We start from the raw sequence: 57671 nt of genomic DNA on the forward strand, positions 1-57671 counted from the left end.
TCATACGGGTATATGTAAGATCGAATCTTCTTGGCTTTACCCGCAGTTGGCATCTAGCGTTTTTCTTCCACCGATATTTTTCTGTAACTGAGCCATTTATCGAGAGCCGCAAGAATGGCAAATGCAACGCCGATGATTGCAACGGCGATTCTGCCGCTGCTAATTCCGATGGCGACCAGGGTGAAGGCGCATACAAGTTGCAGGAGAAGAATCATAAGCATTTTGGGGTCTTTGACTAACTCAACGAGTATGTTTCTCAATGATGATGCCAATGGATGGTTGTTCTTGCCTGCCATGTCAGATCCCTGCCCTTTCAGTTGACAGTACATTTGAAGGATGTCTTGAATACGTATATTCATCCACTGCCGCTTCTACTGTAAGGATACTGGTTTCCACGTTTGCTCTAGATGATCCGCCGTTCTTCATGATCTGCCGGTCTTCCCACTACCGCGTCCTCGGGATACTCTGGAGACGGCTGACAGGTGATTCCGGGAACAGGCCCGGGGAATGGCGGGTATGCGACGATGGCGACGAATGGCAGGGATGCGGTCGGAAGAGGATCCTCGTCATCCGTGGCTCACGCCCCGTCCCATCCACACCTGACCGCCCGGCAGCGCCGCCGGCTGTGGATCTCCACCCAGCCAGGCGCATGGATGATGGTACTGGCCCCGGGACTCGCCGGGACGATCATCGCCGGGGTTCTTGCACTCCGCTTCGGGGCGTCCGCGTCCAGTGTATGGCTGCGCGACCTATGGCTGCTGCTCGCCTGGGCGCTGTGCTACTGCGTCCAGTTCACCGCGGCCCGATGGCTGGTCTCCCGCCGCGTCCACCGCTACCTGACGCCGATGATCGTCTACGGCGTGGCCCTTGCCGTCGTCGGACTGCCGCTTGTCGTCATTCATTCGGCCATCCTGTGGTGGGCGCCCGTCTATCTTGTGCTCGCAGGGCTGTCACTCTGGGCCGCCTACACGCATCGGGAACGATCCCTATGGGCCAATGCGGCCGACGTCGTCGCCGCCTCTCTGATCGGAGCGATCGCCGGATCGGCCGTCGCCGGCTTCCGGCCGTCGGATATACCCCGTGCGGCGTTGGTGGCCGCCATGGCCTTCCTCATGGTCGAATACGGCTCCGCGCTGTTCGTCAAGACGATGATCCGCAAATTCGGCGATCCCCGGTACCATATCCTCTCCGTCCTCTGGCATGCCGCGATGGCGGCCGCCGGATTCCTCGTGCAGCCCCTGTGGGGTGCGATCGCCGTCGTCCTTCTTCTGCGGGCGATCATGCTGCCGATGCGATCCGAACGCATCCGACCCCTGTACGTCGGCGTTGAGGAGGGCGTGGTTCTTGCCGTGGCGTTCGTGGTGATTCTCATCGGCGTTCTCTGAACCAAGCTGGGTCGGTCTCCGCCGCATTTTTCGGGATCAGCACCGCCATGCCGTTTTCCGTCCCCGGGACGTCGTGGCCGATTCCGTCCCGCGCGAAGGGTGACGCGTGGTATGGCGAAGGCAGGAGCTCGGAATCAGGAGCTCGGAACAACAGGGGCTCGGAACAACAGGGGCTCGGAACAGCTAAGACGCGGTGCGGCAAGAACGCGGAACGGCAAGAACGCGGGATGGCAAGAACGCGGGATGGCAAGAACGCGGGATGCCGAGGGCATGCAACGGCAAAAGAAAATGATGACGAAGCGGCGTTGGTATTATGACGCGGAAATCGCTGATCTTTTGCCTATCTTCGACGTGAGAACAAGAAGTTCTTCCGTTTTAACGCGGCGTTCATCAGAAGCTCATGCAGACATCACCGGCCTTGCGTATCACGGAAGTGTCCACTAAGAGGAAAGGCCACGGCACAGTGACGATATAGGTGACGGTGAGGAAGAAGGAGGGCCGGATGATGAGCACGGCGAAGGGAATCCAGAACGAATCGGAAGTTCGGAGCATGAGAGGTGGGGATGACCACCCCGAGCCCGATAACATGATGCCGGATCGGTATCGCGCGCTTCAACGGCATCTGCACGGGAGGATCTCGTCCTCCATCGACTCCATCCGAGTCGACTGCCTCGGCGTCTTCACCGCGGCCGCCCGGCGGCATCCGCACGTCGACGAGTTCGCAGGCTTCCTTCTCAGCGTCCAGGAGGTGGAGATCCTCAGATCCGGTTCCTGGAGCATCGACCGATGGGGGCGCATCCATGCCGACTCCTCGCGCCGGACGGAGCGTCAACGCTCCCATGTCCTGTGGTAGAGCGGCTTATGATGGGCCTATGACTAGCGTTCTTGTAATCACAAGCAATCCCGATCCCGCGTCACTCACCGACACGGCCGGCGATGCCTTCGCGACGGGCGCACGCGCCGCCGGGGCCGACGTCGACGTGCTGGATCTGTACGACTCCGGTTTCAATCCCGTCTACACGCTCGCCGACCGCCTGCACTATCTGGGGCACGGCCCCGTTCCGCGTGACGTGGCCGCCATCCAGAGCAGGCTGGAGAAGGCCGACGTCATCGCTCTTGTCTTCCCCGTCTACTGGTATACGATGCCCGCCATGGTCAAAGGCCTGTTCGACCGCGTCGTCTGCCGGGGCTTCGCCTACAATCCGTCGGGGGAGCCGGGGGCTCTGGCGGGGAAGACGGTGAGGATCATCATGCTTACCGGCGGATCGCAGGGCTGGTATGAATCCGACGGGATCGGCGAGGCCCTGGACAACCAGATCCGCCGTCAGACACTCGCCAAATACTGCGGTGTCGAGGATTCGCGGATCGTCTACATCGACAACCTCATCTCGGGGGACGACGATCCCGAGCGGCGTCAGGCCGTCGCCGAGCAGCTTGAACGTCTGCGCGTGATGGGGGAGTCGCTCGGCTCGAAGTGAACGGCCGATCGAGACCAGACGAAGAATAGACGAAATGGATTGTTCGGGGCATGGGAATTCCGCAGGAGCACGGAGTCCGGCGACGGGAGCGAGCGAGGTGTCATGCGTAGGCATTCGATGAAGTCCGCGTTGTCACGATCGTCGGCGTCATCGGGCCGGATCCGGCGCGATCGGATCCCGCGGATCGTCGCGGCGGTCGTCGCATCGGCGGCGATGCTTGCCCCGCTCGCCGCATGCGGGGGATCGGGCGATGCCGGTGCCACGGTTTCGTCACCGACCACATCGGCGTCGTCATCGGCATCCGAATCGGAGTCCTCGTCCGCGGAATCGCAGGCCTCGGGGACTGCGTCCGCATCGTCCTCCTCGACGGAGGAGTCGCGCGCATCCTCCACGTCCACCTCGGGGGAAGTCCCGGCCACCACGGTCCTTGCCGCACTCGCCATCAAGGGCCGTGCGCCGAAAACCGGATATTCGCGATCGCAGTTCGGCACCGCATGGGCGGATGTCGACCACAACGGCTGCGACACGCGCAACGACATCCTCAGCCGCGATCTGACGGGCAGGACCTACAGATCCGGCACCCATGACTGCATCGTGGCCACGGGAACGCTCAACGACCCCTACACCGGCAGACGCATCGGCTTCGTGCGCGGGGAGAAGACCTCCACGGCCGTGCAGATCGATCACGTCGTGGCGCTGTCGAACGCCTGGCAGACGGGGGCGCAGAAGCTGGATTCCTTGACGCGCGAGCGGTTCGCCAACGATCCCTACAATCTGCTTGCCGTAGATGGGCCGGCCAACGAGCAGAAAAGCGACGGTGACGCCGCCACCTGGCTGCCGTCCAACAAATCCTTCCGCTGCCAGTACGTAGCGCGCCAGATCGGCGTCAAGCACAGATACGGTCTGTGGGTGACGAGGGCCGAGCACGACGCCATGGCTCGCGTGCTGTCCGGATGCCCCACGCAGACCGTGCCCGCCGGCGGCGGGGTGATCGGCTCGGTGTCTTCGGGTTCGGTGTCTTCCGGATCGTCGTCCTCCACGCCCGCATCCAAGTCAACGGCCACGGCGCGGGCCACTCCGAGGGCGACCTCGCGGGCCACGTCATCCGCGAAGTCCAACGCGTCCTCCGGCTCCTCCGCGTATTACCAGAACTGCACGGCGGTTCGAGCCGCAGGCAAGGCCCCTCTGCGCAGCACCGATCCGGGATACAGCCGCAAACTCGACCGTGACGGCGACGGCATCGCCTGCGAATAGCGTCGAATGCGCAATGGCCTTCTCGAATGCCGAATAGCCTCGAATGTCGATTAGCCTCGAATAATCGCGTCACACTCGGTGCTCGGCTCTGGAGCAGGCATTGGGACGAAGGGGACAAAGGACGAAGCGGACAGACACGGGAAAGCACTGGACGGTTTCTGGGCATTCGCTGGGATGGGGATTCTGGCGAATGGACTTTCAGATGGAATCCCAAGAGGGCTTCCGGGTGGACTTCCGTGGACTTCGACGTAAGGGAAACATGGGTCGACGGAGCCCCGGCCTCGTTCGCCGGACCCGCGGGGTCAGGGGTAGGGGATCTCAGGGGTAGGGGATCGAGAAAGTGGGCCCCGCGGAGATGGTCGGGCGATGGCCATGGCGTCGTGAACGGTATGCTCGGACTAGCGTGTTAGGCATGATCGACCACATCACGCTCAGGGTCAGCGACATCGACCGTTCCATCAGCTTCTACCGTCAGGCGCTTGCCCCTTTGGGGTACGTCGTCAAGGCGCATCATGCGCCGACGCTGGGATTCGGCGTCGATGACGGCACTCCTCGCGCCGACTTCTATGTCTCTCCGGCGGAGGGTGATTCCGTTGCGTCCGGTACGCAGCGACGTGCGACTCCGGTCACGCATATCGCCTTCCGCGCCAAGGACCGGTCCGACGTCGTCGCGTTCCACGAGGCCGCGTTGAAGGCCGGCGGCACGGACAACGGCGCTCCGGGTCCACGCGCCTACCATCCCGGATACTATGCGGCCTTTGTGCTTGACCCCGATGGCAACAACATCGAGGCCGTCGTCGATTGGGCGGGGTCCGACCGTTAGGCGTGCCGGCGCTTCCTCGGACCGCATCCGGCCGCCGGCTTCCTGATTAATCCCCGGAGCCGGCTGGATTGAACCCCCGGACGGGATCGAACCCCCGGTAGCGCCGCGAGAACTCCCGCGTCATCCACGGGTCGGGAACCCAGACGAACGATCCGTCGCCGACGGCGTCTCCCGCGGGTGAAGAATCGATACGGCATCGGGCGATGGCGTCGACGAAGGCCTCCATACCCTTGCATCCGAAGGGATATGGCGTCGTGCACCAGACGGGGTCGATTTCCAGAACGACGGGCGTAGCCGTGTCGACCGGTATGCCGAGGAGCAGGCTCACCGGAGGAGGGGGGATGTGATGTTCGTCGGTCGTCGACCCTGCCGCTAGGGCCCGAGTTGGAGCCAGAGTCCGGGCCGTGGCGGCGGCGACGTCGAGAACCGCCTCGCGGTGGCCGGAGTCGAAGCGTGCTCCGTCGAACACGGTGACGACGTCCATGCCCCCCGGCGTGGGATGGACGCATACGCCCGAACAGGCCACGGCCCTTCCCATCGCGGGATCGACGACCGCACACCATTCCTCGGCGAGACCTTTCACGTTCCCGGCCACCTCGATTAGCGAATCGGCCGGGGCGTGGGCCCGAACCAGATCTCGCCGCAGCTCGTCGACGTCGCGTCTCGCCGCCCGGAACGCCGAGACGCGTCCCGATGCCACGCGCGACCATGGACGCTCGTCCAGCGCGGAGAAGGAGCCGGAGAAGGGGGAATCGTCGGAGAGGGAATCGTCGTCGTCGGAGAGAGGATCGGCAGGACGGTCGGCAGGACAGGAAGCGTTGGGAGGCGATCCGGGGATCGTGCCATCGAAGGCGCGTCCCGAGACGATGTCCCCGGCGCGGGCGACGAGAACCCGGTGTCGTGTCAGCGGATACGGCAGGTGGGTGATGGCGTCCGCCGCGGGCGCGGTGAGTTGCAGCGGCGGCAGTCCGTGGCGTCGGCGCCAGTCGTCGAGAGCGATGAGCGTGCCGGGGGAGGACCATATGGCGTCCTCCTCGCCGATGTCTTCGACGGGGGAAAGCCCGTCATGCGCGACGACGTTCGTGACGGCTCCGTTCGGCGCGCGGCCACGGCCCTCCGCGATCCCCCGGCGGAACTCCTCGGCCACCCAGCCTGGGGGTCCGATGACATGGAGGGTGGATGTGCCCATGCGTATCTCCTCTCTCAGCACAATTCCCGGAGGGCCGGCAAAACGGTTTTCTAGTATGGAGCCGTCGGACTCGCCAGAAGGGCGTCCCGTCGGGTCGCACCGGATCCGTCCGATCGAGGTGGAGGGACGGTTCGCGGTTCCGTCGTCCGTAGGCGTCCGTCGTCGCCGGACCCACCTTAGCCATATTGACCACCATCATCACGTAAAGAGGATGTTATGACCACAATCGCGGTATTCGTCGGATCCCTGCGCAAGGACTCCGTCAACAAGGCCCTGGCAAGGAACATCGAACGTCTGTCCCCGGACGGCCTGGAGTTCCGGTATGCGGATCTTGATCTCCCCCTCTACAATCAGGACCTCGACGCCGATCTGCCGGCGAAGGTCGTGGAGCTCAAGAAGCTCGTCGAGGAATCCGACGGAGTCCTGTTCGTCACCCCCGAATACAACCGCAGCTTCTCCGGCGTCATCAAGAACGCCATCGACTGGGCGTCGCGTCCGTGGGGCAAGAACTCCTTCGCGGGCAAGCCCGCCGGACTCGTGGGCGCGTCCATCGGCGCTCTGGGGGCCACGCAGGCGCAGGCGCAGCTGCGCAACGTCCTCCTTTTCCTCGATATGAAGGTTCTGGGACAGCCCGAGGTCTATTTCAACGCCAGCGCCGGACTCGGCGAGGACGGTCAGGCCAACGAGAGTTCCGAGGCCTTCCTCAAGGGATATGCGCAGGCCTTCGCGGAGCACGTCCGCACCGCGTGACGGCCGTGTGACGGTCGTCATCGTCACCTGCGGCGATACCGATGTCCGCGTCGCATGATGTGGCGGACACGGATGGTGGGGCGCCGGAATCCATGGATCATGGGTTTCCGGCGCCCCACGTCATATGCGGATTTACGGTTTTCGGCGACCCGGATGGATCGGCGTGTGATGTTGGCCACAGGACCCGGGATTTACGCTGGTGGGCGCAATGCCGGGTCGTATCGTGCTTTGTAGTACGTGCCGTCTGGAAGCGCGCGTGCCGCCGACCGGATACAAGGAGGTATTCATGACAGGGATGATCAACGCCGGGGATGCTGTTCTTCGGGTTCTGGAGCAATGGGACATCCCGCGGATATACGGGCTTCCGGGAGGCTCCTTCGACTCGATGATGAACGCGATCCACAACGAGAGGGATCGGATAGACTTCATCCAGGTGAGGCATGAGGAGGGCGGCGCCATAGCCGCCTCGGCGGAGGCCAAGCTCACGGGCCGCATCGGCGTGTGCTTCGGATCGTCGGGGCCCGGCGCCGTCCATCTGCTCAACGGCCTGTACGACGCACGCGAGGATCATGTCCCCGTGCTGGCATTGGTCGGTCAGGTTCCTATGGAATTCATGAACATCGACTTCTTCCAGGCCATGGATGAGGAGCCGATGTTCGCCGACGTGGCGGTTTTCAACCGTACCGCCACCAATGCCGCCGGACTTCCCGCGCTCGTCGATGAGGCCATCCGGCAGGCGTACAAGCACAGCGGCGTCGCCGTCATCACCATTCCCAAGGACCTCGCGTGGACGCCCATCGAGTTCAACGTCGACGCCGTCGCCACGGCGCGCAACTTCCGCAAGCCGCTGCCCGTGCAGCCCCATCACGACCTCGTCGAGAAGGCCGTCTCGCTTATCGAGTCCGCCAAGGCCCCGCTGCTGTGGTTCGGCCGCGGCGCGAGCACGGCGCACGACGAACTGGTCGAGATCTCCCGCAAGTTCAAGATGCCGATGGTCTCCACGCATCCCAGCAAGGGCGTGGTCGAGGACACCGATCCGGCGTTCCTCGGCTCCTCGGGCCGCGTCGCGACCAAGACCGCCACCGAGGCGGGCTTCGCCGCGGACCTCATCCTGTGGGTCGGCAACGACAACCCCTTCGCGGCCAAAATCGTCGGGCCGAACGCCAAGGTCATCCAGATCGACAACGATCCGGAGAAGCTCGGCAAGCGCCTGCAGCCGCAGATGGCCCTCGCCATCCTCGCCGACGCCAAGCTCACGCTGCGCGAGATCCTCGACGCCGGCAGGGAGCTTCCGGAGACCCCGTTCTACCGGGCCTGCCTCGCGAGCAAGCGCAACTGGGAGGAGTGGATCGCCTCCTTCAACGAGGATCCCCGTGAGCCGCTGCGTCCGGAGCCGATATTCCACATCATCAACGAGCAGAGCGACCCCGATGACATCTTCATGATCGACGTCGGCAACGTGAACATCAACTTCGCCCGTCTCGCTCATCTGGTGCCGACGAACAGGTGGTCCACCTCGGGCAAGCACGCCACGATGGGGTACGCGGTTCCCGCCGCGGTGGCCGCCAAGCTCGAATATCCGAAGTCGACGGTCTATTCTCTCAGTGGCGATGGCGGTTTTGCCATGATGAGCGAGGAGATCCTGGCGCAGGTCAAGTACCATCTGCCCGTCATCAACGTCGTGTTCTCCAACCAGACGCTGGGATTCATCGAGGCCGAGCAGCGGGACGACTCCCATCAGCCGTTGTCCGGCGTCGATCTGATCGACACGGACTGGGCCAAGGTCGGGGAGGGGTATGGCGCCGTGGGATTCACCGTGCGCACGCTCGACGAGGCCCGTGAGGCCTTCGCCGCCGCCAAGGCCGCGGACCGTCCGTCCGTCATCGACGTCAAGCTCACCGGCGACATGCCCTTCACCACGATGTACATGCACCTGTCGGAGCATGACGATCCGGCGCTGGTCAAGGAGTTCACCGAGAAGTACGAGGCCCAGCCGCTGAAGGCCCTGGACTACTGGCTTGAGCGGGAGGCCTGATCCTGCTGGCCGCTGAGCGCGTCCCGGAGATTGGACGCGCCCGGTGGCCTGATTCGTGTGCCCGGTGTGTGGGGATCGCGCCGGGCACACGTTATGTGCCGCGGAAGCGGCGCTGCACGACATGACTGTGACATGCCTCACATTACGGGGATCCGGGGTCTTTCATGGTGGAAGTCTCTGGACTGGCGCGTGTGTCGTGCCGTATTATCGCTGGGCGACACGTCCCATAAGGACATCCGTCGCGTCGACCGCGGACCGCGTCATCCCACCAGGGTGGCGACGTGGATGCCGACCGTCGGCGTGAGCTTATTCAAGGCCCCGCACCATGGGTGTCCTATGCAGTGAGAGAAAAGAGAGGGACAGTGTCCTCACAATCCCTGCCGCAGGCGGATGGTTCCGCTGCGGCCCATAAGCCATTGAATTCGCCGGCCGAGGTGATCGGCGCGAGCCTCGTGGGAACGACCGTCGAATTCTACGATTTCTACGTGTACGCCACCGCCGCGGTTCTGGTCTTCCCCAAACTGTTCTTCCCCTCCGTCAACCACACCGCCGCGCTTCTGGCGTCATTCGGAGTCTTTGGCGCGGCCATGGTCGCGCGTCCCGTCGGGGCGATCTTCTATGGGCATATGGGCGATAAAAGCGGGCGCAAGGCGACGCTGGTGGCATGTCTGCTCACCATGGGCGTCGCGACCTTCTGCGTGGGGATCCTTCCCACCTACGGTCAGGTCGGGATACTCGCCCCCGCGCTTCTGCTCATCCTCCGTCTGACCCAGGGGTTCGCTCTGGGAGGCGAGTGGTCCGGCGCCGCCCTTGTGGCCACGGAGAACGCGCCTGAGAACAAAAGGGCGTTGTACGGCACCTTCCCGCAGCTGGGGGCGCCCATCGGATTCATCATCGCCAACGGCTTGTTCCTGATCATCAACTACTCGCTTCCCCATCCGGACGGCAGCGCGATGCAGTCCGATGCGTTCCTGTCGTGGGGGTGGCGCATTCCGTTCCTGTTCAGTGCGGTGATGGTGGCGATCGGCCTCTGGGTGCGGTCGAAGCTCGCCGAATCCGAGACCTTCAAACAGGCCGAGAAGCAGGGCGTGATCGTCAAGGTGCCGCTGTTCGACACTCTGCGCCATCATTTCAAGGCCGTGGTGCTGGGAACCTTCGCGATGCTGGCCACCTACGTCCTCTTCTATCTCATGACCACCTTCAGCCTCACGTATGGAACCGCGTCGTCGTCGGCGTCACCTGCTGGGCTGGGCATCGAATACACCGATTTCGTTCTTATGCAGATCATCGGCGTCGTGTTCTTCGGTCTGTTCACGCTGCTGTCCGGTCCTCTCGCGGATGTGGTCGGAAGACGCAAGCTGCTTATCTGGGTGACGGTTATCATCATCGTCTTCGCGCTGATGTTCCCGATCTTTCTGGATGACAAAAGCGGGACCTCGTTCTCCGGTGCGCTTGTGGAGGCGTTCCTCATTCTGGGCTTCACTCTGATGGGCTTCACCTTCGGGCCGATGGGCGCGCTGCTTCCCGAGATGTTCCCCACCAACGTTCGCTATACCGGATCGGCGATCGCCTACAACGTCAGCTCCATCATCGGCGCGGCTCTGGCCCCCATCATCGCCACAGCTCTCTGGAGCGCGGCGGGGGGAAGCACATGGATGGTCGGCGTGTATCTTGCGGCCGCCTCCGTTCTGACTCTTGTGGCTCTGCTGCTGACGCATGAGACGAAGGATATGGATTACAACGGCGATCTGGGCGTCTCCGACTGACGGCGGGCACTGACGGCGGATCGATCCGCCGTCAGCCATATCGTTTCCGGCGCGTCTTCTATGTGGGATGCGCCGGTTTCTTTTTGTCGGATCCCGGTTTTGTCGGATCCTGGTTTTGCTGGATCGTCGTGCCGTACCAGGCCGTACCGGGCCGCGTTGCGTCGTACCGGGCCGTGCCGCGTCACGTCGTACCGGGCCGTGGCCTCGTGTCGTACTGTGCCGTGACGTCGTCGTCAACGGTGGTGGAGCGTGGCTTCGCGTGCCGGTCGCGGATTCCTGTTTTCTGCGGGCATCTCATATATGTCGAAAAGAGGTATTCCCACGGCGAATACCGCGCCGAAGCACGGTTCCGCGATGATAGATTGAGGCCATCAACAAGCGGGAAAGCAGTGTTTCACAGCCTTGAAACGGCATCTAAGGAGATCGTCATGGCCAGTGCCGAGGAACAGATCGCGGCGATAATCGACGCCAACAAAAGCAAGCCGTCGGTGGCTCGCCCTGGTGACATGGAATTCGGGATCATGAGCGTCTCGGACGTGACCCGCGATCCCGTCAGCGGTGTGACGCCCAGCGAGGGGCAGCGGCTGACCGATTCCCTGGACGAGGCCGTCCACGCCGAACAGGCCGGATTCGACGTCTATGCGATAGGGGAGCACCACAATCCGCCCTTCTGGTCATCATCCCCCACCACGTTCCTCGCGGCGGTGGCGGCGCGCACGACGCGGCTGACCGTGTCCACCTCGACCACGCTGATCACGACGAACGATCCGGTTCGTCTGGCCGAGGAGTATTCGGTCCTCCAGCACATCGCCCAGGGGCGCGTCGACCTGATGCTGGGACGCGGAAACACCGCACCCGTCTATCCGTGGTTCGGCAAGGACATCCGCGAGGGTCTCCCGCTGGCGTTGGAGAACTACAATCTCCTCCATCGCCTGTGGCATGAGGACGTGGTCGATTGGAAGGGACAGTACAGAACGCCCCTTCAGGGATTCACGTCGATCCCCCGTCCGCTCGACGATGTTCCGCCCTTCGTCTGGCATGGATCCATCCGAACCCCCGAGATAGCCGAACAGGCCGCATTCTACGGCAACGGCTTCTTCGCCAACGGCATCTTCTGGCCCGAGGACCACTTCCGCAGGCTTGTGGACCTGTACCGCGAGCGTTTCGAGCATTGGGGGCATGGGACGCGGCGTCAGGCGGTCGTGGGCGTGGCCGCTCAGGTGTATGTCCGACGGAACTCCCAGGACGCCATCCGCGAGTTCCGTCCGTACTTCGACGAGTCTCCGGTGTACAAGGGCGGTCCCTCGCTGGAGACGATGATGCGCGAGACGCCCCTGCTCGTCGGCTCTCCGCAGCAGATCATCGACCGCGTCCTGCACCAGCATGAAATCTACGGAGACTACGCCCGACAGATGTTCTTCGTCGACCATGCGGGTCTTCCCGCGTCGTCGGTGCTTGAGCAGATGGACATGCTGGGATCGGAGGTGCTCCCGGTGCTCCGCCGCGAGTTCGCGTCACTGCGCTCGCCCGATGCCGTGCGGACCCCGACCCACGCCGATATGGTCAAGGCCCGGTACGGCGACGGACAGCCCCGACAGCCCCGCCCCAACGCCAACCGAGGCGACAACGTCACGGGGACCAGTCCCTACGTCGACACCGATTCGTCCGTGAAGGTGAGTCTGCCGGATCTGTGACGGCGATGGGCGGAATCGAATGCGGAAGGTCCCGATCGGGACGACGAGCAGGGAGGAAGGACGACGATGATAGGGAACGATGGCGGGAAAGACGGGAAACGCGATGCGGAGTCGGGGACGCTGACCGTCCCCGACGGTGAGACGACGTCGGCGGATGGGACGCCCGACCGTCATATCACCGTGGTGAGCGCCGGAGTGGGCGATCCCTCGACCACCACGAAGCTGGGGGAGGCCGTCGCGCTTGAGGCCACGCGGTATCTGCGGGACAACGGCGTCGAGACGTCCGTCCGCCTCGTCGATCTGCGTCCGCTGGCGCGTGATGTGGCAGTGGCGTCCGTCAGCCGCCAGATCTCCCCGGCGTTGAAGAAGGCCATCGGCATCGTGGCGACGTCCGACGGCGTGGTGGCCGCGTCCCCCGTGTTCAAGGCCTCGTATTCGGGTCTGTTCAAGGGGTTCTGGGACGTGACCGAGCCCGACGTCATGCTCGCGATGCCCGTCGTCGTCGCGGCCACAGGCGGATCGGACCGTCATGCGCTGGTTCCGGACACCGACATGCGCTCTCTGTTCGCCTTCCTGCGGGCCATCGTCGCCCCGACGAGCATCATGGCCGCCGGCGGCGACTGGGCGTCGGCGGGTCTTGCGGACCGCGAGAGGCGCGCCGGACGCGAGCTTGGCGCCTTCATCCTCTCCGGGGTCCGTCGGGCCGTGCTCGATGCGGCGGGGAAGGGATATCGCCGAAGCTTCGCCACCGCGACGATGGACGAGTCCGCGTCGGCGGCCTCCACGGCATTGCCTGACTTCGACAGCAGCCTTATGAGGCTCGCCGCCGGAGGAATCGGCGGCGACTGACGGTCCGCCGACGCCCTTCCCGGACCGCTTTCGCTCAGGGCGTTTCCGCCGAACGCGAGAACCGCGGAAACGTCGGAGGGCAGCGAAACACGGAATCCTACAATGTTGCCGTGTCTACAAGGAGGTAGTCATGACCTATCGCACCGTGAACCCCTATACCAACGAGGTCGTCGCCGAATACCCCTTCGCCACCGATGATGAGATGGATGCCGCGATCGCCGCGGGACATCGCCGGTACGTGGAGATGAAAACCGAATCCCTCGCCCATCGCTCCGAACTGCTCCATGCCGTCGCCGCGAAGCTTCGCGAGCATGAGGACGAGCTCGCTCGCATCTGCACCGTCGACATGGGCAAGCTCATCGGGGAATCGAAGGGCGAGGTGGAGCTGTGCGCTCTCATCGCCGACTGGTTCGCCGACCATGCCGAAGGGCTGCTCGCCCCCGACGCCATCGACACCATCGCCACCGGTTCCGCCCGGGTCCTTCACCATCCGCTCGGGGTCGTCGTCATGGTCGAGCCATGGAACTTCCCCTACTACCAGATCATGCGCGTCTTCGCGCCGAACTACATGGTCGGCAACGCCATGGTCCTCAAGCATGCGGCCAACACGCCCACATCGGCGAAGCGCTTCTGCGAGATCGTCGAGGAGGCGGGCGTCCCCGCCGGAACGCTGACGAACCTGTTCCTGTCCTACGACCAGGTCTCGAAGGCCATCGCCGATACGCGCGTCCAGGGCGTGGCGCTCACCGGATCCGAACGCGGCGGCAGGGCCGTCGCCGAGGCGGCGGGCAAGCAGCTGAAGAAGACCACCATGGAGCTTGGCGGCATGGATCCGTTCATCGTGCTGGCCGACGCCGACATGGCCGACGTCAACGACATCGCCTGGCGCGTGCGACTGTACAACTGCGGGCAGGTGTGCACCTCGTCCAAGCGCTTCATCGTCGCGGATGCCGTCTACGACGACTTCCTCGAGGCGCTCAGGGAGAACTTCCGCCGCGTAGCCCCGGGAGACCCGCTGGACCCCGCGACCACGCTCGCCCCCATGAACACCGCCAAGGCCCGCGCCAAGCTGCAGGGGCAGGTGGACGCCGCGCTCGCCGCGGGGGGCACCCTCATCGAGGGAGACGCTCCCATCGACCTTTCCGGGCAGTTCATGCGTCCGACGATCCTCACCGACATCACGCCCGACAATCCCGCCTACCGCACCGAGATGTTCGGTCCGGTGGCCTCCGTCTACCGCGTGCAGGACGAGGACGAGGCCGTGGCGCTCGCCAACGACAGTCCCTACGGGCTCGGCGGCATCGTCTTCGCCGGCGATCCGCGGCACGGTGCCGAGGTCGCCGCACGCATCGAGACCGGCATGGTGTTCGTCAACAACTTCATGGCCTCGCTGCCCGAACTGCCCTTCGGCGGGGTGAAGATGTCCGGCTATGGGCGCGAGATGAGCCGCATCGGCCAGATGGCCTTCGTCAACGAGCAGCTCGTCGTCACCGCACCGCATTCGGACCTGTCGAATCCGGCGGGCGGCCTCGTCGCCGCGTGATCGTCGGCCGCGTGATCGTCGACGGCGTTGAATGGGCGTGCGAGAGGCTCTACATCTCCTCGTGCCAGTGTGGATCCTGTCCGAACGTGCGCCCTTCGGGATTGTCCAGATCGGCGATCCGTCGCATATCGTCGTCGTCAAGCTCGATGCCGGTCAGATCCAGATTCGCGCGTTGTCTTTCATGACCGTCGATCGCGCGGTGGAGGCCATGGCGTCGGTGATCGCGTCGGCCATCAACATCCTCGATGTCGACACCGTCATTCTGGGAGGAATCTGGGAACGGTTCGGCGGAGGACTCGCCCGGCGGATCGAGGACCGGTCGCGGACGCAGGTTCTGGGATATCCCGAATCACAGGTCCACGTCCTTCTTCCGAATCGCACTCGCAGGCCCGCCTTGTGGGGCGCGGCGGAGATGGGGCTACGAACCTTCGTCGACGACCCTCTGGCCTTTCTCGATGGGCGGCGTTCCGAAACGGCTGCGTGATGCCGGAACGGGTGACGAGTACCAGGGCATGACTGCGGCGCCGGTGCCCCCGGCCATGGTTGTGAAGCCATGGTTGTGAAGCCATGGTTGTGAAGTCTGGTTCCGTCATACCCGGTTCCGATCCCATTGCGGTGTGGTCGGGACTGTCGCATCGGAGGGTGCGGGATCGTTCCGTCACGTCGATCATTCCCTCACGTCGATGGGTTGGCGACTCCTCCATATGGAGGGGTTCCTGCCAATGGGTGGATACCGCTCCGTAGGGGACGCCCGCCGCTGCTACAGTGTCGCCTTGGCGTCTCCGCCCGTGGACCGCGCAGGTCAAGGGGCGCCGTCGGGGGTATCTCCGTCATCGCCGTGCGCGGTCATCTGGCGTTGGGAGCGCTATGTCTGGTAATGGATCGACGGCGACGTCGAATGGTTATGCATCCTTTCTTTTCTCGTATTTCTCCGGTGGCGGCTCCGCCATCCATTCCCCGCGATCTGCGAATCCGCCCGCGGAATCGGAGCCGGGCGGACCGACGCCTCCCGGACTTCCCTCGAGCCTGAGGTGGAGAACGGTGGACATCGCCGTGGCCGCGGCGTTGGGGGTGGCCTGCGGATTGGTGTTCTGGAGCTTCAACTACGCGTATGCGGTCATCTCCCCGATTCTGCGTGATCTGCTTCCCGGTCTGGCCAGCGTCCTGCATGCCCTGTGGTATTTCTCGGGCCCGTTGGCCCTGTTGATCGTTCGCAAGCCGGGGGTCGCGATATTCGTCAACGTCGTGGGATCCCTTACGGAAATGGTTCTGGGCAATCCCTATCCGGTGTCCTCCGTCATTGTGTCGGCGCTGCTCCAGGGCGTGGCGTCCGAGATACCCTTCGCCGTGACCCGGTATCGCCGGTTCTCGCTTGCGATGTCCGTCGCGTCCGGAGCGGTCACCGCGCTGGAGTACGGGTTGTATCTGATGGTCACTATGTATCAGGGACGATCGGGCGTCTACGTGACCATCCACATGGTCAGCGAGATGGTCGGAGGAGTCATCATCGCCGGATTGATGAGCTGGTGGCTGTACAGGGCGATCGCGCGCACCGGCGCGTTGTACCAGTTCGCCTCCGGGCGTCGGGTCGAGAAGGACATCGACTGACGTTCGGTCGTCATGACGGGATTATCGGGTCCCCTATGGAGGCCGTTCCCATGGACGTCCATGGACGTCTCTTGCCGGGCGTGGCGCCATCGGGGACCCATCGTGTTGTGAAGGACGAGGGTGTTGGTAAACTAGTGCCGTTGGTTTCCAACGCACGGGGCCCTAGCTCAGTCGGTTAGAGCAGCGGACTCATAATCCGTCGGTCCAGGGTTCAAGCCCCTGGGGCCCCACGCAAACCCCTTGGAATCATTGGTATTCCGGGGGGCGTCTTATTTCCGGAAGGCGGATTCGAATACTCCCACGGCGCACCGGCGACGGGGAGTCCACGGACGTGTCTACAATTGCCAAGGTTCCGGTTCACGCCCGCCGCTGGGGCGAGGCGACCCGGGTCCCCCGAAACCCGAGGAGTATCCATGAAACAGGGCATTCATCCCGATTACCATGCCGTGCAGGTCACGTGCTCATGCGGCAACACCTTCGTCACGCGTTCCACCGCGCAGGGTGACCATATGACCGTTGACGTGTGCGCCAAGTGCCATCCCTTCTACACCGGCAAGCAGAAGATCCTCGACACCGGTGGCCGCGTCGCCCGCTTCGAGCGTCGCTACGGCAAGAAGAGCAAGTAGCTTTCCCGACGCCAGTCCTATGCCGCCGGCCGTGTGGCCGCGCGGGGGACTGGCGTCGTCGTATGTGCAACGTCATAAATGCCATGGTGCGTGATTGCGGCATGGTGCGTGATCGGGCGGTCGCAGCCGCGCCGTCCGAAGATCTTCTGCGGACGAGCCGTCCGCATGGGAAGGATGGGATGATGGCCGATGAGGATTTTCCCGCGGCACTCACCGCGGTCGAGGAGTATGAGGCTCTTGAGACGCAGATGAGTCAGCCGGATGTCGCGTCCGACCCGGAGAAGATACGCAGATTGGGCCGGCGCCATGCGGAGCTGGGGATCATCGTGTCCGCCTATCGCCGGTATCGGTCGCTGCGCGACGATCTGGCCGCGGCCCAGGAGATGGCGTCCGAGGACGAGGATTTCGCCAAGGAGGCCCATGATCTGGAACCTCAGGTCGCCGCCGCCATGGAGAAGCTGCGCACCGCGCTTATCCCCCGTGATCCGGATGACGCTCGAGACGTCATCATGGAGATCAAAGCGGGTACGGGAGGCGAGGAGGCCGCCCTGTTCGCCGGCGATCTGCTGCGTATGTACGCCCGGTATGCCGAGAAACGCGGCTGGTCGGTCAGCGTGCAGAGCGAGAACAGAACCGAGCTTGGCGGCGTCAAGGACATCCAGATAGCCATTCGCGCCAAGGGGACGCCCACGCCGCAGGAGGGCGTCTGGGCCAGCCTGAAGTACGAGGGCGGGGTCCATCGCGTTCAACGCATACCGGTCACCGAATCACAGGGCCGCATCCAGACCTCGGCCGCCGGTGTGATCGTGTTCCCCGAAGCCGACGACGATGACGACGAGATCGTCGTCGATCCCAAGGATCTGAAAATCGACATCTTCATGAGTTCCGGCCCCGGCGGGCAATCGGTGAACACGACCTACTCCGCCGTGCGCATGACCCATATCCCCACGGGGATCGTGGTGAGCATGCAGGATGAGAAATCCCAGATCCAGAACCGCGCGGCGGCTCTGCGCGTCCTCAAATCGCGGCTTCTGGCGATGAAGCGCGAGGAGGAGGCGGAGCAGGCAGCCGACATGCGGCATTCCCAGGTGCGCTCCCTTGACCGGTCCGAGCGCATCAGAACCTACAACTTCCCCGAGAACCGGATCGTCGATCATCGCACCAACTACAAGGCCTACAACCTCGACCAGGTGCTTGACGGCGACATCCAGGCGGTGATCGACAGTGACATCCAGGCGGATGAGGCCGACCGTCTGGCCGCACAGAAATAAGGGGATGCGGTGATCGACGCCGATCGACTTGTCCGTGAGGGGGAGAGGAAGCTGCGCGCGGCGGGTGTGGATTCCCCCGCCCATGACGCCGCCGTGCTGCTGGCCCATGCCTGCGGATGCCGCAGGGCGGATATCGATCGCGCCCGTCTGCTGGGGAGCGGGCTTGACGGCGTCGCCGCGCCGCGTGACGCTCTTCGCGCGTACCGTTCCCTGGTCGATCGTCGCGCCGCCCGGGAGCCGCTGCAGCTGATCGTGGGATACGCCCGGTTCCGCGGGCTGATCGTCGACGTCGGTACCGGCGTGTTCATTCCCCGGCCGGAGACGGAGATGGTGGTCCAGTGCGGGATCGACTGGCTGAACGATCAGCCGGTGGAGGCCCCCCGTGTCGTCGACCTGTGCGCCGGAAGCGGAGTCATCGGGTTGTCCGTCGCGTCCGAGGTCGCGGACGCGGAGGTCTGGGCGGTCGAGATGTCACCGGACGCCCTCGTATGGACGGAAAGGAACCGGCGGAGGATCGGCTCCATCTCGCCCGGTCTTGACGATTCCTACCATCTGGTCTCCGGGGACGCGACCTCGCCCGGGACGCTGGCGTATTTGAACGGGACGATCGACGCCGTCATCACGAATCCCCCGTATGTTCCGGACGCTCGCGTACCCGACCAGCCCGAGGTGCGTGACCATGATCCTCGCATGGCGTTGTACGGGGGATCGGATGACGGAATGGCGATACCGAGGCTCATGATCGACAGGGCCCATGCGCTTCTGCGTCCGGGAGGACTCCTCGTCATGGAGCATGACATCACGCAGGGTGGGCGGCTGGCGGCCTATGCGCGTGATCGTGGTTTTCCCGAGTCCAGAACCGTGGAGGATTGGACGCATCGACCCCGTGCGCTGATGGCGGTCAAAGGCTGATCCCGACGGATCCCGTCATGATCCGCGGCCGGCGTCGGCGGTGATCGACTCCGGGGCGGTCCGGTGCCAAGGTACGCCAAGGTGCAAGGCGATCCAGTGCTTGGGTGATCCGCGCCAGCGTGATCCGGCTAGGCGTAATCCTGGAAACAGGCCGCGTCCGAGTCATCGATCCGGCGAATGACCCGGGCGGGATTCCCCACGGCCACGCAGTCGTCGGGAACGTCACGAGTCACCACCGCTCCGGCCCCGATCACGCAGCCCGAACCGATGGTCACGCCGCCGATGATGGTCACGCCCCCGCCGATCCAGCAATGCGGTCCGATGGTGATCGGACGGGCGTATTCATAGTCGTACAGATGTCCGTCCGGCGCCTTGCGCACGTCGCGGTCCTGCCACCTCATTGGATGCATGGCCGTGAGGATGCCGACGTTGGGGCCGATCAGGACGTCGTCGCCGATCGCCACGGGGGCGCAGTCGAGAATCGTCAGGTTGTAGTTCGCATACACGCGCGCGCCCAGAGAGGTGTTGGCCCCGTAATCCACATGGATGGGCCCGGTGATGTCCAGATCGGCGCCATGGTCCGGGAACAGACGATCCAGTATGTCGAGGCGCTCCTCCGCACGGTCTCGGGGCAGCGCGTTGAAGTCGTCGCACAGGGCGGCCGCCTTGAGTCGCATCGCGCACACGCGCGGATCCGAGGGGTCGTAGAGGTGTCCGGAAACCATCAGGGACGGTTCGTCGCGGGGACCCTTGGGCGGCGTGTACGGGGGGATGGACGATGTGGTCGGTGTCATATCGGAGGCCTTCCTGTGTAATGTGGTGGATGGTGCTACGTAATGTGGTGGCTGGTGCCACCGCGCAAGTCGTGGTGCAATGGTGCAATGAGGGGTTGACGCGGGTCGGGCGTGAGACGCGGGACCCACGTGAGTCATTCAAGAGTCATTAAGGAATCGGGCATGCGCGTTCAGGAGGATCGATGAGCACGGTTTTGGCCATTGATGAGGATTCCCTACGCAGGGCGCGGGATATCGTTCAGCATGGCGGTGTGGTGGTCGTTCCCACCGACACCGTGTACGGAATAGCCTGCGACCCCTTCAACGAATCGGCGGTGGAACGGATCTACGAGGTGAAGCGCAGGCCTCGATCCAAGGCGCTTCAGGTTCTTCTCTCGTCGACTTCCGAACTGGCGTCTCTGGGACTGACGCTTCCCCATCCGGTCGACGTCCTTGCGCGGCGCCTTCTTCCCGGGCCGCTGTCGCCCATCGCCGTGGCCACAGGCGACAGCTTGCTCGTCACGCTGCGCAGGGAGCCCGATGGATCCTTCTCCCAGGCCATCCGCATACCGGATTCCGACGTCTCGTTGGACGTCCTCCGTGCGACGGGCCCTCTGGCGGCGTCGAGCGCGAACCGTTCGGGAGGCCGAAGCCCGCAGAGCGTCGCCGAGGCGGTGATGGATCTGGGGGATGACGTGGATCTGTATCTTGACGGCGGGCCGACGTCCAGCCATGTCGCCAGCACGGTCGTCGCAGCCGACCCGTGTTCCGAGGACGGCATCACGGTCGTGCGCGAGGGCGTCATCCCGGCGGCCATCATTCGACGTCTTCTCCATGCGGACGACGAAGGCGCCGTCGAGTGAGGGTCTACGTCTTCCTTGCCGCCATCGCGGGCGCCGTCACGTGGATGACGACGCCCCTGATCCGTCATCTCGCCATCCGCCTGGGTGCCGTGGGGGAGGTCAGGGCCCGTGACGTGCATACGGTCCCCACCCCGCGCATGGGTGGATTGGGGATGCTTCTGGGCTTCGTCGCGGCCGTGCTCGTGGCTCAGGGGATACCGTTCACGAGGGGTCTCGTCAGCGAGGGGCGTCAGGCGTGGGTGGTGGCCGTCGGCGGCGTCATGATCTGTCTTCTGGGCATCGCCGATGATCTGTGGGATCTCGACTGGATGCTCAAGCTCGCAGGCCAGCTGCTGATATCGGTCTATGTCTCCTGGGGAGGGCTCCAGATCATCTCCCTGCCCCTGGGTTCGTTGGTCACGGCCTCTCCCAGCGTCTCCATGGCCATCACCGCGTTCCTTCTCGTCGCCTCCATCAACGCCGTCAACTTCGTCGACGGGCTTGACGGTCTGGCGGCGGGAATCGTGGCGATAGGCGGGATAGCCTTCGGCGCGTATTCCTACATCCTGTCGCGGTCCTCGCCCAGCTACGCCTCGCTGGCCACTCTGATCGACGTCGCCATGGTGGGCGTCTGCGTGGGGTTCCTCCTGCACAACTGGCATCCGGCCAAGCTGTTCATGGGGGATTCGGGATCGATGCTTCTGGGGTATCTCATCACCTGCGCGTCCATCGTCCTCACTGGCCATATCGACCCGGCGTCCGTCCACAGCAGCATCTATCTTCCCGTCTTCATGCCCATCCTCCTGCCGATTCTGGTGTTGTTCCTTCCTGTGCTTGACATGTGCCTGGCCATAGTGCGTCGCGTCAGCAAGGGACAGTCGCCCATGCATCCCGACCGCATGCACCTGCATCATCGGATGCTGCGCATAGGGCATTCCGTGCAGGGAGCCGTTCTGATCCTGTGGGGATGGGCCGCCCTGATCGCGTTCGGATCCATCACCATTCTGGTGGTTCCCGCCATGTACGTGCTCGTTGGGATGTTCGTCGCCGCGGCCGTGCTGACCGTGGCGACGATGCTTCCCTACCTGCGTCACCGTGTGCCCGAGATCCGCGCGGAGAACGCGGCCATGCACGCCAACGGCCAGCACATATCAGGGCATCGACACGCTGAGGGAACGCCGGCAGGCCATCATGATGCCGGGGACGATGCGTCGGGCTCGGCGGGGAGCGGGCGGCGGTAAGCCGTCAGCGAGTGTCGCACGTCACCACACGCTCATATAGTGGGCCTATGGCTACAAATCCTGATATTGATGCGCAATCGTCGTATACCCCAGTGCCGCCCATTTTCGCCAAGCTCGGACTGGCATATGACGATGTCCTTCTTCTCCCGAACGAGACGGATGTCATCCCCTCCGAAGTCGACACCACCACGCGGCTGACCCGCGACATCACCATGAAGGTTCCCGCGATCTCCGCCGCCATGGACACGGTAACCGAGTCGGATATGGCCATTGCCATGGCCCGCAATGGCGGCATCGGTGTTCTTCATCGCAACCTCTCCATCGACGATCAGGCCGCGCAGGTCGACATCGTCAAGCGCAGCGAGTCCGGGATGATCACCGACCCGCTGACGGTCAATCCGGATGTCAGCCTCGCGGATCTTGACAAGCTCTGCGGCCGTTTCCACATTTCGGGTCTTCCCGTCGTCGACAAGGAGAACCGCCTTGTGGGCATCATCACGAACCGCGATATGCGCTTCATCGCATCCGAGGACTACGAGCGGCTCAAGGTGTCCGATGTGATGACGAAGGAGGGACTGATTACCGGTCCGTCCAACATATCCCGTGAGGACGCCCATCGTCTTCTGGCGCAGCATAAAGTCGAGAAGCTGCCTCTGGTCGATGATCTCGGGCATCTGACCGGGCTGATCACCGTCAAGGATTTCGTGAAGACCGAGCAGTATCCCGACGCCACCAAGGACGGGCAGGGCCGTCTGCGCGTGGCCGCCGGGGTGGGCTTCCTGGGCGATGCGTGGCAGCGCGCCTCGGCCCTTATGGAGGCCGGCGTGGACGTGCTCGTCGTCGACACCGCCAACGGCGAGGCCCGTCTCGCCCTTGACATGATTCGACGCCTCAAGTCCGATTCCGCGTTCTCCGATGTGCAGATCATCGGAGGCAACGTCGCGACGCGTCAAGGCGCTCAGGCGATGATCGACGCCGGTGTCGACGCCGTCAAGATCGGCGTCGGGCCGGGCTCGATATGCACCACCCGCGTCGTGGCGGGTGTGGGCGTTCCGCAGCTCACCGCCGTGTATGACGCGGCGCAGGCGTGCAGGGCGGCGGGCGTCCCCTGCATCGCGGACGGAGGAATCCACTATTCGGGCGATATCGCGAAGGCCATCGTGGCCGGCGCCGACTCCGTCATGCTGGGTGGGGTGCTCGCGGGATGCGAGGAGGCCCCGGGCGAGAAGGTGCTTCTCCATGGCAAGCAGTACAAGCTCTATCGAGGAATGGGCTCGTTGGGAGCGATGGCGCCACGGGGCAAGAAGTCCTACTCCAAGGATCGCTATTTCCAGGCCGACGTCACCAGCAACGACAAGGTCGTTCCCGAGGGCGTGGAGGGCGAGGTTCCCTATCGCGGCCCGCTCAATGCCGTCCTGTATCAGCTGATCGGCGGACTGCATCAGTCGATGTTCTACGTGGGGGCGCACACCGTTCCGGAAATCAAGGAACGTGGACGCTTCATCAGGATCACGGACGCCGGCCTGCGCGAATCCCATCCGCATGACATCGTCATGACGGCCGAGGCGCCCAATTACACGGGCTTCCATAACTGACCGGTATGAGCCCGATATCCGAATAACCGATCGGCGGATCGGTCCGATGCCGCGTCCCCGACGCCCCCAGACGTCATGGAGACGCGGTATCCTTGCATGTTTGCTGTTCACAAGGAAAGGCGGCAGGGATGGCGCAGGAACACGAGGACCCCACGTTCACGTCCGAGGAGTCGAGACTGATCTGGATCGACTGCGAGATGACGGGACTCGACATCTTTCATGATGAGCTGTGTGAGGTCTCGGTGGTGCCGACGGATTTCACCCTCAAGGTTCTGGACAAGGGCATCGATCTGGTCATCAGGCCGTCCGACGTGGCGGTCGCTCATATGAACGACTTCGTGCGCGACATGCACACCTCGTCCGGACTGGTCGACGAGTGGAACCGTTCGGGACTGTCGCTGGATGAGGCGCAGAGGCGGGTCGTCGACTATGTGTCCCGTTTCCTGCCTCTCCACGGCAAGGCCCATCTGGCGGGGAACTCGGTCGGATCGGACAAGAAGTTCCTCGACAGGTACATGCCTGACCTCATGTCGCGCCTCCACTACCGCGTCATCGACGTGAGCACGCTCAAGGAGCTGTCGCGACGCTGGTATCCGGATGTCTACAGGAACAAGCCCGCCAAGCACGGCGGCCATCGCGCGCTCGCCGACATCATCGAGTCGATCGACGAGCTGCGCTATTACCGTGACATGATGTTCGTCCCGCAGCCCGGTCCGGATGCGGGGACGTCGCGTCGTGGCGCCGAGGCCGTCGAATCCACCAGCCTTCTGCGTGATTACGAGCGTGGGGGGAACCCGGTCGAGGACGCCGACCACCCCCAGAAGGCCGACTACTGATCGCAGGAACGAGCGGGGATCGCGGGAACGAGCGGGGACGAACCTTCGCGCCGCGTGATGGGCCGTGGAATCCACGCGGGCGAGGTCGAATTCGTCCCGACGGAATCCACGATGGAACCGAGGAGAACCGGAATGGCGCGTGATTGGGAATCGATACCGCGGGGATCCGCCGATCTTCGACTCGTCGTCACCGACATGGACGGCACGCTGCTGGATGCCGATGGCAGGGTTCCCGCGTCCTTCTGGCCCATGCTTCGAACGATGAGGGAGCGCGGCATCGTCGTCGTCCCCGCCAGCGGACGCCAGTACGCGACCCTGCTGGCCATGTTCGGCGACCGCAACCCCCACGGGGCCTATATCGCCGAGAACGGCAACCTCGTCGTCGCCGATGGACGGACGGTTTCGGTCACGGGAATGGACGCCGCGGATGTGGTCCGTATGGTCACGGCGGTCGACGACGCCTTCAGAAGCGGACTGCGTGACGTCGCCGCCGTGGTATGCCGTCCCGACTGCGCCTACGTGTCACGTGGAGAGCCGAAGGTTATCCGCGAAGCGTCACGGTACTATGCCCGGCTTGAGGTGGTTCCGGATCTGCGCAATGTGGACGGACCCGTCATTAAGGTGGCTGTGCTTGACTTCGACGATGCACAGGAGACCGCGGAAGGAATTCTTGGCGTGTTCGCCGGCTCGCATCAGGTGGTGGCGTCCGGCCGGCATTGGGTGGACGTCATGGACCATGGCGCCGATAAGCGCCGTGGCGTTATGGCGTTGCGTGACGCCATGGGGATCGGAGCGGAGCAGACCGCGGTGTTCGGCGACTATCTCAACGATCTGGAGATGCTGTCGGCTGGGTACTGGTCGTTCGCGATGGCCAACGCGCATGAGGACCTCGTTCGCGCCGCACGGTTCACGGCCCCCTCGAACGCCGACAATGGCGTGGTCCGCGTGCTTGGCCGTCTTCTGGGAGTGGACGTCGAACACTAGTCCGCGCTTGTCGTGCGAAGGAACGGAAGGAGCGTGTCCCATGAGGCAATCCGAGGCGCTGCGCATTCTCGAGGCGGGATGCCCGGTCTTTCTCACCGGTGCCCCGGGTTCAGGCAAAACCTATGTCCTCAACAGGTTCATCGATTCCGCCAGACAGGCCGGCGCCCACGTCGCGGTCACCGCGTCGACGGGAATCGCGGCCACGCATATCAACGGGCGGACCATCCACTCGTGGAGTGGGGTGGGCGTGGCGACGGAGCTCACGGATTCCCTGCTGAGAACGATACGGTCCCGTCGGCGTCGAAAGATACAGGAGGCCGATGTGCTCGTCATCGACGAGGTGTCGATGATGCACGCGTGGCTTTTCGACATGGTTGACCGCGTCTGCCGCGCGCTGCGGCATAGCTCGGATCCCTTCGGCGGCCTTCAGGTGGTCCTGTCCGGGGATTTCTTCCAGCTTCCTCCCGTCACGCGGGCTCACGGGAACGTCCACGATCCCGCGCGCGACCCGGAATACGCGCGGTACGCCGAGGAGGGAAGGGATCCCGAGGGGTTCATCACCGAATCGCTGGTGTGGGACGAGCTTTCCCCAGTGGTGTGCTATCTCGATGAGCAGCATCGTCAGGATGATGGGCGGCTTCTGGGCGTCCTCACCGACATCCGACGTGGACTCGTGGATGACGACGACCGCATGGCGCTCGGCCGGCGCGTGGGGATGGCGCCCGACGAGGGTGTGACGTCCGTGCATCTTTTCCCGATGAACAGTCAGGCCGATTCCCTGAACGCTCTGCGCCTGTCTCAGATAGAGGCGGGGGAGCATGGGTTCGACGCGCGGAAGACGGGACCGGCGGATCTCGTGCGCCAGCTCACCCGGAACATGCTCGCGCCCGAGCATCTGTCCCTGAAGACGGGCGCCGCGGTGATGGCGTTGCGCAACGACGCCGATGGCCAGTACGTCAACGGCTCCATCGGGACGGTGACGGGATTCGCCTCGACGGGAGACGGCGGCTGGCCCGTCGTGCGGTTCGACAACGGCAGAACCTGCACCATGCGTCCGGTGGCGTGGGAGATGATGGACGGGGAGAGCGTTCTGGCTTCGGTCAGTCAGGTGCCTCTGCGCTGCGCCTGGGCGATCACCATCCACAAATCGCAGGGGATGACTCTGGATCTGGCCGTGATGGATCTGCGTCGGGCCTTCGCGCCGGGGATGGGGTATGTCGCGCTGTCGCGCGTGGAATCGATGTCGGGGCTGTTCCTTGAGGGGATATCCGAACGGGCCTTCGTCGTGTCGCCCATGGCCGTGGATCTTGACGGCGAGCTGCGGGAGCGATCGATGTCCGCCGTCCGAACGCTGGATGAGAAGGGCGCCGATGCGCTGGCCCGCCGGTCCGGGATCGCGACGGCCGAGGAGTTCTCCCAAAGCGAGTTGTTCTGAGGTCTTCTGCGGGCGTGATCCGTGGACGCGTTGCCGTCACGGGCGTCGTCCCGCGAGCGTTGCCGTCGCAGGCGGATGACGATGTCTCCGCGCCGCGGACGTCATCGGGCGGATGTCGTCAGGCGGATGTCCTCTCGCGAGCATAATTTGGAACGCATGAGCTCCACAGCACTTCGCATGTCCACACTGTTCCTTCGCACCCTCCGTGAGGATCCCGCGGACGCGGACGTGGATTCCGCGCGTCTTCTGCAGCGCGCCGGGTACATCCGCAAGGCCGCTCCGGGAATCTGGACATGGCTTCCTCTGGGACTTCGCGTCCTGAACAGGATAGAGTCCGTCATCCGCGAGGAGATCAACGGCATCGGCGCACAGGAGGTCCACTTCCCGGCGCTGCTTCCACGCGCCCCCTATGAGGCCACCCACCGGTGGGAGGAGTACGGCGAGAACCTGTTCCGGCTCAAGGACCGCCATCATGCCGACTATCTTCTTGCCCCCACGCATGAGGAGATGTTCACGCTTCTCGTGAAGGACATGTACTCGTCCTACAAGGATCTTCCCGTGACCCTCTATCAGATCCAGACGAAGTACCGTGACGAGTTCCGTCCGAGGGCCGGGCTGATCCGGGGACGCGAGTTCATCATGAAGGACGCCTACTCCTTCGACATCGACGAGGAGGGTCTGCGCAGGGCGTACGTCGACGAGCGCGGTGCCTACGAGCGCATCTTCCGGAGGCTGGGAGTCGACTATGTGATCGTGCATGCCATGTCCGGACCCATGGGAGGATCGGCGTCCGAGGAGTTTCTGGCGCCCCTGGCCATCGGTGAGGACACCTTCGCGCAGTCGCCGTCGGGCAAGGCCTGGAACGTCGAGGCGTTGACCACGCCTCCCACGGCCGATGTCGACTTCTCCGACACGGCGCCCATGAGGCCTCTGCCCACTCCGGGGAGCGCGACCATCGACTCGCTGGTGGAGAAGGCGAACTCCTCCCATCCCCGCGAGGACGGACGGCTGTGGCAGGCGAGCGACATCCTCAAGAACGTGGTCATCGCCGTCAAGCATCCTGAGGACGCCGACCACGACCATCCATGGCGCGAGATCGTCGTCGTCGGCGTGCCAGGGGATCGGCAGGTGGATCTCAAGCGTCTTGAGGCGCAGCTCGCTCCCAGCGAGATTGAGGAGGCCACCGAGAAGGATCTCGCGGATCATCCCGAGCTCGTCAAGGGCTATATCGGACCGGGTGTCCTGGGGCCGCAGGCACGGGCGAAGGAGTCGATCGACGCTCCCGTGAGGTATCTCATGGATGCGCATGTGGCGCGGGGCTCCGAGTGGGTCACGGGCGGTGATGATGAGGGCCTGCATGTCATCCATGCCGTGTACGGCCGTGATTTCGAGGCCGATGACGTTGTCGAGGCCGTCGAGCTGCGGCAGGGCGATATGAGCCCGGATGGCTCCGGACCGTTGCGCTTCCAACGTGGTGTCGAGATAGGCCAGGTGTTCCAGCTGGGGTTGAAGTACTCCGATGCGTTGGGTCTGAAGGTTCTGGACTCCAACGGCAAGGCCGTCCCCGTGTGGATGGGATGCTACGGCATCGGCGTCTCCCGTGTTCTGGCATGCATAGCCGAGTCCCACCATGACGACAGGGGTCTCGCGTGGCCGGCGGCGATAGCCCCGGCGCAGGTGCATGTGATCGCGACGGGCAAGGATGATGTCGCTTTCGATGCGGCCGAAACGCTGGTCGGACGGCTGGAGAGCCTCGGAATCAACGTGCTGTTCGATGACCGGCGCAAGGTCTCCCCGGGCGTGAAGTTCAAGGACGCGGAACTGATCGGCGTGCCGCTGGTCGCCGTCGTGGGACGCGACACGGTCAACAATGGAACCATCGAGGTCCGTGACCGTACGGGGAGGGATTCCGTCGCCGTTCGTGCTGATGACGCCGCGGATGAGCTTGTCCGGAGATGGAACGAGCTGACCGAAGGCTGACGCGAAGCGGGGTATGCCCGTCCGGGGTATGCCCGTCTTGCTGTCCGACCATAACAGGGGTCGTTTCCCGGTGTTCCCGGGTGACGGCCCCTTCGTTTTCGACCATCATGTACGGTTCGACCACCATGTATCGTTCATCCGTGCATTCCGTCGCCACCGCATCCGTATCGTTCTCCCGGATGCGCATCGTTCGACCACATTGATGTGTCGCCGCGCGGAGCGGGGTGGCTTCCGGCGAGAATGGTCACACCGCGCGTGTTATGCAGACGGTGGACGTCGCGGCCCTCGCATGTTGCAGCCACACCGAGCGAGGGCCACGACGTGCGTCAGAATCGTGGCACGCGGGGACCACGTATGGGAGTCGATGCCTCTTTCCGTTCTCGTTGCCGGACGGACAAGGGGCTCGCCGGATCAAGGAGAGGTCATGACGCAGCAGGGAACGGTGATCATCACCGGTTTTGTGGGATCCGAACCGAGTTCGTTCGGGAGGGAAGGGGGAGCAATGGCGTGCTCGTTCCGATTGGGATGTACAGGAAGGTTCTTCGACGCCAGACAGGGGGAATGGAAGGACAGGCCTACGGTCTGGGTGACGGTGAAGGCGTTCCGTGGACTCGCGGCCAATATCCTGATGAGCGTCCATAAGGGGGATCCCGTGATGGTGGTGGGATCGTTGGGGATGGAGGAATGGACGAAGGATGGGGCGAAGCGCAACTCGCTTGTCGTGCAGGCCACGGACGTGGGACATGATCTGACGCGGGGGACCAGCGTTTTCACGAAGACGCCGACAGGATCCCCCGCGGACGACCCCCGCGTGCAGGATGGCGGGGATCGGCATGCACGCGGGGGTGAGCCGGATCCGGTGGATGCTGGGATCGATGACGGATACTCCGTCGGAGGCATGTGATGTCGGCTCAGCCCTGCGTGGCGCACGATTTCGAGGATCGTGCGCCACGGCGTCCTACCAGATGCGCACCCGTGACCCAGGGTCCATCCACATGCCGTCCCCGGGATGGACGCCGAAGGACTTGTGGAAGAGGTCCACGTTGCGGACGATGCCATTGGTCCGGAATTCGGCTGGGGAATGAGGATCGATCTGCAGATACTGCTCCGCCAGCTCGTCGCGCTGTTTGGTGCGCCAGATCGAGGCATAGCTGAGGAAGAATCTCTGCGCGCCGGTGAACCCGTCGAGAACGGGAGCGCCGGCGAGAGAATCCTCGATGGCCTGGGGCGAGGGATCATGCGGTCTGGCGGTCGCATCGTCCACGGCGAAGGCGTAGGCCGTCAGAGCGATGGACACGCCGCACAGGTCGCCGATGTTCTCTCCGATGGTCAGGGCGCCATTGACGTGTGGCATGGAATCCGGATCGTGGGCGTATCTCTCGCGCAGCTGCTGAGGGATATAGGAGTCGTACTGCGCGATCAGCGATCGGGTGCGTTCCTCGAACCGCGCCCGATCCTCGTCCGTCCACCAGTTGTTCAGTCGCCCATCTCCGTCGTACTGGCTGCCCTGATCGTCGAACCCATGGCCGATCTCATGTCCGATAACCGTTCCGATGCCGCCATAATTCGCCGCATCGTCGGCGTGAGGGTCGAAGAAAGGAGGCTGTAGAATCGCCGCGGGGAACACGATGACGTTCATGGTCGGCTCATAGTAGGCGTTGACCGTCTGCGGGTTCATCAGCCACTCATCACGGTCGACCGGTCGTCCGGCCTTCGCGAGCTGATAGGCCGACTCGTACAGTGACGCGGCTCGCATGTTGGCGATCAGTCCCGCATCGGCTCGGACGTCCAGGGCCCCGTAGTCGCGCCAATGGGTCGTGCAGCCGATTTTGGGGACGAACTTGGACAGCTTCTCAAGCGCCTTCGTCTTCGTCTCATCCCCAAGCCAGTCGCTGCCGCTGATCGCCACACGATAGGCCTCGATGAGATTGGCGACCAGCGTCGTCATGCGGGCGCGCGATTCCTCCGGGAAATGCCGGGAGACATACTCGCGTCCGACATCCTCCCCGCACACTCCGTTGACCAGCGAGACGGCCCGCTTCCATCGAGCCCTCTGCTCCCTGGCTCCTGAAAGGGTCCTGCCGAAGAAGTCGAAATTGGTGGAGTCGAATTCCGAGGACAGCATGGACGCCCAGCCCATGATCGTGTGGACGCGTGCCCACAGCTTGAGTTCATCAAGCGTGGAATCCCTCCAGAAACGGTCCAGTCCCGTTATGAAGCTGGGCTCATGGACGATGGTTCTGGACAGGGCGGAGAGCATCGACACCGGTTGGTGCGCGGCGGCGGATGTGGAATCATACGACCGCTGCCACTCGTTCGCCCACCGTGCGATGTCATAATGGGCCAGCGTCGAGCGGAGATCGGCGAAATCCGTCGGATTGTATGTTTTCTGCGAGTCCCGTGTGGAGACGTTGTCCCAATGGTATGAGGCCAGACGGGTTTCGACCCTGAGGAAAAGCCCGGCCTGGTCGTCGGCGTCGTCGTATCCGGCGTGCCGAAGCTGGTCGGAGACCATCCGGACATAGGCGTCGCGGATCGGCTCGTACCGGCCTTCGCGATAGTACGCCTCATCGGGAAGACCGAGCCCTCCCTGCTCGATGTGGACGATGTTGGTGTCGGGGTCGCCGGGGTCGCCATAGACGCCGATGTTCATCAGATCGGGGCCGCCCTGAGGCGCCAGCGTTCCCAGAACGTCCGTGAGGGAACCCTTGTCGGGCGCCGCGTCGATGGCGTCCAGATCGGCTTTGATCGGCGAGATCCCCGCCTTCTCCACGGCCCGGGTGTCGCAGAAGGAACGGTATAGTGCCTGGGATCTGACGGCCGTGCACTCCTCGTCCTCGAGTATGGCCTTGACGTCGTTCTCCGCCTGCTCGGCCAGACGGTCGAAGGAGCCGTATCGGGAACGGTCATCGGGAAGCCGGTAGGTGTCTATCCATGGGCCATTGACATAGCGGAACAAATCGTCGCGAGGGGTGGTGACCGCCGAGAAGGAGGACGGATCCACACCCGAAACCTCAGGTGTCGTCATGGTTTCACCCTATCCACATCCGTGATGGAAGACAAACGGGGAGACGGACGAAGGGGTCGCCGCCGCGGGGAGAGGCTTCGTGGGGAACTTCCGAGGCGAGAACTCCGAAGGAGATCTCCGTGGGGAGCCTCGGCGAGGGAATGCTCCGGGAATGCTCCGCATCATAGTGCGTTCGCGCAACGTCGGAGGAATGCGCAACGCCGGAGGAATGACTAGCATGGGGGATGACACTGACGGCGTGGCGCCGTCTCCGTGCGACCGGGCCGGCGCGATTCCGCGGCGATGGCCAGGGGCGGTCGTCCGAGAGTCCTGAGAATGAAGGAGAGCAGTTCCCATGACATCGACATCACAGAACCACGTGCCCGAGGATGACCAGCGCAACGGCGGGGAATTCGGTCCTGCGGCCGGCGCGAACCCCTTCCGCCTCGTTGAGGAGATGCTGCCGCAGAAGGCCAAAAGCGCCGTGCGCACGGGATATGGGATTCTCGGCGTGGCCGCCGTCCTTCTGGGAGGTGCGCTGCTGTTCTGGCCAAGCCGAACTCTGTCCGTGGCTGCGATCCTTATCGGAATCTACTTCGTCGTCTCGGGCGTCATCCGCGTCGTCAGCGCCATCGTGGAGCTTGGCCTTCCCGCCGGATGGCGTGTTCTCGACATCCTTGTGGGTGTTCTGCTGTCCATCGGCGGCGTGGTGATGATGAAGAACACGACGCTGTCCGCCGCGACGCTTGCCGTTCTCGTGACCATGACGATCGGCATCGGCTGGATCATGGAGGGCGTCGTGGCCCTGATGGAGTCCTGGCATGTCCCGAACTCCGGCTGGGCCGTGGCCTACGCCGTGCTCTCGGTCATCGCCGGAATCGTCGTGCTTGTCTTCCCGCTCTCCGCGACGGCCATGATGCTCATCTTCGCCGCCGTTGCGCTGCTGGTCACGGGAATCACCGCCATCGTCCGTGCCTTCACCTTCGGCAAGACGAGGACAAAGGACTGAGGCCGCCGAGGCTGTCGGGACCGCCGGGGCTGGCTGGGGGTCGTCGGGGCGGTCGGGACCATCTCGCGGACATGGCCGTGCTCTTGTTGGCATGGGGCATTAGGGTGAAGCCATGATCGAACTGAAGACGCCCTCGGAGATCGAGGCCATGAAACCAGCGGGAAGGTTTGTCGGATCTATTCTCACGGAACTGCGCAAGAGGACCACCGTGGGAACCAATCTTCTGGAGATCGACGACTTCGTCAAGCAGCGTGTGCTGAGCCGTCAGGGAGCCGAATCCTGCTATGTCGACTACGCTCCGGATTTCGGGACCGGACCATTCGCGCATTACATATGCATCTCAGTCAATGATGCGGTGCTTCACGGCGTTCCCTATGACTACGACCTCAGGGATGGCGATCTGGTCAGCCTTGATCTTGCCATCAGCGTCAACGGCTGGGTCGGCGATTCGGCCATCAGCTTCGTCGTGGGACGGGACAAGGATCCCGAAGATCTTCGGCTCATCGCCTGCACCGAGGAGGCCCTCGCCGCCGGGATCGCCCAGGCCCGGCCCGGTAATCGCCTGGGTGACGTGTCGGCCGCCATCGGCGATGTGGCACGGTCTCAGGGCTACACGGTGAACCTGGATTTCGGGGGCCATGGCGTGGGACATATCATGCATGGCGATCCCCATGTCGCCAACGACGGCCGCGCCCACCACGGATACCGGCTGCGTCCGGGACTGGTGATCGCCATCGAGCCGTGGTTCATGGCCACAACCGATGAGATATATCAGGATCCCAAGGATGGATGGACGTTGCGGTCCTCGGATGGATCCCGCGGGGCCCATAGCGAGCACACCATCGCGATCACGGAGAATGGGCCGGTTATTCTCACCGCGCGCGACGGGGACTGATCCGCGCCTGGTCGTCATGCTTCCTGCGTGTCCGGGAACCGGACCACACATGTATCGCATTGACGCGTATCGCATTGAAAGGAGACCAAGCCGATGACTCTGGCGGAATTCGATGTCGACGACAACAGGTTCACGCTGCCCGTCGTCAAGGCGACCGAGGGTCCCGACGGCATCGTGGTGTCCAAGCTGCGCAATGACGGATGGGTCACGCTGGATCCCGGTTTCCTTACCACGGCCCAGTGTGAGTCGAAGATCACGTTCATCGATGGGAGCCGCTCCATCCTGCGCTATCGCGGGTACCCCATCGAGCAGCTGTGCGCCCATTCCGATTTCCTTGAGGTCGCGTGGCTGCTCCGTCATGGGGAGCTGCCGACCAGGGACCAGTACGATCGGTTCTGCTCCGACATCAACCATCGGACGATGGTGGGAGAGGATTTCCGCACCTTCATGGGTTCCTTCCCGCGCACCGCCCATCCCATGAGCATGATGGCCTCGGCGGTCAACGCGCTGGCCACGTTCTATCCCGACACCACCGACGTGTCGGATTCCGACCAGTTGGAGGAGTCCGCCACCATCATCATGGCCAAGGCCCGCACCATCGTGAGCTATATCTTCCGCCGGCGTCGCGATGAGCCCATGCTCTTCCCGGACTATTCCCGCGGGTACGTCGACGATTTCCTTCGCATGTGCTTCGCCGTTCCGTATGAGCCGTTCGATTCCGATCCCCTGTACGTGCATGCCCTCGGCCGCCTGCTGATCATTCACGCCGATCATGAGCAGAACTGCTCGACGTCGGTGGTGCGGATAGCCGGAAGCGCCCATGCCAACCTGTATTCGGCCATCGCCGCCGGGATCAACGCCCTGTCGGGCCCGTTGCATGGCGGCGCCAACGAGGCCGTTCTTCGTCAGCTGAAGGCCATCAGGGACTCCGGGAAAAGCGTTCGCGAATTCGTGGAGTGGTCCAAGGCCAACGGCAGGAGGATCTCGGGTCTGGGCCACCGGGTCTATAAATCCTATGATCCGAGGGCCGCCATCGCCAAGCAGTATCTGGAGAAGATCATGGCCAGAACGGACACGGCGCGTCTTCCCGCCGATGAAAGGGCGCTTTTCGACGTGGCCACCGAGCTGGAATCCCTGGCCATGAACGATGACTATTTCATCTCGCGGCATCTCTATCCGAACGTGGATTTCTACACGGGGCTTATCTACCGTGCCATCGGCTTCGATCCGGCCATGTTTACCACTCTGTTCGCGTTGGGAAGGATACCGGGGTGGATAGCGCAGTATCGGGAGATGCTCTCCGATCCCAACACCAAGATCGGACGCCCCCGTCAGGTCTACACGGGCGAAGGTGAACGCGCGTACGTTTCCATGGAGGAGAGGGGCTGAGGCCGGCTCCCCAGAGGGCGGACCGTCATCGGGACGGCGGCCTCGGCTGAGACGTCGGGGTCTCAGCCGGGATGTCGGTCTTAGCTGGGATGTCGGTTCATCGGGACGCCGACTCGTCAGTTGTTGTGCAGCTTCGCGTTGAGCTCGATTCCCACTGCGCGGTGGCGGGCCTCAATCGTTCCCGTCACCGAGTTGCGGATGAACAGGATGTTGTTTTTGCCGCTGAGCTCCGCCGCCTTCGTCACGATTAGCGGCTCGCCCGCGGCCAGTCTGGCCTTGTCATGGATCGTGACCTTCGTGCCGGCGGTTATGTACAGCCCCGCCTCGACGACGCAGTTGTCTCCGAGGGATATGCCGATGCCCGAGTTGGCTCCGAGAAGACTGTGCTCTCCGATCGCGTTGCGCAGGCGCCCGCCTCCCGACAGCGTGCCCATGATGGAGGCTCCTCCGCCGATGTCCGAACCGTCCCCGACGACGACGCCCTGCGAGACGCGTCCCTCGACCATCGACACCCCGAGCGTCCCCGCGTTGAAATTGACGAATCCGGCATGCATCACGGTGGTGCCGGGCGAGAGATAGGCGCCCAGCCTCACTCTGTCCGCGTCGCCGATCCGCACTCCCGTGGGAACGACGTAATCGACCATGCGGGGAAACTTGTCGACGCCGAGAACGGTTACCGTCGTCGTGACGGCATGGGACGCGTCTCGTGCGGACTCCTCCATCACGGCGAGCCTGCGTTGCGCGAATCCCTCCACGGGGAAGGGGCCGTGGTCGGTCCACACGACCGTGGCGAGTGCCGAGAAGATGCCGTCGAGGTTCAGGGTGTTGGGTTTGACCAGCCGCGTGCTCAGAAGATGCAGACGCAGATACGCGTCGGCAGCGTCCGCTACGGGGGAGTCGCAGTCGATGGAGGTGAAGACGGGAACCCGCCGCACCCCGCGGGCGTCCGGATCGGACGTCGCCAACGATCCGAAACCATGATCCGGACGGGAGCCCTTGTCGGGTGCCGTGCCCAGATGGGGATCGGGGTACCATGCGTCCAAAGTCGTTCCGTTGTCGTCGACCGAGGCCAGTCCCCAGCCCCAGGCGTGAGTGAGTGTGCCGTCTGCCATGTCTATGGATTCCTTTCCGTCAGTGGGCTTCAACCGTGGCGAATCCCGGGAGGCCTCGCCGCACGCCCAGCGTGACCAACTGTACAGCCGGGACCGGCGTCTTCGGCGGATGAGTTCCACGATCATGCGTACAATGGCCGGCATGAGCGATGCCAGGGATGATAGACGCCGTCGTGCGCGCCGGCGCCAGATCGTTGCACGCGTCGTGTGCGTGGTCGTCGTGGCCGCCATGTTCATGGCCTTGGTGCTTCCCGCAATATACTCCGGGCTTTGACGGCGCATCCGGCATGGCACGCTGGCGGACGGCGGCCATGGGATGGATGGGATGCGGGGATTCCTGCGCGGCGGAGTTCCCGGCATGGCGGAGTTCCCGGCATGATTGTGCGGACCTTGAACAGAGAGCCGGATGGGTATCCGGCATGGGCGACGACGGAATATGGTGGTGACAATGGCAGAGTTTGATTATGCGCAGGCGCTGGCGCAGATCGATGAGAAAAGCGCGATGATGTCCAAGGCGCTGAACGTGGACGAGCTTCGGCGCAGCATCGCGGAGCTGGAGAGGCAGGCCTCCGAGCCGGGACTGTGGGATGACACTGAACGGGCGCAGGGGATCACGACGCGTCTGTCGGCCGCGCAGTCGCAGCTGCGGCGTTTGGAGGATCTGTCCCGACGCATCGAGGACGTCCATGCCCTCGTCGAGCTTGGGCGGGAGGAATCCGATCAGGAGTCCCTGGAGGAGGCTCAGGACGAGATCCGATCCATCCATGCCGATCTTGCGGATCTCGAGGTTCAGACGCTTCTTGATGGCGAGTATGACGCGCGTTCGGCGGTCGTCACGTTGAGATCCGGTGCCGGCGGGGTGGACGCCGCGGACTTCACTCAGATGCTTCTGCGCATGTACCTTCGCTGGGCTGAACGGCACGGTTACAGGACGACGGTCATGGACACCTCCTACGCCGAGGAGGCGGGAATCAAATCGGCGACGTTCCGCGTCGACGCACCCTATGCGTACGGCCGCATGTCGGTGGAGGGAGGCACCCATCGCCTCGTCCGCATCTCACCGTTCGACAATCAGGGTAGGCGTCAGACCAGCTTCGCCGCGGTGGAGGTGGTCCCCCTCGTCGAGGCCACCGATCACATCGACGTTCCGGACTCCGATATCCGCGTGGATACCTACTGCTCGTCGGGGCCTGGAGGACAGGGCGTCAACACCACGTACTCCGCGGTGAGGATCACCCACCTGCCCACGGGAATCGTCGTGACCATGCAGGACGAACGCAGCCAGATCCAGAACCGCGCGGCGGCCATGGCGGTGCTCCAGTCCAGGCTTCTCGTCCTTCGCCATGAGGAGGAGGCCCGGAAGAAGAAGGAGCTTGCGGGGGACATCAAGGCCAGCTGGGGCGACCAGATGCGCTCGTATGTCCTGCACCCGTATCAGATGGTCAAGGATCTTCGTACCGGGTACGAGACGTCGCAGACCCAGGCCGTATTCGATGGGGACATCGATGCCTTCATCGAGGCGGGGATCCGGTGGCGGCATGAGCAGCGCAAGGCCGAGCAGGCCGAGGCGGGGTCCCCGGACGGCGTTTCCAGGAAGTAGATCCCACGGGAAGGATGACGCGAATGGCACTGATCACCTTGGACAAGGTGTCGAAGGTCTACCCCCGGGGCGCACGCCCCGCTCTGGACGGGATCACCCTGCACATCGACCGTGGTGATTTCGTCTTCCTTGTGGGATCCTCGGGATCCGGAAAGACGACGTTGCTCAGTCTTCTTCTCCGGGAGGAGGAGGCGACGGACGGCGATATCCATGTGGCGGGGAACGATCTGCGACGCCTTTCCAACAGGCAGATTCCCCGATACCGTCGTTCCCTGGGATTCGTGTTCCAGGATTACAAGCTTCTCAACAACAAGACCGTGTGGCAGAACGTCGCGTTCGCCCTCGAGGTCATCGGCGAGAGCCGATCGACCATACGCGCGATGGTTCCCAAGGTCCTTGCAACCGTGGGACTGACGGGCAAGGAAGGCAACTATCCGCATGAGCTCTCCGGAGGCGAGGCCCAGAGAGTCGCCATCGCCCGCGCGTACGTGAACCATCCTCAGATACTTCTGGCGGACGAGCCGACCGGAAACCTCGACCCCACCACGTCACTGGGCATCATGGAGGTCCTCGACTCCATCAACCGTCAGGGGACCACCGTCGTGATGGCCACCCACAACGAGGAGATCGTCAACTCGATGCGTCGTCGCGTCGTGGAGCTTCACGAGGGCGTCATCGTGCGTGACGAGGCTCAGGCTCCTACGACTCCTCGCTGTACTACGAGAACAAGGCCGTATCCGCCGCCCGTCCGACCTCCCCGACAGCCGTGACGGTCGACGGTCAGGACGACGGCATCGCCCGGCTGGCGACGTCGCTGCATTCAGGGCGCGTGGGACGCTATGGCGAGGCCTTCCAATCGGCGGAGACCACGATGACGTGGGGCAAGGGCATCGACATGTCGGACATGGGCGATTCCGGCTCTGATGATCATGCCGACGAGGGGGAGCATCCCGGCGGCGGCGACGCCACGTCGGTTCCGGCTCCTCCCGCTCCTCCGCATGTCCCGGATCCCGCCGCTCCTCCCGCTCCTCCCGCTCCTTCATCACCGGTCGCCGCCGATTCCTCGGGATCCGGCTCCGGGCGGTTCGATGACGGTACCGTGGATCCCGACAGTGCCGTGGATCCCGTCAGTGTCGTCGACCACAGGGATGACGCCGAGCACAGGGATGGGACCGATCACGGGAATCGCGACGATCACGGGGATGGCGCCGGCGCCACGGGCGGTCCCCATGGCGACGGCCCGGATGACGAGAAGGGAGACAGGCGATGAGACCACGATTCGTCGTGTCGGAGATCTGGACGAGCTTCACCCGCAACATACCGATGATCCTTTCGGTCACTTTGGTGACGTTCATCTCCTTTCTGTTCATCGGAGCCTCGGGACTTCTTCAGCTGCAGATCGTGAAGGCCAAGGGCGATTGGTACGACAAAGTCGAGGTCGTGGTCTGGCTGTGCCCCGACGGCACCAGCCAATCGGCGAACTGCGACGGAAGCGCGGCGACGGCGTCGCAGATCACCGATCTGCAGAAGGCCATTCGCGATGAGCTGTCGGACGACGTCGCGAAGACCACGTTCATGAGCAAGGAGGAGTTCTACAAGAACTCCTTCCTCAAGCAGTATCCGAACGGCGAGTTCCAGGGCAGGACGCTGACCGCGAACGACATGCAGGACTCCTTGTGGCTCAAGCTCAAGAATCCGGAGCGGTACAAGGTCGTCTCCGAGGTTCTGTCCGGCCGGGAGGGGGTCGAGGAGGTGAGCGATCAGCGCCAGATCTTCGAGCCGGTGTTCACGGCCCTCAACAAGGCCACCGTCGTGACCATCACGCTCGCCGCGGTCATGGTTCTGGTGGCGGTGATGCTCACGGGAACCACCATCCGCATGTCGGCCGCGTCACGGCGGCAGGAGACCGAGATCATGCGGCTGGTGGGAGCATCGAACTGGACGATCAGGCTGCCGTTCATCCTGGAGGGGGCCATCGCGTCCATCGCCGGTTCCGTGCTGTCATGCGTGGCGCTGGCGTTGGTGGTGAAGGTGTTCATAACCGATTGGCTGGTGAAGAACATCTCGTGGATGCCCTTCATCGATCAGACGACCGTATGGACCATCGCTCCCGTTCTCGTCATCGGTGCCGCGGTCCTGTCGACGCTCTCATCGTCCATCGCTCTCCGCCGATATCTGAGAGCCTGACCCGCCGACGGTATCGTCGCCGGTTTCCTGGCACGCTCTTTTCGCGCATGCGTCCAGGGGAGAGCTTCTGCCGGATCCCCGGTTTTCACCCACGTCGGACGCCCGAGTTCGCCTGCTATGGTGGTTAGCACGTGACGCACCCTATGGAAAGGAACCCATTCGATGTTGATGAAGGGAAAGTCCGTATCCGCCCTTGTCGCCGCGGGAACGCTGTGCCTGGGACTGGTCGTGGTTCCCCTGACGCCGGCCGTCCAATCCGCCCACGCCATCACCTATAGCGATCTGGCGAACGCCCGGAGCAGCAAGGCCAGCAGCGCCGCTCGGGAGGCTCAGCTGCGCGAGCAGTTGTCGGGGGTGAAATCCGATCTGGCCGATCAGATCGTCGAGCTGGACGACATCACGAACAACCAGATTCCCGCCGCCCAGAAGAAGGTGACCGCCGCCAACGAGGCCGCCGCCGCCGCGCAGTCCGAGGCGGACGCCGCCGCGCAGCGTCTCGCCGCCGCCCGGAAGGATGCCGAGTCCCTCCAGAAGAGCATCGCCCAGACCGGTGTGGATTACGACGACGCCAAGGCGGCCGTCGCCCAGATGGCGCGTCAGGATATGCACGGCTCCGACGCCTCGGACGTGATGAGCATCGTGACGGGTTCCACAAGCACCACTGAGTTCATCAGCTCCATGCAGTCCAAGGACGCGTTGTCCCGCAACGAGTCGAACGCCGCCAATGATGCGGCCAGCACGTTGAGCACCTCCATGAACCGCGCGCAGCGTCTCGCCGCGATCGAGAAGCGCGTCGCGGAGCTGAAGGCCACCGCGGACAGCAAGGCCGAGTCGGCCAAAACCGCGGCCAGCGAGGCGTCCAGTGAGCGAAGCAAACTCGATAAGCTGCGGCAGCAGGGCGAAGAGGCCCGTGACCGGCTGCAGTCACAGCAGAGCCAGATCAGCAGCGCCGTCGCCGCGCAGGCCGCGAAAACCGTGATGCTTGAGTCCCAGCTGGACTCCTACAACCGTCAGTATGCGGCGCAGCAGGCCGCGGCGGCCGCCCAGGTCGATAACGGGAGGCAGGGGTCGACGGACAGTGGCTCGTCCAACGGTGGTTCGTCGGGTGGCGGTTCGTCCAACGGTGGTTCGTCGGGTGGCGGTTCGTCCAACGGTGGTTCGTCCGGTGGCGGCTCATCAAGTGGCGGCTCGTCCTCCGATCAAGGCGCATCCAATGGCGACGTCGGCAATGCCTATCCATGGGGACAATGCACCTATTGGGCATATGTGCATCGCCACGAGATGGGGATCTCAACGCCCTCCTATCTCGGCAATGGCGGAGAATGGTGGGCGAACGCCTCGAAGTACGGTCTGCGCGCCGACCACACGCCGCAGGTGGGTGCGGCCATATCGTTCCTTCCCGGGCAGCTCGGCGCGGATGGCACCTACGGGCATGTCGCCGTCGTGGAGAGCGTGTCGGGGAGCACGATCACGATCTCCGAGATGAACGCCAAAGGTCTGGGCGTCGTCAGCTACAGGACCGTGTACAACGCCTCCCAGTACTGGTACGTGCACTAGAGCCGGGACGGTCGGATGCGCACGGGGCGCACGGAGCATATCAGAAGAACGGAGTATATGAGGAGAGAGGAAACATGGCGAAGGAGAAGGGGACGACGCTGATCGTCCAGAACCGCAAGGCCCGGCATGACTACGATATTCTCGAACGCTTCGAGGCGGGGGTGTCCCTGACCGGCACCGAGGTGAAGTCCCTGCGCGAAGGGCGCGCCTCGCTGGCGGAGTCATTCGTGTCCATAGACCGACGTGGCGAGGTGTGGCTGGAAGGCGCGAACATACCGGAATACCTCAACGGGACGTGGACCAACCACGCGCCCCGGCGCAAAAGGAAGCTGCTCCTCCATGCCGCGCAGATCGCCAAGCTCTCCCGGCAGGTCGAGGCCAAGGGCGTCACCATCGTCCCGCTGAGCCTGTATTTCAAGGACGGTCTGGTCAAGGCGGAGATCGCAGTGGCGCGGGGCCGTCGCGAATACGACAAAAGACAGGCGCTGCGCGAGCAGCAGGACAAGCGCGAGGCCCAGCGGGCCATGCGGTATCGGAATCTCTCGGCGTGACGACCTGCGTGACGGAGTGAGCGACATGTGGCGTGATGGTGCGTGGAGCGCGTAACGGTGCGTGGCATGTGATGTGGCCTCCATCGTGGCGTCCACCGGCCTCCGTCGGCGTCCATCGAATGAGACCATGACGACTGGCGTCGGTTACGTGGTCGTAGCATGGGTCTTCTAGTGTCCCCCATGCATGGTCGGCGGGAGGCGGGAGTCCTGACATGGGCGTCGCGTCTCATCGTCCGATGGCACTGGATAAGAGAGAGGACCAATTATGACCTTCACACGAGTGACCACGGTGGCGGCGGCGATTATGAGCTCCGTTATGGTGGTGGCATTGGCGGCCTGCGGGACCACCGACACGCCGGATTCCTCGTCGTCCTCGACGACGACCACAGGATATGACGTCAGTTCGGTGGAGAAGGATGCCGACATCGCCGCGCTCCTGCCGCAGTCCGTTGCGGAGGACGGAAAACTCACGGTCGGCACCGACACTTCGTATGCCCCCGCCGAATTCCTTGCGGAGGACGGCAAGACGGCCGTTGGCTTCGACGTCGATCTGACGAAGGCGATCGCGGCCGTTTTCGGTCTCAAACCCGTGACGGTGTCGTCGACCTTCGACTCGATCCTTCCCTCCGTGGGCACGAAATACGATCTGGGCATATCCTCCTTCACCGTGACCAAGGACCGTCTCTCGGCCGTCGATTTCGTCACGTACTTCAACGCGGGATCGACCTACGTGGTCAAGAAGGGCAACCCCGACAAGGTGGACTCCGGCGACCTGTGCGGCGTCAAGGTGGCCGTGCAGACCGGGACCACGCAGGAGGAAGAATCCAACAAGGCCAGTGCGGATTGCAAGAAGGCCGGGAAATCCGCCGTTGAGGTTCAGTCCTACAAGATGCAGACCGACGTGACCACCGCCGTCGTGACGGGCAAGGCCGCGGTGTTCTACGCGGATTCCCCGGTGGCGGGATACGCGATCAAGCAGACCGATGACCAGCTCGAGTCCCTCGGCGACGAGACCGGCGTGGCCCCCGAGGCCGTGGCGGTGAAGAAGGGCGACGACGCCACCGCGCAGGCCGTGCAGAAGGCCGTCCAGAAGCTGATCGACGATGGTACCTACAAGAAGATCCTCGATACGTGGGGAGTGAGTTCAGGAGCGATCTCCACGTCCGAGATCAACCCGTCAGTGGAATAGCCGACAGCCTGCCGAGGTCGGACGGATGGATCGAAAGGTGAATATCCATGGCACAGCGCGATGATGGTTCCTCCGGAATGCCGGGACGTATCGAGGCCCTTCCGGTCAGACGCCCCGGACCTCTGATCGCAGGCATCATCGTCGCGCTGCTGGCGGTGATGCTTGTCCATGGGATGATCACCAATGACCGTCTCGATTGGCCGACGGTCGGCAAATACCTGTTCAACGCGAACGTCCTGTCGGGAATCGGATGGACGCTGATTCTTACCGTTGCCTCCATGGTCATCGCCATCATCCTCGCCGTCACGCTGGCGGTGATGCGCAAGTCCACCAATCCCGTGCTCCGCGGCGTGAGCTGGTTCTATATCTGGTTCTTCCGTGGGACTCCTGTGTACACCCAGCTGGTGTTCTGGGGGCTTTTCGCGGTCCTCGTCCCACGGATATCGATGGGCGTGCCGTTCACCGACATCACCTGGTGGTCGCTCACGACGGATTCGCTCAACAACATCATCGCGCCCGGGTTCATCGCGGCGGTCGTGGGACTGGCGCTGAACGAGGCGGCGTATCTCGCGGAGATCGTCCGGGCCGGACTGGAGGCCGTCGACCCAGGACAGGCCGAGGCCGCGAAGGCTCTGGGAATGCGGCGGTCCCTGATCATGCGTCGGATCATCCTTCCGCAGGCCATGCGCATCATCGTTCCACCCACGGGCAACGAGACCATCGGGATGCTCAAAACCACCTCGTTGGTTATGGCCGTGCCATTCGGCCTTGAACTCCAGTTCGCCACCAACGCCATCGCCAATCGCATCTACAAGCCCATTCCGCTGCTGATCGTGGCCTGCATCTGGTATCTGGTGATCACCACGATTCTCATGGTCGGACAGGCGTATCTGGAACGGCACTTCGGCAAGGGGTTCGACCAGCGGCCCATCGGCGTCCGCGGGAAGAAGACCCCGCTCCCCGGGAAAACCGACGGTGAGCTGCAGCATGACATCGACAAGACGAATCAGGCCACATTCGTGGGCCTGAACGCGTAAGCGAGGCGACGAGGCATGGGCACAATGGATATGAACGAATCGGCGTCCGCGGTTCCGGCGGTGAAGGCGACCGGTGTGCATAAGGTCTTCGGCGACCTTCATGTTCTCAAGGGCATCGACCTCACCGTGATGCCCGGCACGGTGACTGTGATCCTTGGACCGTCCGGCTCGGGCAAGTCCACGTTCCTTCGTCTGATCAACCAGCTGGAGACGTTGACCGCGGGCAGCATCGAGGTCGATGGCGAGCTGATCGGGTACCGCCATGTCACGCGCCATGGCCGGGACGTCCTCCAGTGCCTCGACGAGAAGGGGATCGCGAGGCAGAGATCGAAGCTGGGTATGGTGTTCCAGCGTTTCAACCTGTTCCCCCACAAAACCGCGTTGGAGAACGTGATGGAGGCCCCCGTCCACGTCCTGCACATGTCGAAGGCCGAGGCGCGTCAGCGTGCGATCGACGAGCTCGGACGCGTTGGTCTCGACGATCGCCTTGACCATTATCCGATGCAGTTGTCCGGCGGCCAGCAGCAGCGTGTGGCCATAGCGCGGGCGTTGGCCATGAAGCCGGAGATCATGCTGTTCGATGAGCCGACGTCGGCGCTGGATCCCGAGCTGGTGGGGGAGGTGCTTTCCGTGATGCGCTCGCTGGCGTCGCACGGGATGACCATGGTCGTGGTGACCCATGAGATCGGATTCGCCAAGGAGGTCGCGGATCAGGTGGTCTTCATGGACGAAGGGATCGTCGTCGAACGGGGCGGTCCCGAGATCATCGATCATCCGGGAGAGCCGCGGTTCCAGGACTTCCTCCATCATGTGCTGTAGGTGCATCCTTGGCGGGTGCAGGCTTTTCTGCGCCGTGAGCGCGCCTTTGGTACCGTAGGCCTTGGCATCGTAGGCCTCTCCGGCGCTGCACGTTGTTATAAGTGTTTCCGGGTCTGAGGGTGCCTCTTTGTCTGCGGGTGTTCCTTTGTCTGTGAGTGTCCTCTGGCAGTGCCGCTGAGGGGCATCGCCGTCCGGGGCCACCGAAGCGAGGTCGCGACGCGTTGCGTCTTTCGGCCCGTCTCATTCCATTCCGGCCCGTCTCATTCCGTTCCATCCCGTTTCTCATCCCGTCTCATTCTGTTCCATTCCATCCGGGACATCCCATCTACGCGGGTCGTGTAAAGGTCCGCGAGTCCCGGCTCCGGCGCAACACGCGTCGCATAGACTGTGGGGCTATGTGTGGAATCGTGGGATACGCAGGGTCCGGTCCGGCGTGCGGAAAGCCGCTGGACGTGTGCATGCAGGGTCTACGGCGGTTGGAATATCGAGGCTATGATTCAGCGGGCGTGGCTCTGGCCGCCCCGGGGATGGACCAGATCGTCGTGCGCAAGAAGGCGGGACGGCTCGCCAATCTCGAGGCGGAGATCGCCGTGCATCCGCTTCCCGACGCCACGGTGGGCATCGGGCATACGAGGTGGGCCACCAACGGCGCGCCCATCGACGTCAATGCGCATCCGCACATAAGCGAGGACGGGCGTATAGCCCTCATCCACAACGGCATCATCGAGAACGCGAACTCGCTGAAATTCGATCTGCAGACGGAAGGATACGTGTTCTCATCCGGAACCGACACCGAGGTGGCGGCCAAGCTTCTGGGAAAGATCGCCAACGAGATCATCGAGGAACTCGGACATCCGGACCTGTTCGAGGCTCTGAGACGTCTCGCGCGCATGCTCACGGGGGCGTTCACCATACTGGCCGAGGACGTGCGGCAGCCGGACATCGTCGTCGGCGCCAGACATGATTCGCCGTTGGTCGTCGGACTGGGAGACGGCGAGAACTTTCTGGGTTCCGATGTGGCGGCCTTCGTCGCCTATACGAAGCAGGCTCTGGAGCTGGGGCAGGACCAGGCCGTGTGCATCAGCGGGGGCAGCGTCGTCGTGACCGATTTCGACGGGAACGTCATCGACGACGGCAACCGCTTCACCGTCGATTGGGACGCGTCGGCCGCCGAAAAGGGTGGATGGCCGTCGTTCATGGACAAGGAGATCCATGAGGATCCCGAGGCCGTGGCCAACACGCTGCTGGGGCGCTTCGATGCCAAAGGAGATATCGTCCTCGACGAGGTGCGGATCGAACCCGAGGTCCTGCGGTCGATCGACCGCATCGTCGTCGTCGCCTGCGGCACCGCAAGCTACGCCGGGTTGGTGGCAAGGTACGCGATCGAGCATTGGGTGCGGATTCCCGTTGAGGTCGAGCTCGCGCATGAGTTCCGATACCGCGACCCCATCCTCACGCCCCGGACGCTGGTGGTCGCCATCTCGCAGTCGGGCGAGACGATGGACACCCTCATGGCCATCCGGCACGCGCGTGAGCAGGGATCGCGGGTTCTGGCCATCTGCAACACGCAGGGAGCGTCGATCCCGCGGGAGTCGGATGCGGTTCTCTATACGCATGCCGGTCCGGAGATCGCCGTGGCGTCGACGAAGGCCTTCGTGGCGCAGATCGTCGCCGCGTATCTGCTGGGTTTGTATTTCGCCCAGATCAAGGGCACGATGTTCCGTGACGAGATCCACCACATCGTTCAGCAGCTGCGGTCCATGCCCGAGAAGATCCAATGGGTGCTTGACACGCAGGCCGACACCGTGAATCGCACGGCCACGCACATGGTCAACGCGAGGTCGTTCCTTTTCCTCGGCCGGCATGTGGGATATCCGGTGGCCTTGGAGGGGGCGCTGAAGCTCAAGGAGATCGCCTACACCTTCACCGAGGGATTCGCCGCAGGAGAGCTCAAACATGGTCCCATCGCCCTTGTGGATGCCGGTGAGCCCGTCGTGGTTATCGTCCCCTCATCACGTGGTCGTTCCACGCTGCACAACAAGGTCGTCTCGGGGATCGAGGAGGTCAAGGCCCGGGGGGCGTACACGATCGTGGTGGCGGAGGAGGGCGACCCCGATGCCGAGCGCTACGCCGACGCGGTTTTCTGGAGGCCGGTGTGCTCGACGCTTCTCAGCCCGCTGGTCGACGTCGTCCCGCTGCAGCTTTTCGCCATGGATATGGCCATGCTCAAAGGCTACGACGTCGACAAGCCCCGCAACCTCGCCAAATCCGTCACCGTCGAGTGACGGGGCGTGGCTATGGGGGCGGCCATCGGTGGGTGACGAGCGAACCGGACATCCCCTTTCCTCTGGACGTCATCTATGAGGATGAGCGGATCATCGTCGTGGACAAGCCGCATTTCCTCGCGACCACGCCGCGCGGCATGTGGTACTCCCAAAGCGCGTTGATGAGACTGCGAGCGGCCTATGGGGATCCTCTCATCACTCCCGCGCATCGCCTTGACCGCGCCACCGCGGGGATAGTCGTCTTCGTCAGGGACCGGTCATGCCGCGGCGCCTACCAGATGCTCTTCCAGAACCGGAAGGTGGAGAAGGTCTATGAGTGTCTGGCTCCGGAGGGGCCGACGCGTCACGTCGAGCATGGAACGGTGCGTGCGGTGAACGGACGGGATGGTCGTCGTCTTCTTCTCCGGCGCTCCCACATCGTCAAGGACCGTGGAGTTCTGCAGGCCTATGAGGATGACGGCGTGCCCGATTGCGAGACGGTGATCGGCGACGCCGGCCCCGCGCCCTTTCCGGGCATGCGACGGTACCGTCTCGTCCCCCGGACGGGGAAGACCCACCAGCTGCGTGTCCATATGTGCTCGCTGGGCCTTGCCATCATGAACGACGACCTGTATCCCACCATCCGTGACCGTCCCTATGACGATTTCACGCATCCCCTGCAGCTGGTCGCCCGATCGCTGGGCTTCGTCGATCCGGTCACCGGCATGGAACTCCGCTTCGTCTCGCGCATACCATTGGATGGAGCGTCCTGCGCCCGGCCCGGGCTGTGATGCGGGACGCGGGGACGGGATGGGCGTGATCGGGCGCCCTGCGCGAAGCGACGTAGACTCGACACGTCACGGCAGATGTCCGCGACGCCGATGATGGAGGATGCCTGTGCGAGGATTGCATGGATTACATGGATTGCATAGATTGTATGTCCTGGTCTCATACGTTGTGGCCGGTCTCCTCGTCATCGCCATGGCGGGATGCGGAGGAGGGGACCAGCGCACGGTGGTGACCGTGTGGTCATGGGAACCCAGCATGGCGTCGGTGGCCAAGGAGTTCGAGAAAAGCAATCCGGACATCCGCGTCGTCGTCAAGTCCACCAGCGGCTATGAGAACCTCAACACGGCCATCCAGAACGGATACGGGCTGCCGGATGTGGTCCAGCTCGAGTACTATGCGCTTCCTCAGTACGCGGTGAGCGGTCAGCTGCTGGACATCACGAACAGGGTGTCCGACATGGCGGATTTCTACACGCCTGGGACGTGGTCGTCGGTGACGCTCAACCATGAGGTTTATGGCCTGCCGATGGACTCGGGACCCATGGCCTTCTTCTACAACAAATCGGTTTTCGACCAGGCGGGCGTCGACGCATCGTCCATCCACACGTGGGAGGACTACTATCAGGCGGCCAAGAAGCTCAAATCCATCGGGGTCTACATCGCCGCGGATTCCGGGGACGCCAGCTTCTTCAACGCCATGGTCTGGCTGGCCGGCGGCGAGCCCTTCCACACGTCGGATGACGGGAAGACGGTGACGGTGAATCTTTCCACCGATCCGGGGACGCTCACCTTCACGGCTTTCTGGCAGAAGATGATCGACGAGGGTCTTGTCGACACAAGCGTCAAGACATGGTCGGACGGTTGGAAGAGGGCCGTGGGCGATGGGACGGTGGCTTCGGTTTTCGCCGGAGCCTGGATGCCGTCGCTTCTCCTTGCCGACGTCCCCGGCACCGCGGGCCTGTGGCGTGTGGGGACCATGCCGACCGCCGACGGCTCGTCCGTCAACTCCGAGAACGGCGGATCGTCGCTGGCGGTTCTGAAGTCCACGCGCAAGCCCAATGCCGCGTACCGCTTCGTGGAATACGCATGTCATAACCGCCGCGGCATCGGCATCCGAGTCGCGGGCGGCGCCTTCCCCGCGGACAATGAGACGCTGGACAGCCCCGATTTCCTCACCAGGACGACGATCACGGACTCCCGTGGCATCGACATCCCGTATTTCGGCGGGCAGGAGTTCAACAGGGTGCTTTCCACGGCCGCCGACGACGTGTCCGTGCGCTACCAGTATCTCCCCTTCGAGGTGTATGCGCGTGGGGACTTCCGCTCCACCGTGGGGACGGCGTACCAGTGGTCGAAGGCCAAGCTGGCATTCGACGCCGTCCAGCGTCGGATCGACGAGGGGAAGAAGAATTCCGATGGAAGCGCATTGTCGCTTCCCCAGAATCCCGGTTCCAAGGTCTCGCTGATGGATGGCGTCGCCCTCTGGCAGAAGGATCTGATCGAGTATGGGACGAACCAGGGGTTCACCATGCGGTGAGGCGCCATGATCCGGTGACACGTCAAATCCGGTGACACGTCATAATCGTCCGTCGGCGGGACCTTCCCGCATGGCGCATGCGGGCGTCCATGCGGTTTGGGATGGGTCCGGCGTGGACATACGCGATCCGGAATGACGACGTGGTGCGGCGAACGCCAGAGTCTGGTCGGTCGGGTCGGGTCAGGTCGGGTCAGGGACGCTGACGGCTTGTCTTGGCGTGGATGACGGCCATGCCCTTGAAGATGAGGTCGGGATCATAGACGTCGATCAAATCGGTGTCGTCCGCGAAGATCCGGCCCAGTCCTCCCGTGGCCACGACCTGGAAGTCGTCGGATATCTCCTCGTGGAATTGATGTATGGTCCGTTCGACCCCACCGAGGAAGCCGTAGTACAGGCCCGCCTGCATGGCGTCCTTGGTGCTGCGGGCCAGAATCGACCGTGGCCGGGTGATCTCGACCTCGGGAAGCTGTGCGGTGGAGCTCCACAGAGCGTTGGCTCCCGTGCGGATTCCGGTGGTGATCAGGCCGCTCAGAATCGTGCCGGATGCGTCGACGTAGTTGAATGTCGTGGCCGTCCCGAAGTCCGCCACCAGGACGGGACCGCCGTAGAGATAGTAGGCCCCCGCGCAGTCGGCCAGACAGTCGGCCCCCAGCGTTTTGGGGTCGTCGATGGTGATGCGGATGCCGGATTTGACGCCGGGGCCCACGATCATCGGCTCGATGTCGAAATAGGTGACGATGGCGCCGCGGAACGAGTGCATCACCTTGGGGACTACCGACGAGATGATGACGTCGTCCACGTCGGACGCCGACAGATCGTGCCGGGCCAGAAGCTCCGTGAGAAGCAGTCCGTATTCGTCGGCCGTTCGTGGCAGTCCCGTGGAGATGCGGTGCGTGGCGATGATCGCCGGACCGTCAAGAAACCCCAGAACGATGTTGGTGTTGCCGATGTCCACTGCGACGAGCATGGGCCCTCCCTGGGAGCGTGAGTCGTGTTGTCCCGGTGGAGCAGCCGATTGTCCCGATGGGGCCGTCGGTCGTGAGACCACCATGGGAACCATCATAGTTCCGGTGGGTCGGGGATGGTATATGCTGGCCGTGGCGGGCGACCCGGGCAGGGCGTCCAGCATTTCAATCCATGATGTTTAGTAGTCGTCCCGACGCCCTGATGATCGGGCGTGGGCGGCGCTGACGAGGCGGCATGATGAGGGAAGGGTTTTCCATGTCGGTAGATGACGATGCGCAGACTGAAAACGACAAGGGCGCGGATGGCAGCGGTGTGGACGGCAGCGTGGACGCGGCTTCCAGCGCACCCACGGCTTCCAGCGCACCCACGGGGGATGGCGCTCCGGCGTCACGAGGCGAGGCGGGAGCGGCGGGTCCCCTCCCTGACGGCGGCGCGCCGGATCGCGGTCCTGATCCAAGCAGCGGTCTCGATGGTCTCGATTCGGAGATGAAAGCGCATACGGTCCGTCGGACGGCGCGTCGTCGGCGTCGGACGATTATCGCGGTGATTCTGGTCGTGATTCTGGTGGTCGTCAGCGGGGTGGCCGTGCTGGCGGTGCGCGGTCTGCATTCCGGCGGGGCCTCCGCCTCGTCCACGGTGACCATCGGACTCAAGCTGGCCCCCACCAATCTCGACATCCGCACCCAATCGGGCTCGTCCCTTGACCAGCTTCTTATCGGCAACGTCTACGAGGGTCTGGTGGCGCGCAATTCCAACAACAAGGTCGTTCCATCGCTGGCCAAGTCGTGGTCGATGTCCAGCGACGGCCTGAGATACGATTTCACGCTCAACTCCGGTATGACCTTCTCCAACGGGGACGTCCTGGATGCCGACGACGTGGTCTGGTCGATCCGGCAGCTGGTGAAGAATCAGTACGTGGGAGCCGATCTTCTGGTGGGATTCCAGTCCATCCGCGCGCTGGATTCCCATCACGTCAGAATCACCCTCTCCCGGCCGTATTCCGATTTTCTGTGGGTGCTTTCAGGCAGACCGGGCCTTGTGCTGGATTCTCAGTCCGACAATGATCTGCGCGTCAGCGCCGTGGGATCGGGGCCATACAAGATCTCGTCCTTCCATGAGTCCAGTTCGGTGACCCTCAAGGAGAACACGGCGTATTGGCGGGGCACCTCTCCCGCGACGCCCACGGTCGTCATACGCTATTTCTCCGATGACAATGCGGCGCTCAACGCGCTGAAATCCGGAGATGTGCAGGTTCTTGCGCCGGTGAGCCAGAATCTGGTGGAATCGTTGTCGTCGAATCCCGACTACACCGTGTCCGTGGGGGAGGGGACCGACAAATTCGTCCTCGCCTTCAACTCCGCGTCGGCTCCGACCAGCGACATCCGGGTGCGACGGGCCATACGGTATGCGATCGACCATAAGGAGCTCATCGCCTCGCGCGGGGGCGTGGACCGTCAGCTTGGGGGTCCCATCCCGAGTCTGGATCCCGGGTATGAGGATCTGACCGACATGTATCCCCTGAACAGGGCCAAGGCGAAGAGCCTTCTCGCCGAGGCGGGGTACGACGAAGATCACCCGCTCGAGTTGACTCTGGAATATGCGAACGTGTATGGGACCCAGCTGGGCGAGCAGCTGAAATCGCAGCTCGCCACGGTGGGGATCCGTCTGACCGTCCATGTCGTCGAGTTCGCCACATGGCTGCGCGACGTGTACACCAATCACGACTATGAGCTGTCGTTGGTGGATCACAACGAAAGCCACGACTTCTACCAGTGGGCGGATCCGGACTACTACTACGGATATGACAACGCCACGGTGAAGTCGCTGTATGACAAGGCGATGGAGTCGCGGTTGGACTCCGATCGCGACGAGCTGCTGGCCAGGGCGGCCCGGATCGTCTCGCGTGACGCTCCCGCCGACTGGCTTTTCAACTACCGCATCACCACCGCGTGGGCCGCCGGCGTCTCCGGTTTCCCGGTGAATCTCAATCAGACGCTGATGCCCCTGTCCGGTGTGAAGTGGACGGGAGCATGACGGACGGGAGCATGACGGACGGCCGCGATGGTCGCCGCGCGGCCATCACATGCCAAAAAGCCTGCCGAAAAGTCCGGAGCCGGAGGAGCTCCCATTGGAGCTCGTCGACGAGGGACCGTGTCCGGGACAGCGCTGGTCCATGGGTATGCCCCGCATGACCTGATCGACGTGCATTCCGCATCCGGCCCAGGTCTTCTTTCCGCAGATGGGGCAGGTGACTTCGTAGCACATAACGTGCCTCCTTGGTGATTGTGGTTGTGATGGTTGATGGTTGTGATGAGTGGGTGGGAGCGGACGCCGAGATCCGTCCCCCCCACCCTCCTGACGCGGCCCTAGGCCAGTGTCAGGAAGAGTTTCTCGAGTTCGTCGATGGTGGGCTGGGGCGCGTTCGTCGATGCGTTCCCGATGCATTCGCGCATGGATGTGGCGATGATCAGGAAACCCACCCTGTCGAGTGCCTTGGAGGCGGCGCTGAGCTGCGTGATGGTGTCGGCGCAGGGACGCCCGTTCTCGACGCTGGAGATAACCGCATTGAGTTGTCCGGACGCGCGTTTCAGCCTGTTGAGGATGGCCCGGCGCTTCCTCTCCGCCTCGGCGTCGGCCGTCCGCGACGCGATGTCGGAGGGCGTCGACGGGCTGTCCGCCGCCGCGTCCGCGCGTTTCGGCGCTCCGTTCTGAACCGTGGTGCTGGTGGTGATGACGGTGTCGTTCATGTCTACAGATACCTTCCCAAGGTGTTCATGCCTCCCGAGAGGACGCTTGAGGCGATGCCGTGGTGGTCGAGGATCCGATGGGCGAGGTAGGCCCTTTTGCCTGAGGCGCAGACCAGAAGGACGGGCCTTGCCCCGGCCCTTCGGCGGATGTCCTCGATATGGTCGCGAATTCGGGTGTGCGGGATGTTGATCGCCTGGGGAAGGTGCCATTGCTCGAATTCCCGGGGCGTTCGCACATCGAGCACCATCATGGACCCGATGACGTCGGGCAGATCGGTGGCCTGCGTCTGCGTGAGCTTCCCTTGGGAGAGATCCTGGGCCATGTATCCGACGAAGTTGATGGGATCCTTGGCCGATCCGAACGGTGGTGCGTAGGCGAGGTCCAGATCGATGAGGTCGTCGGCCGTCAGACCGGCGGTGATGGCCGTGGCCATCACGTCGATGCGTTTGTCCACTCCCTCGCTTCCGGCCGCCTGCGCTCCCAGAATGCGCCCGTCGGACCCCACGTGGACGCGCAGATCCACCTCGCAGGCGCCCGGATAGTATCCCGCGTGCTGGGAGGGCTGGAGGTGAAGGGTGCGGAATGCGATGCCGGCCCGGGTGAGCGTGGTGGCGTTGGCACCCGTCGCTCCGATGACGCTGTGCCCCACGCGGATGATCGCGGTCCCCAGCGTCGGCGGGAAGGGGCGCGCGTGGTCCGGGTCGAGAATCGCGTCGGCGACCAGCCGTCCCTCCCTGTTGGAGGGGCCCGCCAGCGCCAGTGGGTGACGAGATCCGGTGACCCTGTCCGTGCGCAGGGTGACGTCGCCGGCCGCCCAGACGTTCGGGAGACTGGTGGCTCCGTGCTCGTCCACGTCGATCCATCCCCGGTCGGTCCGGATCCCGGCGGCGGCGAACGCCTCGGAGTTCGGGACGACGCCCGTCGCGACGAGGACGAGATCGGCATCCAGAGGGTCGCCGTTCGAGAGCGTGACGCGCAGAGGCGTCGTATGATCGGACGAGGGGTCGGCGGCCGTGATTCGCGCCACCGTCGTGCCCATGAGCACATCCGCGCCCAGCGCCTGCAGCGACTGCGTGGCGTAGGAGGCGATGTCGGGGTCGACGAATCCCAGGGGGTGGTCGCCGCCGTCGACGATGCTTACGGAGGCGTGGGCCGCGATCATGTTCTCGGCCGCCTCGACCCCGATGAATCCGGCTCCGATGATGACGACGCGGGGGCGGTGGTCGTCGTTTCCGTCCTCCAGCACCGACCGGATGGACACCGCGTCCTCGATGGTCCGCAGTGTGGTGACTCCGGGGCTGTCCAGTCCGGGGATCGGCGGAGTCGCCGATCGTGTTCCCGTGGCGATGACCGCGGCGTCGTAGGGGACGTCCGTCGTGCCGTCCGATGTCCGTACCGTCACGGTCCGGGCGACGGGGTCGATGCCGATCGCCTCGTTGCCGAGGCGCACGTCGATGTTCAGCGAGGCCTTCAGCGACTCCGGGGTCTCGACCTCCAGGGCCGAGCGGGAGGCGATCGTTCCCGACAGATGGTAGGGCAGCCCGCAGCTGGCGCTGGACACGTGGTCCGTTTTCTCCAGCACCGTGATGTCGGCGTTCTCGTCAAGACGTCGGGCGCGTGCCGCGCAGCTCATCCCGGCGGCGGTTCCGCCGATGACAACCAGATGCATGGGTGTGTCCTTTCGTTGTGGCGTTGTCACAATAATACCCCCGGGGGTATACTGGGACACGCCGAGGGGGCGTCGATTGACGGGCGCTCCGGGTCGCGTACGCGGGAGGTCGATATGACCGAGAACAACCACGGGGATGCAGGAGCGGATCATGGGGCCGACACACCCATGCGTGACATCCATGGAAAGCAGCGCCTGAGCGCGCCTTCGGGGCGGCCGACATGCCCGTTCGTGGCGCTGGGGAGATGGCTGTCGCGTCTGTTCGCGGACCGCTGATCCTGATCTGGACCCGGGCTCACTGGCGGGCGTCGGTTTGCGCGTCCCGCCATCGACCTCCCGGGGACGCGGTAGTGTTGAGGCGTCATAGCGGACGGGGCCGTCGGTTTCGCGCCGGCCTCGTCCCTTTCCTCGTGTCATGGCCGCCACCGGATGTCGCTTTCGGGGTGGACCGGAGGTGGTGATTGTATGCGCTACGCCATGCGTCGAATCGGCGCGCTCGCGCTGGCCCTTGTCATCTCGTCGATCGTCGTGTTCGCCGCATTGCGTATCCTGCCCGGTGATCTCGCGACGGTTATGGCGGGGACGGACGCGTCGGCGAGTCAGGTCGCGCGATTGCGCGTCCAGATGGGGCTGAACCACTCGCTGCCCCGGCAATACGTGGAATGGATCGGGAATCTGGCCCGGGGTGACCTGGGGACGTCCATGCTCACCGGTTCGACGGTGGCCCGTCAGATCGGCACGCGCGCGTCCATCACTCTTCCCCTCGTCGTGATGTCGACGGTGGTGGCGCTGATCGTGGGCGTTCCCGCGGGATGCCAGGCCGTCGTGGCCCGTCGGCGTCGAACGCGCACCGCCATCCATGTGGCGTCACTGGTGTTCGGCGCGATTCCCGCGGTCTGGGCGGGGATGATGATGATCCTGCTTTTCGGCACGGGCTTGGGGCTTATCCCCGTGCTTCCCTCGCAGGGGTTCCCCACCGTCGGATGGCGGGACCCGCTTCGCGCGTGCGCGTCCCTGGTCCTTCCCGCGGTGACGGTTGGTCTTATCGAGGGCGCGCAGGTGATGCGGTACGTGAGATCCGGGCTGTCGGGGGTTATGGAGGACGACGCCGTGGTGATGGCCATGGCCTCGGGAATGACCAGACGGGATGCCGCGTTGACCGTGGGGCTGAGATTGGCCGCGCCGCAGCTCGTCTCGGTTGTCGCGCTGGAGATGGGAAGCATGATCACGGGCGTGATGGTCATCGAGAGCCTTTTCGCTCTGCCCGGCCTGGGTTCCGGCCTGGTGTCCGATGTGGGCAATCGCGATCTTGTCGTCGTCCAAAGCGAGTTGTTCCTGTTGTCGGCGGTTTTCCTGCTTCTGGGATTTTCCGTCGATCTGGCGCATCGCGCCCTCGACCCCCGTATGGGGGTGGTCTCATGAGACGGCGGTGGCGTGCTGCCGGGCGTGTGTGCCGGTATGTGTTGTCGACGCCATCGGGGGCCTTCGCCACGGCTGTGCTTGCTCTGTGGATTCTCACGGCGGTGGTGTCCCTGCTATGGACTCCGGTGCCGGTGAACGAATCGGATGGCTACCACGTGTGGATGCCCCCGTCCTCCCGGCACTGGCTGGGGACGGATGGATCGGGATTCGACGTGTTCAGCTGGCTTATGGCGGGATCCGCGGTCGACCTGCTGATAGTGGTGCTTGTGGTGCTTGTCGCCGCCATCGAGGGGGGTGTGCTTTCGCTGGCCATGATCATGTCGTCAGCGCGTGTGGGCGATATGGTGGTCGTGGCGGTGGACGCGATGATATCGATCCCCGTCATTCTTCTGGCGCTTCTGCTGTCGGTTCCATGGGGCGGGTCTATTGCCGTCGTCGTGGTGGCATGCGGCGTGGGGTATGGACTCAACTTCGCCCGAGTCATCCGTCCCGTCGCCGGTTCCGTGGCCCGGTCTCTCTATGTGGAGGCGGGGACGGTCGCCGGCGGTTCGCGATGGCGTGCATGGCGGTCGCATATCCTGCCGCATTGCCTTCCCACCGCGCTGGTCCAGCTCTCTCTGGCGGCGGGCACGTCGATCCTCGCGGAATCGGGTCTGACGTATCTGGGGGTCGGCGTCCCCGCGGGAACTCCCAGTTGGGGACGATCCCTGGCGATGTCGGCCCAGATGATGAGCGTGCGCCCCCTGACCGTTCTGTGGCCCGGGGTGGTGGTGACGCTGGTGGTGGCGGCCTGCGGTATGTTCGTCGACGCCTTGCGTGACGCGATCGACCCGATGGTCAACGAGGGGCTTCGCGTGGACGATGGTGGCGATGCCCGCGATCGTCCCGTCCTGCGCAGCGGTCCCGTCCGGCGCGACCGTTCCGTCCGACTGGATGGACGATCGGGAAGGCCGTCGGGGCGTTGCGACGGGGAGGGAACCGAGGAGCCGTCCAGTCCGGCATTGGACTCGGCGTTGAGCCCGGCGTCAGGGGAGGATGGATGATGGGTGCTCATAT

At 64.0% G+C, this 57671-nt stretch carries 51 protein-coding genes, 1 tRNA gene and 3 pseudogenes (1 of these 55 only partly in view); 44 read left to right on the forward strand and 11 right to left on the reverse strand.

Going from position 1 to position 57671, the window contains the following annotated elements:
• Positions 1-53: 53 nt before the first annotated feature.
• Positions 54-296 (reverse strand): hypothetical protein, encoded by a 243-nt coding sequence (locus BMIN_RS04965; RefSeq protein WP_152595214.1) that lies wholly within the window; start codon positions 294-296, stop codon positions 54-56.
• 228 nt (positions 297-524) lie between these two features.
• On the opposite strand from BMIN_RS04965, the gene BMIN_RS04970 reads away from it, so the two are divergent.
• Positions 525-1385: a YwiC-like family protein gene (locus BMIN_RS04970; RefSeq protein ID WP_022861598.1), complete on the forward strand. Its 861-nt coding sequence runs from the start codon at positions 525-527 to the stop codon at positions 1383-1385.
• 390 nt (positions 1386-1775) lie between these two features.
• Here BMIN_RS04970 and BMIN_RS08975 read toward each other — a convergent pair whose 3' ends face one another.
• On the reverse strand, positions 1776-1937 hold the full coding sequence (locus BMIN_RS08975) for a hypothetical protein (protein WP_155522362.1): 162 nt from the start codon (positions 1935-1937) through the stop codon (positions 1776-1778).
• On the opposite strand from BMIN_RS08975, the gene BMIN_RS04975 reads away from it, so the two are divergent.
• The 4 genes from BMIN_RS04975 (at position 1936) to BMIN_RS04990 (ending at position 4940) form a co-directional block, all read left to right on the forward strand.
• Positions 1936-2238: a hypothetical protein gene (locus tag BMIN_RS04975; protein ID WP_152595213.1), complete on the forward strand. Its 303-nt coding sequence runs from the start codon at positions 1936-1938 to the stop codon at positions 2236-2238. The genes BMIN_RS08975 and BMIN_RS04975 overlap by 2 nt on opposite strands.
• Before the next feature lie 19 nt (positions 2239-2257).
• On the forward strand, positions 2258-2863 hold the full coding sequence (locus tag BMIN_RS04980) for an NAD(P)H-dependent oxidoreductase (protein ID WP_022861596.1): 606 nt from the start codon (positions 2258-2260) through the stop codon (positions 2861-2863).
• Positions 2864-2992: 129 nt separating this feature from the next.
• Positions 2993-4117: a GmrSD restriction endonuclease domain-containing protein gene (locus BMIN_RS04985; RefSeq protein ID WP_051126414.1), complete on the forward strand. Its 1125-nt coding sequence runs from the start codon at positions 2993-2995 to the stop codon at positions 4115-4117.
• A gap of 412 nt (positions 4118-4529) precedes the next feature.
• Positions 4530-4940, forward strand: a complete 411-nt coding sequence (locus BMIN_RS04990; RefSeq protein WP_022861594.1) for a VOC family protein — start codon at positions 4530-4532, stop codon at positions 4938-4940.
• Positions 4941-4986: 46 nt separating this feature from the next.
• Here BMIN_RS04990 and BMIN_RS04995 read toward each other — a convergent pair whose 3' ends face one another.
• Positions 4987-6129 (reverse strand): hypothetical protein, encoded by a 1143-nt coding sequence (locus tag BMIN_RS04995; protein WP_022861593.1) that lies wholly within the window; start codon positions 6127-6129, stop codon positions 4987-4989.
• Between the two features lie 216 nt (positions 6130-6345).
• Here BMIN_RS04995 and BMIN_RS05000 point away from each other — a divergent pair, with 216 nt between their 5' ends.
• The 6 genes from BMIN_RS05000 (at position 6346) to BMIN_RS05025 (ending at position 14766) form a co-directional block, all read left to right on the forward strand.
• Entirely contained in the window at positions 6346-6879 is a 534-nt protein-coding gene (locus BMIN_RS05000; protein ID WP_022861592.1) for an NADPH-dependent FMN reductase, read from the forward strand.
• A gap of 286 nt (positions 6880-7165) precedes the next feature.
• On the forward strand, positions 7166-8914 hold the full coding sequence (spxB, locus tag BMIN_RS05005; protein WP_022861591.1) for a pyruvate oxidase: 1749 nt from the start codon (positions 7166-7168) through the stop codon (positions 8912-8914).
• 362 nt (positions 8915-9276) lie between these two features.
• Entirely contained in the window at positions 9277-10680 is a 1404-nt protein-coding gene (locus tag BMIN_RS05010) for an MFS transporter (protein ID WP_238565629.1), read from the forward strand.
• A gap of 428 nt (positions 10681-11108) precedes the next feature.
• A complete protein-coding gene (locus BMIN_RS05015; protein ID WP_022861589.1) occupies positions 11109-12374 on the forward strand; it encodes a CE1758 family FMN-dependent luciferase-like monooxygenase in 1266 nt (421 codons plus the stop codon).
• A gap of 66 nt (positions 12375-12440) precedes the next feature.
• Positions 12441-13223 carry a CE1759 family FMN reductase gene (locus tag BMIN_RS05020; RefSeq protein ID WP_022861588.1) on the forward strand — a complete coding sequence of 261 codons (783 nt, stop codon included), beginning with the start codon at positions 12441-12443 and terminating at the stop codon, positions 13221-13223.
• Between the two features lie 130 nt (positions 13224-13353).
• Positions 13354-14766, forward strand: coding sequence for an NAD-dependent succinate-semialdehyde dehydrogenase (locus BMIN_RS05025; protein ID WP_022861587.1), 1413 nt, complete (start codon positions 13354-13356; stop codon positions 14764-14766).
• A 49-nt stretch (positions 14767-14815) separates the two neighbouring features.
• Here BMIN_RS05025 and BMIN_RS09190 read toward each other — a convergent pair.
• Positions 14816-14947: pseudogene (locus tag BMIN_RS09190) on the reverse strand (aldo/keto reductase); the annotation flags it as partial.
• A gap of 686 nt (positions 14948-15633) precedes the next feature.
• On the opposite strand from BMIN_RS09190, the gene BMIN_RS05035 reads away from it, so the two are divergent.
• The 5 genes from BMIN_RS05035 (at position 15634) to prmC (ending at position 19183) form a co-directional block, all read left to right on the forward strand.
• Positions 15634-16374, forward strand: a complete 741-nt coding sequence (locus BMIN_RS05035; RefSeq protein ID WP_022861585.1) for an ECF transporter S component — start codon at positions 15634-15636, stop codon at positions 16372-16374.
• Positions 16375-16530: 156 nt separating this feature from the next.
• Positions 16531-16604: transfer RNA gene (locus tag BMIN_RS05040), tRNA-Ile, on the forward strand.
• Between the two features lie 183 nt (positions 16605-16787).
• Entirely contained in the window at positions 16788-17000 is a 213-nt protein-coding gene (gene rpmE, locus BMIN_RS05045) for a 50S ribosomal protein L31 (RefSeq protein WP_026647570.1), read from the forward strand.
• A gap of 182 nt (positions 17001-17182) precedes the next feature.
• Entirely contained in the window at positions 17183-18271 is a 1089-nt protein-coding gene (gene prfA / locus BMIN_RS05050; protein ID WP_026647569.1) for a peptide chain release factor 1, read from the forward strand.
• A gap of 12 nt (positions 18272-18283) precedes the next feature.
• Positions 18284-19183, forward strand: a complete 900-nt coding sequence (prmC, locus tag BMIN_RS05055; RefSeq protein WP_026647568.1) for a peptide chain release factor N(5)-glutamine methyltransferase — start codon at positions 18284-18286, stop codon at positions 19181-19183.
• Positions 19184-19311: 128 nt separating this feature from the next.
• On the opposite strand, the gene BMIN_RS05060 is transcribed toward prmC, so the two are convergent.
• A complete protein-coding gene (locus BMIN_RS05060; protein WP_022861581.1) occupies positions 19312-19977 on the reverse strand; it encodes a sugar O-acetyltransferase in 666 nt (221 codons plus the stop codon).
• A 182-nt stretch (positions 19978-20159) separates the two neighbouring features.
• Between BMIN_RS05060 and BMIN_RS05065 the strand changes: the two genes are divergently transcribed.
• The 8 genes from BMIN_RS05065 (at position 20160) to BMIN_RS08730 (ending at position 29773) form a co-directional block, all read left to right on the forward strand.
• Positions 20160-20819: an L-threonylcarbamoyladenylate synthase gene (locus BMIN_RS05065; protein WP_022861580.1), complete on the forward strand. Its 660-nt coding sequence runs from the start codon at positions 20160-20162 to the stop codon at positions 20817-20819.
• Positions 20816-22039, forward strand: a complete 1224-nt coding sequence (locus tag BMIN_RS05070) for an MraY family glycosyltransferase (RefSeq protein ID WP_022861579.1) — start codon at positions 20816-20818, stop codon at positions 22037-22039. Before BMIN_RS05065 ends, BMIN_RS05070 begins: the two co-directional genes overlap by 4 nt.
• Positions 22040-22086: 47 nt before the next feature.
• Positions 22087-23634, forward strand: a complete 1548-nt coding sequence (gene guaB, locus BMIN_RS05075; protein WP_022861578.1) for an IMP dehydrogenase — start codon at positions 22087-22089, stop codon at positions 23632-23634.
• A 128-nt stretch (positions 23635-23762) separates the two neighbouring features.
• Positions 23763-24470, forward strand: coding sequence for an oligoribonuclease (gene orn, locus BMIN_RS05080; protein WP_022861577.1), 708 nt, complete (start codon positions 23763-23765; stop codon positions 24468-24470).
• Between the two features lie 132 nt (positions 24471-24602).
• On the forward strand, positions 24603-25454 hold the full coding sequence (locus BMIN_RS05085) for a Cof-type HAD-IIB family hydrolase (RefSeq protein WP_026647566.1): 852 nt from the start codon (positions 24603-24605) through the stop codon (positions 25452-25454).
• Positions 25455-25494: 40 nt separating this feature from the next.
• The gene (locus BMIN_RS05090) at positions 25495-26889 is read left to right on the forward strand and encodes a PIF1 family DEAD/DEAH box helicase (protein ID WP_022861575.1); all 1395 of its coding nucleotides are present in this window, start codon (positions 25495-25497) and stop codon (positions 26887-26889) included.
• A gap of 156 nt (positions 26890-27045) precedes the next feature.
• On the forward strand, positions 27046-28869 hold the full coding sequence (locus BMIN_RS05095; protein ID WP_026647565.1) for a proline--tRNA ligase: 1824 nt from the start codon (positions 27046-27048) through the stop codon (positions 28867-28869).
• Positions 28870-29293: 424 nt separating this feature from the next.
• Positions 29294-29773, forward strand: coding sequence for a single-stranded DNA-binding protein (locus BMIN_RS08730; protein WP_022861573.1), 480 nt, complete (start codon positions 29294-29296; stop codon positions 29771-29773).
• 54 nt (positions 29774-29827) lie between these two features.
• On the opposite strand, the gene BMIN_RS05105 is transcribed toward BMIN_RS08730, so the two are convergent.
• Positions 29828-31897: a M13 family metallopeptidase gene (locus tag BMIN_RS05105; protein WP_022861572.1), complete on the reverse strand. Its 2070-nt coding sequence runs from the start codon at positions 31895-31897 to the stop codon at positions 29828-29830.
• A gap of 334 nt (positions 31898-32231) precedes the next feature.
• On the opposite strand from BMIN_RS05105, the gene BMIN_RS05115 reads away from it, so the two are divergent.
• The 3 genes from BMIN_RS05115 to BMIN_RS05125 all read left to right on the forward strand — a co-directional run bounded on the left by BMIN_RS05115 (position 32232) and on the right by BMIN_RS05125 (position 35169).
• Positions 32232-32885: an HdeD family acid-resistance protein gene (locus tag BMIN_RS05115; RefSeq protein ID WP_022861571.1), complete on the forward strand. Its 654-nt coding sequence runs from the start codon at positions 32232-32234 to the stop codon at positions 32883-32885.
• Positions 32886-32997: 112 nt separating this feature from the next.
• On the forward strand, positions 32998-33780 hold the full coding sequence (gene map / locus BMIN_RS05120) for a type I methionyl aminopeptidase (protein ID WP_022861570.1): 783 nt from the start codon (positions 32998-33000) through the stop codon (positions 33778-33780).
• A gap of 93 nt (positions 33781-33873) precedes the next feature.
• Positions 33874-35169, forward strand: a complete 1296-nt coding sequence (locus tag BMIN_RS05125) for a citrate synthase (RefSeq protein WP_022861569.1) — start codon at positions 33874-33876, stop codon at positions 35167-35169.
• 116 nt (positions 35170-35285) lie between these two features.
• On the opposite strand, the gene dapD is transcribed toward BMIN_RS05125, so the two are convergent.
• Entirely contained in the window at positions 35286-36281 is a 996-nt protein-coding gene (gene dapD / locus BMIN_RS05130; RefSeq protein ID WP_022861568.1) for a 2,3,4,5-tetrahydropyridine-2,6-dicarboxylate N-succinyltransferase, read from the reverse strand.
• 124 nt (positions 36282-36405) lie between these two features.
• Between dapD and BMIN_RS08580 the strand changes: the two genes are divergently transcribed.
• From BMIN_RS08580 to BMIN_RS05190, 12 genes and pseudogenes are all read left to right on the forward strand, one after another.
• Entirely contained in the window at positions 36406-36555 is a 150-nt protein-coding gene (locus BMIN_RS08580) for a hypothetical protein (RefSeq protein ID WP_156097304.1), read from the forward strand.
• Between the two features lie 174 nt (positions 36556-36729).
• Complete coding sequence (gene prfB, locus BMIN_RS05140) at positions 36730-37881, forward strand: peptide chain release factor 2 (RefSeq protein ID WP_026647563.1); 1152 nt, start codon at positions 36730-36732, stop codon at positions 37879-37881.
• Positions 37882-37904: 23 nt separating this feature from the next.
• Positions 37905-39151: pseudogene (gene ftsE / locus BMIN_RS05145) on the forward strand (cell division ATP-binding protein FtsE).
• Positions 39148-40068: a permease-like cell division protein FtsX gene (ftsX, locus tag BMIN_RS05150; RefSeq protein WP_022861565.1), complete on the forward strand. Its 921-nt coding sequence runs from the start codon at positions 39148-39150 to the stop codon at positions 40066-40068. The pseudogene ftsE and the gene ftsX overlap by 4 nt, the downstream one beginning before the upstream one ends.
• 162 nt (positions 40069-40230) lie before the next feature.
• Positions 40231-41625 carry a CHAP domain-containing protein gene (locus BMIN_RS05155; RefSeq protein WP_022861564.1) on the forward strand — a complete coding sequence of 465 codons (1395 nt, stop codon included), beginning with the start codon at positions 40231-40233 and terminating at the stop codon, positions 41623-41625.
• 74 nt (positions 41626-41699) lie between these two features.
• Positions 41700-42176: an SsrA-binding protein SmpB gene (gene smpB, locus BMIN_RS05160; protein WP_022861563.1), complete on the forward strand. Its 477-nt coding sequence runs from the start codon at positions 41700-41702 to the stop codon at positions 42174-42176.
• A gap of 265 nt (positions 42177-42441) precedes the next feature.
• A complete protein-coding gene (locus tag BMIN_RS05165) occupies positions 42442-43365 on the forward strand; it encodes an ABC transporter substrate-binding protein (protein ID WP_022861562.1) in 924 nt (307 codons plus the stop codon).
• A 47-nt stretch (positions 43366-43412) separates the two neighbouring features.
• The gene (locus BMIN_RS05170; protein WP_022861561.1) at positions 43413-44402 is read left to right on the forward strand and encodes an amino acid ABC transporter permease; all 990 of its coding nucleotides are present in this window, start codon (positions 43413-43415) and stop codon (positions 44400-44402) included.
• 15 nt (positions 44403-44417) lie between these two features.
• Positions 44418-45221: an amino acid ABC transporter ATP-binding protein gene (locus tag BMIN_RS05175; RefSeq protein ID WP_026647562.1), complete on the forward strand. Its 804-nt coding sequence runs from the start codon at positions 44418-44420 to the stop codon at positions 45219-45221.
• A gap of 395 nt (positions 45222-45616) precedes the next feature.
• Positions 45617-47506 (forward strand): glutamine--fructose-6-phosphate transaminase (isomerizing), encoded by a 1890-nt coding sequence (glmS, locus tag BMIN_RS05180; protein ID WP_026647561.1) that lies wholly within the window; start codon positions 45617-45619, stop codon positions 47504-47506.
• 32 nt (positions 47507-47538) lie between these two features.
• Positions 47539-48276: a pseudouridine synthase gene (locus BMIN_RS05185; protein ID WP_022861558.1), complete on the forward strand. Its 738-nt coding sequence runs from the start codon at positions 47539-47541 to the stop codon at positions 48274-48276.
• 190 nt (positions 48277-48466) lie between these two features.
• A complete protein-coding gene (locus tag BMIN_RS05190) occupies positions 48467-49810 on the forward strand; it encodes an ABC transporter substrate-binding protein (protein ID WP_241435577.1) in 1344 nt (447 codons plus the stop codon).
• Between the two features lie 190 nt (positions 49811-50000).
• On the opposite strand, the gene BMIN_RS05195 is transcribed toward BMIN_RS05190, so the two are convergent.
• Complete coding sequence (locus BMIN_RS05195) at positions 50001-50777, reverse strand: type III pantothenate kinase (RefSeq protein WP_026647559.1); 777 nt, start codon at positions 50775-50777, stop codon at positions 50001-50003.
• Positions 50778-51262: 485 nt separating this feature from the next.
• On the opposite strand from BMIN_RS05195, the gene BMIN_RS05200 reads away from it, so the two are divergent.
• Positions 51263-52810 carry an ABC transporter substrate-binding protein gene (locus tag BMIN_RS05200; protein WP_051126410.1) on the forward strand — a complete coding sequence of 516 codons (1548 nt, stop codon included), beginning with the start codon at positions 51263-51265 and terminating at the stop codon, positions 52808-52810.
• A gap of 45 nt (positions 52811-52855) precedes the next feature.
• Here the strand turns inward: BMIN_RS05200 and BMIN_RS05205 are convergent, their stop codons facing one another.
• From BMIN_RS05205 to BMIN_RS05215, 3 genes are all read right to left on the reverse strand, one after another.
• Positions 52856-53041, reverse strand: coding sequence for a hypothetical protein (locus tag BMIN_RS05205; RefSeq protein ID WP_022861554.1), 186 nt, complete (start codon positions 53039-53041; stop codon positions 52856-52858).
• A 101-nt stretch (positions 53042-53142) separates the two neighbouring features.
• Entirely contained in the window at positions 53143-53523 is a 381-nt protein-coding gene (locus tag BMIN_RS05210) for a metal-sensitive transcriptional regulator (protein ID WP_022861553.1), read from the reverse strand.
• Between the two features lie 2 nt (positions 53524-53525).
• On the reverse strand, positions 53526-55193 hold the full coding sequence (locus BMIN_RS05215) for an FAD-dependent oxidoreductase (protein WP_022861552.1): 1668 nt from the start codon (positions 55191-55193) through the stop codon (positions 53526-53528).
• A gap of 114 nt (positions 55194-55307) precedes the next feature.
• On the opposite strand from BMIN_RS05215, the gene BMIN_RS08585 reads away from it, so the two are divergent.
• From BMIN_RS08585 to BMIN_RS05230, 4 genes and pseudogenes are all read left to right on the forward strand, one after another.
• Positions 55308-55469 carry a hypothetical protein gene (locus BMIN_RS08585; RefSeq protein WP_022861551.1) on the forward strand — a complete coding sequence of 54 codons (162 nt, stop codon included), beginning with the start codon at positions 55308-55310 and terminating at the stop codon, positions 55467-55469.
• 189 nt (positions 55470-55658) lie between these two features.
• Positions 55659-56615: an ABC transporter permease gene (locus BMIN_RS05220; protein WP_022861550.1), complete on the forward strand. Its 957-nt coding sequence runs from the start codon at positions 55659-55661 to the stop codon at positions 56613-56615.
• Positions 56612-57469, forward strand: a pseudogene (locus tag BMIN_RS05225) (ABC transporter permease); the annotation flags it as partial. The gene BMIN_RS05220 and the pseudogene BMIN_RS05225, both read left to right, overlap by 4 nt.
• A gap of 185 nt (positions 57470-57654) precedes the next feature.
• On the forward strand, positions 57655-57671 hold the start of the coding sequence (locus BMIN_RS05230; RefSeq protein ID WP_081648053.1) for an ABC transporter ATP-binding protein. Its footprint extends 1747 nt past the window's final position; the window shows 17 of its 1764 coding nt (coding positions 1-17); its start codon is at positions 57655-57657; the stop codon falls past the right edge of the window.

This window comes from Bifidobacterium minimum (assembly GCF_000741645.1).
In the GTDB taxonomy this organism is placed as follows: Bacteria; Actinomycetota; Actinomycetes; order Actinomycetales; family Bifidobacteriaceae; genus Bifidobacterium; species Bifidobacterium minimum.

Coding starts and splice junctions, on each gene's coding strand:
- BMIN_RS04980 (WP_022861596.1), top strand. CDS start 2,258: ATGACTAGCGTTCTTGTAATCACAAGCAATCCCGATCCCGCGTCACTC.
- BMIN_RS05125 (WP_022861569.1), top strand. CDS start 33,874: ATGACTCTGGCGGAATTCGATGTCGACGACAACAGGTTCACGCTGCCC.
- BMIN_RS04990 (WP_022861594.1), top strand. CDS start 4,530: ATGATCGACCACATCACGCTCAGGGTCAGCGACATCGACCGTTCCATC.
- BMIN_RS05105 (WP_022861572.1), bottom strand. CDS start 31,897: ATGACGACACCTGAGGTTTCGGGTGTGGATCCGTCCTCCTTCTCGGCG.
- BMIN_RS04970 (WP_022861598.1), top strand. CDS start 525: ATGGCGACGAATGGCAGGGATGCGGTCGGAAGAGGATCCTCGTCATCC.
- BMIN_RS08585 (WP_022861551.1), top strand. CDS start 55,308: ATGACCGAGAACAACCACGGGGATGCAGGAGCGGATCATGGGGCCGAC.
- BMIN_RS04965 (WP_152595214.1), bottom strand. CDS start 296: ATGGCAGGCAAGAACAACCATCCATTGGCATCATCATTGAGAAACATA.
- spxB (WP_022861591.1), top strand. CDS start 7,166: ATGACAGGGATGATCAACGCCGGGGATGCTGTTCTTCGGGTTCTGGAG.
- BMIN_RS05015 (WP_022861589.1), top strand. CDS start 11,109: ATGGCCAGTGCCGAGGAACAGATCGCGGCGATAATCGACGCCAACAAA.
- BMIN_RS05175 (WP_026647562.1), top strand. CDS start 44,418: ATGGGCACAATGGATATGAACGAATCGGCGTCCGCGGTTCCGGCGGTG.
- orn (WP_022861577.1), top strand. CDS start 23,763: ATGGCGCAGGAACACGAGGACCCCACGTTCACGTCCGAGGAGTCGAGA.
- BMIN_RS05215 (WP_022861552.1), bottom strand. CDS start 55,193: ATGCATCTGGTTGTCATCGGCGGAACCGCCGCCGGGATGAGCTGCGCG.
- BMIN_RS05060 (WP_022861581.1), bottom strand. CDS start 19,977: ATGACACCGACCACATCGTCCATCCCCCCGTACACGCCGCCCAAGGGT.
- BMIN_RS05020 (WP_022861588.1), top strand. CDS start 12,441: ATGATAGGGAACGATGGCGGGAAAGACGGGAAACGCGATGCGGAGTCG.
- BMIN_RS05000 (WP_022861592.1), top strand. CDS start 6,346: ATGACCACAATCGCGGTATTCGTCGGATCCCTGCGCAAGGACTCCGTC.
- BMIN_RS08730 (WP_022861573.1), top strand. CDS start 29,294: ATGACGCAGCAGGGAACGGTGATCATCACCGGTTTTGTGGGATCCGAA.
- BMIN_RS05085 (WP_026647566.1), top strand. CDS start 24,603: ATGGCGCGTGATTGGGAATCGATACCGCGGGGATCCGCCGATCTTCGA.
- BMIN_RS05025 (WP_022861587.1), top strand. CDS start 13,354: ATGACCTATCGCACCGTGAACCCCTATACCAACGAGGTCGTCGCCGAA.
- glmS (WP_026647561.1), top strand. CDS start 45,617: ATGTGTGGAATCGTGGGATACGCAGGGTCCGGTCCGGCGTGCGGAAAG.
- BMIN_RS05165 (WP_022861562.1), top strand. CDS start 42,442: ATGACCTTCACACGAGTGACCACGGTGGCGGCGGCGATTATGAGCTCC.
- BMIN_RS05170 (WP_022861561.1), top strand. CDS start 43,413: ATGGCACAGCGCGATGATGGTTCCTCCGGAATGCCGGGACGTATCGAG.
- BMIN_RS05190 (WP_241435577.1), top strand. CDS start 48,467: ATGGCGGGATGCGGAGGAGGGGACCAGCGCACGGTGGTGACCGTGTGG.
- guaB (WP_022861578.1), top strand. CDS start 22,087: ATGGCTACAAATCCTGATATTGATGCGCAATCGTCGTATACCCCAGTG.
- BMIN_RS05220 (WP_022861550.1), top strand. CDS start 55,659: ATGCGCTACGCCATGCGTCGAATCGGCGCGCTCGCGCTGGCCCTTGTC.
- BMIN_RS05065 (WP_022861580.1), top strand. CDS start 20,160: ATGAGCACGGTTTTGGCCATTGATGAGGATTCCCTACGCAGGGCGCGG.
- BMIN_RS05090 (WP_022861575.1), top strand. CDS start 25,495: ATGAGGCAATCCGAGGCGCTGCGCATTCTCGAGGCGGGATGCCCGGTC.
- BMIN_RS05095 (WP_026647565.1), top strand. CDS start 27,046: ATGAGCTCCACAGCACTTCGCATGTCCACACTGTTCCTTCGCACCCTC.
- BMIN_RS04995 (WP_022861593.1), bottom strand. CDS start 6,129: ATGGGCACATCCACCCTCCATGTCATCGGACCCCCAGGCTGGGTGGCC.
- BMIN_RS05210 (WP_022861553.1), bottom strand. CDS start 53,523: ATGAACGACACCGTCATCACCACCAGCACCACGGTTCAGAACGGAGCG.
- dapD (WP_022861568.1), bottom strand. CDS start 36,281: ATGGCAGACGGCACACTCACTCACGCCTGGGGCTGGGGACTGGCCTCG.
- BMIN_RS05200 (WP_051126410.1), top strand. CDS start 51,263: ATGAAAGCGCATACGGTCCGTCGGACGGCGCGTCGTCGGCGTCGGACG.
- smpB (WP_022861563.1), top strand. CDS start 41,700: ATGGCGAAGGAGAAGGGGACGACGCTGATCGTCCAGAACCGCAAGGCC.
- prfB (WP_026647563.1), top strand. CDS start 36,730: ATGGCAGAGTTTGATTATGCGCAGGCGCTGGCGCAGATCGATGAGAAA.
- map (WP_022861570.1), top strand. CDS start 32,998: ATGATCGAACTGAAGACGCCCTCGGAGATCGAGGCCATGAAACCAGCG.
- BMIN_RS08975 (WP_155522362.1), bottom strand. CDS start 1,937: ATGCTCCGAACTTCCGATTCGTTCTGGATTCCCTTCGCCGTGCTCATC.
- rpmE (WP_026647570.1), top strand. CDS start 16,788: ATGAAACAGGGCATTCATCCCGATTACCATGCCGTGCAGGTCACGTGC.
- prfA (WP_026647569.1), top strand. CDS start 17,183: ATGGCCGATGAGGATTTTCCCGCGGCACTCACCGCGGTCGAGGAGTAT.
- ftsX (WP_022861565.1), top strand. CDS start 39,148: ATGAGACCACGATTCGTCGTGTCGGAGATCTGGACGAGCTTCACCCGC.
- BMIN_RS05205 (WP_022861554.1), bottom strand. CDS start 53,041: ATGTGCTACGAAGTCACCTGCCCCATCTGCGGAAAGAAGACCTGGGCC.
- BMIN_RS04975 (WP_152595213.1), top strand. CDS start 1,936: ATGAGAGGTGGGGATGACCACCCCGAGCCCGATAACATGATGCCGGAT.
- BMIN_RS05195 (WP_026647559.1), bottom strand. CDS start 50,777: ATGCTCGTCGCAGTGGACATCGGCAACACCAACATCGTTCTGGGGTTT.
- BMIN_RS05035 (WP_022861585.1), top strand. CDS start 15,634: ATGTCTGGTAATGGATCGACGGCGACGTCGAATGGTTATGCATCCTTT.
- BMIN_RS05155 (WP_022861564.1), top strand. CDS start 40,231: ATGTTGATGAAGGGAAAGTCCGTATCCGCCCTTGTCGCCGCGGGAACG.
- BMIN_RS08580 (WP_156097304.1), top strand. CDS start 36,406: ATGCGTACAATGGCCGGCATGAGCGATGCCAGGGATGATAGACGCCGT.
- BMIN_RS05115 (WP_022861571.1), top strand. CDS start 32,232: ATGACATCGACATCACAGAACCACGTGCCCGAGGATGACCAGCGCAAC.